This is a genomic window from Halobacillus sp. BAB-2008, assembly GCF_000328325.1.
Taxonomy (GTDB): Bacteria; Bacillota; Bacilli; order Bacillales; family Halobacillaceae; genus Halobacillus.
Genome location: NZ_ANPF01000017.1, coordinates 1 through 51,319, shown reverse-complemented (window position 1 = coordinate 51,319; position 51,319 = coordinate 1). Strand labels below are relative to the sequence as shown.

Genomic DNA, 51,319 nt, shown 5'->3' with positions numbered 1-51,319 from the left:
AAAACGGTGAATACCGCGGTGCTCCAGCTGAGCGCAAAAGCGGAGTAGATCCCTTGAGCTTTCGGAATATGTGTGTGTGGGATGTTTGCTGTTAAGTACTTCATAAAGGCGTAGTGCCCCATGGCAAAGGAAAAGGCATGCAGGGTCTGTGCGAAACAAAAGACTAGGACGTTCGGAAAGGCGAATACGAGTACCCACCGCAGGGAAGATCCAGCCGCGGCCAATGCCAATAAGGTTCCGGGTGAAAAGCGGTTGAAACGCTTATCTGCAATGGAAAAGAAAATGATTTCGGCCAGGACGGCAATGTTGATGATGACTCCAATTAAATAAATGGGGGCATCAATCTCTTGTAAGAAAATATAGCCGTAGTTGTAATAGGTAGCATGGGCGGCTTGAAGCAGGACGACAATAATCAGTACGATTAAAAAATGTTTGGTGCGGAACAGGTCTAAGATGTTCACTCTTTTCGCCTGGTCGGCTTGAGGCTTCCGGGTTAAAATGTCCGGAGCACGTGTGAAGCTGAGAGCTGTAAAGCAGCTGATGCCAAGCAAGAGCGCCCAGAAAATCACGTCATCGCCGAACATTCCTGTAAATACAGTTAACAGGATTCCTACAGAGACGAACCCGATCGATCCCCATTGGCGGCTTTTTCCGTAGTGTTTCAATTCCTTGCTTTGGACAAGGACACCGGCTACGCTGTCCAGGGCCGGCATTAACGTCGGATAAAAAATATGCAGAAAGACGGTTACTATGAGTAAGCTTGGGAATGAATCAGCTGGTATGTAACAAAGGATTCCCAGCAGCGTGCCGATTGCCGCAATGTTCAACAGTGTTTTATTGCTCACTCATTCTAATATATACGGGAAAGCGAATAATGTGGAAAGCCCTCTCGCCACTAAGCCGATACTCATGATCAAGCTGGCTTCTGAAACGCTGATTCCTTTCGTCTGGATCATCCAGCCTGCCCAATAGGGTAGAAAAATCCCCCATGTCAGAAAGAAGCTGAAAAAGTGTGTGCTCATCCAACGCTGTGTGTTCATACGCATCCTCCTTATTGATAATCGCATGGTATCATGGGAGTAGATACGAATAATAGGAGATATCTCACATTTTGGAGGCGCAAAGTGGAAATTTACAAAGGTGAAAAGAAGCGAATGTATATAGAGGAGCATTCCATTGCCGATCGGTTTTCTTTTCCGATGGAAGAGTTTCTTGAAGTGAGGGAGTATCAGCGGGATGAATGGATCATCCGGGAAGACAGGCGGCCGGACTTTTTATTTTATATGACAGAAGGAAAAGCGAAGATCTATGTAACGCATCAAAACGGGAAAGTTTCGCTGATCAATTTCATTAATGCGCACGATTATATCGGCGAGATGGAACTGTTGAATGACGTGTACTATACAAAAGGGATCCAGGCCTCCACAAAAACGATTTGTTTTGCCCTGCCGTTTCTGCAGTATCGTACGAAGTTAATGGAAGACGCGAAGTTTCTTCGGGAATTGACGAAGTTCCTGAGTGTCAAAGCGACGTCCATGGCAGCTAAATATTCACAAAGCCTGGCTTTTCCTTTGGAAAACAGGCTGGCGGACTTCATTCTACAGACGGCAGACAAAGGGATATACAAAGAAAAGCACGTGATCGTCTGTGACTATTTAGGCGTTTCCTACCGCCATCTCCTGCATGTTTTGGCACAGTTTTGCGAAAAAGGGTACCTTCAAAAAGAAGGGAGAAACTATCGGATTCTGAACAAGCATGCGTTGGAGGAGCTGGCAGAAGCGATCAAGAATAGATGAAGGAAGACGGGCGGTAACCCCGCCTATCCCAAACTCGTCAATAAAACCATCGTTCCATTCGTGAGGCCGTGAATAAGGACGGCAGGCCAAATGGAGTTGGTACGTTCATAGGCCAAGGCGAAAATGATCCCACTGAAGAAATTCACGGGCATGACATTGTAAGTCGGGATATGGACGATGGTGAAGACGAACGAACTTAGCAGGACGGCAATCCATAACCCATAACGGGTGCGGAACCACCTGTATAAAAACCCGCGGTAAAAGATTTCTTCATAAATCGGTGAGATGATTGCTGCAGAGACGAAGGCAAGGAGGACGGTAAGAAACGTGACGTCCCGCTGGAGCGCCTCGGTCTTATTATTTTCCCACGTATTCCCTATGAAACTGGTGAGTACGACGATGATGACAGCACCGACGAGTAATGTTATGGAATAGATGAAAATCAACTTCCAATCCTTTTTACGGAATGGTTTCACTCCTACTGCGCTCCAAGAGAGATTCTTAGGTCGAAGAGCAATGAAATAGACCCCCGAAATTAACGTGATGGCTAATGTAAGCCCCACTAACGTCCCTGCATATAAATCATCCTCCAGAAAGTCTGAATAGATAGGATGAAGAACGAATTTGATGAATATGATCCCCACAAAAAACTCGATTCCTAATAAAAATAATAATTCCTTCCTGCCCCATGGATCTTTTTCTTTCCAGCTCGTGTCTTGATTGTTCATTCGACTACCCACTTTCTACAGATTGAATAATTCAACCATAGTAGATGACGCTACGTCACCTGCAAGGTTTTTTAGAAGGGGAGGGTGGGGGTTCTCTTTTTCATGAGGAGTAAATGGTATAATGTGGTGGAATTAGAAGGTTTATTATAATACATAAAGCAACTTACATTTCTACTTTAAGAGAGGGCGGTCTGATGAGTGATCAATGGAACATAGATAACAACAAACTTCAAAAATTATTAACTAAAATAACAAGCGAATATTTGATGGAAAGACAGTCTCCGTTTAAAAGCAATACGTTAGGGAAATTTGTCCGATCAGAAGTCCCAAAGATCGTTAACTCTCTCGGATTTATTGACGAAGAACACTTCGTAGTGAAAGGATCTGTTGGCCAAGGAAATTGGGCGCAGGTACCTTGGATTTCCATTCTTCATAAAAGCATCACGACTAGTACGCAACGTGGATACTATCTAGTTTATTTATTTAGTGAGGATATGAGTAGGGTCTATTTAACTTTTGCTCAAGGTGTTACGGAATCTACTAAAGAACAGCTGAAATATATGAAAGATAATATTAGAGGTGCGATTGAAACGGACCAATATGCTACTTCTTCCATACATAAAGATGACGAGATAAACCTGGGAAGCAGCTCTAAAGCAAAAGATTATGAAGAGTCCACAGCTCTTTACATACCATATGATTCTGCCTCTCTCCCTTCTGAAGATGAATTGCAGCAGGATTTACTATCCATGATAGAAATCTATGAGTATTATGTGAAGGTTCAAAGTGAACGTGTGGTAGAAGATGATAGAGGAGAACAGATAGAGTGGACAGACGAAAAAATAATTGACCATATTCATGCTTACATAAGAGATCAAGGGTTCTTTTATAGGTTGGAAGATGTGAAGAACTTATACTTGTCACTTAAAACAAAGCCGTTCGTCATTTTATCTGGAATATCAGGTACAGGGAAAACGAAAATTATCGAGCTGTTTGCGGAGAGTGTTGGGGCGACGGAGGAGAATAAGCAGTTTACTTTAATTCCAGTTCGGCCTGATTGGAGCGACGGGTCTGATTTATTAGGTTATACCGATATTAAGGGAGATTTTAAGGAGGGACCGTTAACTTCTGTGATTAAAGAAGCTTCCTTGAATAAAGAACTTCCCTATTTCGTTGTGCTAGATGAAATGAACTTGTCCCGTGTGGAATATTACTTTAGTGATTTTCTAAGCGTAATGGAAAGTAGAAAATGGGTAAATGGCGAAGTGGAAACCTTCCCAATTATGAAGGAAGAGGAAGTAGGAGAACGGTTAACTATTCCTTCTAACTTATATATCATCGGGACCGTAAATATGGATGAAACGACCCATCCATTCAGTAAAAAGGTGTTAGATCGTGCCAATACGATTGAGTGTAACGATGTTCATTTGGATAATTTAGCTTTTCTTGATGAGCAGCAAGAGTTCGTAAACCCGATAACATTAACAAATGAACGGTTGAAGTCTAATTACCTTCGCTTAAAGGATGCTTATTCTGCTAATTCAGAAACCATAAATCACGTAACACAAGAGTTAGTTGCATTAAATGAACTCCTTAAGCCTATTCAGGCACATGTCGGTTATCGTGTTCGAGATGAAATTTGTTTTTATACCATTTATAGCCGCTACTTATTGTCGTTGGATGAGGCATTAGATTATCAAATATATCAAAAGATTTTACCAAGATTAACGGCGAGTAATGGTCGGGCTTTTCAAGTATTGAAAGATTTGTTTACTTTCTTCACGAATCATTCTTACGAAGAAGATACCTCTTCCACTCAATTAGATGATATATTAAATGATTCGCGTTTCCCTAGAAGCGGACAAAAGGTGTTTGAGATGATCCAGCGAGGTGATTTAGATGGATTCACATCCTTCTGGAGCAGCTGAGGAAAGAGAGTTAATAGAAATTGAGACGGATTTATTATCTCTATATATAAAGGGGAAGCCTTATCACAGTCGATACGAGAGCTTGAAGCAATATAAAACAATTCAGCCTCACGAATCCATGCATTTCTCAGTAAATGGAGAAGCATCCATTAACTCTGTGAAAATCTTTGATGTAAAAGAAGAGCAATTAACAGAGCGCACGACCGTTCCACCACTTTTCTTTGAAAATGGTGTGTACCAGCTTGTTGTTACACCTAAGAGGGACGTGTCACTAGAGTTTGATCATGAACATCCCGGGCTAAGGAAAGCGGTTAGTAAGGTAGGGAAGCCTCCTTACCAATTGCTAATGGGAAATCTTACGTTTACTAATGAAGTGGGCTATACCACTTTCACTATTCTTTGTGAAGGGAAGAAGCAGTTAGAAATTACGTTAGAGGTGTTTCCATCTAAACTGTCTTATAAAGAAGATTACCTACAGCTAATGGAAGAAGTAAATGAAGAAATTTATAACTTATCCTATCATTTCGTAAAGAGAACCTATTTAGAGGCTACCACTACTCAAACAGTGGACTCTTCCTGGACAGAATTCTATCGCTTACTAATGGGTTATTTTAACCAATTCGTAAGAGCTGTTTCTCATGTTGAACGTCAACCACATCACCAATTAAAAAAGGAACACAGATTAGTGAGAGGTGACCAACTTAAAAGGCAAGATACGGCAGGATTAAAATACCTCCGAAAACGTCCGGATTTGTTTGTGGAGTCTGCCCGTGGCGTGCCTATCTATAATCAAAAGATAATGCCTACAAAAGGGTGGAATGTCCATAAGGAACCTACCTACGATACGTTAGAGAACCGTTTCATTAAATGGATGATGGTCCGGCTTTCCCATCGAATGGATTCATTGAAGCGAAAGCTGGAAGAACGTAGTCCTTTTTCCTACCCACAAAGGAACGAAGATAAAGTAGACCGCATAAAAAAGATGGAAACCTCCATTCAAGCAAGGCTGGATTCCCCTTTTTGGAGAGGTATTAGTAAGCTGGATCGATCTGTTATGTCTCTCGTTTTGCAAATGGCACCTGGATATCGGGATGCTTATCAAACGTATCTCACTTTATCTCGCGGCCTAGTACTACACGGAGAATTAGCAAGGATGTCTGTGAAGGATGTGGCTACGCTTTACGAGTATTGGACGTTCCTTAAGCTCGGACAAATGTTAGCTTCCAAGTACACAATGATAAGCCAGGATATTATCAAAGTAAATCGTGATGGGCTATTCATAACGCTAAATCAGTCCAAAGCAGCGAAAAGAGTTTTCCGCCATCCTCATACGAATGAAACCATCACGTTATATTTTCAGAACAATTCCGGCCGATTGCCGACAGTCAGACAGAAACCCGATTCTATGCTAAGTATAGAAAAGGCTGGGAAAGACCACGTGTACGAATACGTTTTCGATGCAAAATATCGGGTCGACTTTGCTGCAGAGGGAAGTTATTACGGACGAGCGTATGGTAGTCCTGGTCCACTAGAGGAAGATATTAATACGATGCATCGTTATCGCGATGCATTGGTGCAAAGTAAGGATGATACTTATGAGCACAATACCTTCGGAGCGTATGTGTTGTTCCCATGGGGGGATGAGCAGGAGTACGAAAACCATGCGTTTTATCAGAGTATCCAAAAAGTAAATATAGGTGGGTTCCCTTTTTTACCTCAATCCACGACGTTAGTCGAGCGCTTCTTAGATCGATTAATTGAATGTTCCCCAAAGCAATTGCAAGAAGAAGGGATCTTGCCTAAAGGCACCATCGAAGAATGGAACTCTAGAATAGATGAGCAAGTATTGGTCGTAAAGGTAGAAAGTGAAGAGCACTTAAGAAATATTATTCAAACGGGCTACGTGTTTGTATCAGATGCTTCTTTGTGTAAAGGTTGGAAATCCGCTAGCCAAATCGCCTTGTATAAACCGAAATCCATTTTCAAAGAGGAATGTGGGATTTCCCAATACGCTACATTATTAGAAATGGAAGTAGAGTATAGTCGCAACGGAATTAGTTTCCGCATAGCTTCCTGGAAGAGGCTGAAACATAAAATTAAGCCAGTAGGCTATGGAATTAGTACGTCTACCTTAACCACATTGACTAATTTAAAAACAGCCAAAGAATTGCCGCAGCTTTATATGAAGAATGCTAAAGAAAAACAGCTATGGGAGCTACTTAGGAGGTTCTCTAAAGAGATTCGATTAAGTCTTGACCATAAGGATCTTAGAGAGGCTGGTAAAGTTACCTCCTATTATCCTCTTTCTAAGGAGTTATCTGTAGAGGCGAGTGCGGAGGAGGTTACGGTGAGCTCTGGTGGGGGTAACATTTCTTTCACCTATAATCAATTGATGAGGAACGTAAATGGAGTATTTAAGGAAATAGTAAATTTAATGACGTGAAAATATTATTTAGCTATTTAAATTGCTTATATTAATAATTTTTCCCTCTAAACATTTTGTAACTAAGCTATGTACAAGTAATTTATTTTTAAGCAGAAACAGATCAAGGCATGTAAAAAGTGCTCTTTAGCGCCTTTACGAACAGGCCTTGATTTTTTCTATCACAAACCTTATGAAATAATAATTGGAGAGCATTAAGTAATACGAAAAACCTCAAAGTGAAGCCTTAATGAGATAATAAAAGCAACGATTGCAAAAATAATGGCAACTATATTGGAGTTAAAAACACTTATTCCTAATAAGAAACCCACTAAAGTCCAACATATACTAAAGGTAATTGAAAATATAATGGAAATTGGACGAATCCATCCAAAAAACAGGAGGCCTAAAAATACTAGTAAGCTTGCTCTCCAAGATTGAAAGTACCCCAGCACCATCATTGCGACAAGTAGTGATTCTAAGACTATTAACCCGCCAGCACTTTTTTCACGCTCGTAGCGATTCCTGGCATCTACATATTTGGTTTCGTCAAACAAACCAATGTCCTCCTTCCCTATGTGTAGGTTTAATAGATTTTTTTATAGAAATGAGTTTATCATAATTAAACTATATTTCCAATTAATTACACTAAAATGTTAACAATTATGGGTTATTTTACCTTTAGTAGGGTAAATGGAACCTGGAGAGAGGAGGAAGGGAAGTGGACTGGACCCTTGTCGTCATCGCTTTTATTATCATTTTATTTGGAACATTGGCTCTGATGAGATTCAATAACAAGAAGAAATAGGAGAGTGAATGAATGAAAAAAATGCGTCGGTTCAAGTCGGTATCTTTGGTGATGGTCATGCTCGCCTTGATCTTGTCCAGCTTCTCTTTCTCCACGGTCGTTACGGCTCATTCGGGTGATTTCACTGCCAATATGGAATCCAATGTCAGCCAGAAAGAATTCAACAAAATCAGGAATGATCTGAAGCATACGAAAGCGTATAAGAAGTATAAGGCGAAAACGAAAATCAATGCGGTTTCCAAGCATAACATCGTCATCAATAAGGTGGAGGGGGCAGGCGGGGATTATGCGTACATCGAATTCGTCTTCGATAAGAATCAGTCTGCGAAAAGCGGCAACCTCGTGTATGCGCAGTTCACGTATGACATGAAGAATAAAGAGGTCGTTGCGGATCAGGGATTATTTGCGGAATCGCTCGGGACGGACGGCAGCTTTAATATGAGTGTCCTGTACGGAGTGGGCGATGAGGAAACGGAGCTTTACAACGTGGACGTCGATAAGGACGGGAATCTGACGGATATCGACGGGCTTGCGCTTACGCAGCAGCAGGTGACGACAGACGCGAATAATAAGATCAAGGAGATGCTCGGCAAGCAGGCGGAAGGTAACGACGTACAGAGCTTGGGTTTCTGTGAGTATGCGGTCACGGCTCTCTGCGGTGCGGGCGGGAGTGCCGGGTGCTACGCCCTTGCAGGAGCGCTCGGGATCACGTCTGGTGTCGGTGGAGTAGCGCTTGCGGCAGTCTGCGGGATGATCGGAAGTCTCGGCTGCGCGGCGGCTACGGACGCGATTTGTGGATAGAGGATAAGGAGAGTTCCATAAAAGAGGAAGAGACTAAGAAACATTCATCCATGTTTTCTTAGTCTCTTCCTCTTTCTTTGTTCATCGCTTAAGAACGACGGATTTCTACTTCTTCAAGCGTTCTATCAGTTGTTCTAAGGCTGGATCGCTTAAATAGTTGCTGATCGTGATAATTTCCAATTCCGGGTGAGCTCTTCGCGCGCGTTCCTGTAAATCTTCATGGACCACCATGATATCCGAGTGTTCAGGGACATCTTCGATCCGGTAGTGTTTGACGTCCAGTCCTTCGATTTCATTCTTTTGCAGCCTCTTTCGGAACGTAGTAGCACCCATTGCGCTGCTTCCGGCTCCGGCATCACATGCGAACGAAATTTTCTGGATAGCTTTTTCTTCTTGAGCGGGTTTTGGAGCTTTTTTACCTGCCTGTTTCATCGCTTTGGATTTTTCCATGGATTCAGAGAGGTCGCCTTCTTTACTTTTGTCCAGTTTCAAGATGACGGCAGTGACTAAGAATGTGACGGCCGCTGCTACTAGGACTCCGGCGATGATTCCCAGGAAGCTCCCCTTCGGAGTCAATCCAAGGTAAGAGAAGATAGATCCCGGGCTTGGTCCTGCTACGAGACCTGCATCAAACAAGCTGAATACAGCTATACCGGACATGCCTCCGGCAATCATACCAATGATTGTAAGTGGTTTCATCAATACGTATGGGAAATACAGTTCATGGATTCCCCCGAAAAAGTGAATGATAATGGCGCCTGGAGCCGTTCTTTTCGCCGCCTTTTGACCGAATACAGTGAAGGCGAGTAATAATCCAAGGCCTGGACCAGGGTTGGAAGCTACAGTGAAGTAGATGGACTTACCTGCTTCTGCTGCCGCCTGCATTCCCAGGGGATAATAAATGCCTTGGTCGATCACGTTATTGAGAAACAACACTTTGGCGGGTTCGTTGATGACAGAGAGCAAAGGCAGCAACCCTGTAGCAACCAATGCTTCGATGGCTGCTGTCACCAAATTGTTCGCTGATTCTATGGTCGGTCCGATGACGTAAAAGGATAGAATCATCAGCAGGAAACCGATAATTCCGAGAGAGAAATTATTGATGATCATTTCAAACCCTGCAGGAATTCTGTTTTCAATCATTTGATCGAACTTCTTAATGACCCATCCGCCTAAGGGTCCGATAACCATGGCTCCAAGAAACATCGGGATATCCGATCCGACTATGAGACCGATGGCACCAATGGCACTGATGACCGCTCCCCTTTGCCCGGCGACCATCCGTCCTCCTGTGATGGCTAACAGCAAAGGAAGGAGATACGTGATGGCAGGACCGACAATTTGGGCAAGGTCCTCATTCGGGAACCAACCGGTTGGTATGAATAAAGCGGTCAGCAGTCCCCATGCAATAAAGGCACCGATGTTAGGCAGGACCATATTCGTTAAGAAACCGCCAAATGCTTGTACTCTGGCGCGGGTAGAGGGAGGGTTCAAATCTACAACATTATTCGAAGCCTGTGCTGTATTCGGCATATCCGTCATCCCTTTCTGAATTTTCAATTAGTTCAGGTTAAAAATTTTGAACCTTAGACATGGTTTACTGTTCAACCATCTTCAATACTTCCAAAACTTCCTTCTCGCTGTTGGACTCTTCCAATTTGTTCTTAAGTTCATCTTCGATCAGAATCGTGGATAAATCAGAAATCAAATCCAAGTGGCCGGTGCTGTCTTCTGCGGCCAAAACGAAGAATGTCTTTACCTCTTTGTCTTTAGGGAATTTCACTGCTTCTTCCAGTTTCAAGTAAGAAACGCTGGTTTTGACCACGCTTCCTTCATTTTTAGCGTGCGGCATGGCCACTCCGGGAACGATAACGATATAAGGACCGTTCACATGTACGTTTTGTATCATGTCGTCAATATATTTGGAAGTTATGGTCCCGCTTTGAAGTAACGGGGCGGCAGCTTCTTGAATGCCTTCTTCCCAAGAATCTACGGATGATAGGAATCTTATATTTCCTTCTAAATAGTTAGCTAACATGTGTATCACCTTCCGTTATTTATTGTCTTTGTTTGACTGTTCTGCACCTTGAGATAGCAGTCTTTGATCCTCGTACGTAAAGCGCTTTCCTTTATGGAAGTGAAGTGGATGATCGCTTCTTCTATGCCGTGGTCACGAATATGATTCTGAAGTGCGACGGACTCTTCATCTTCCGGATTATCGTAGGAAAGAGCAGCCGCTGCTACGCTCAACAAGTTGTCGATTGGTAATTCCAATTGGAACAAGGAGCGCATCGGAGCAATGATCCTTTCCTGAAAGCCCAGCTTTCTGATAGGAGAACGAGCGACACGTGTGACGTCATCACGTATATTCTTATTTTTGAAGCGTTGGATGGTTCTGTCTATGAACTCATCCATCTCTGTTTTATTAAAGTCATAAGCTTCCATAAAGTAGGCAGAGGATTCTTGAAGGGTTCTCTTAAGAATCCCTTCCACTTCCGGGTCATCCAGTGCACTTTGTATGGTGGAATGTCCTTTAAGGAAGGCGGTGTATGCCACCGCTGCATGGCCGAGGTTGACCATGAATAATTTTCTTTCTATGAATGGACCCAGTGTTTCGACATATGTGACATCTTTTATAGGAGGCAGGTCTTGGCTGCGCTTTCCTCCGGTTTCAATGATCCACTCATAGTAAGGTTCTACTAACGTAATTTCGCCGTCCGGGCTGGATTCAGAAAGGGATAAACGGTCGATGGCCGAATTCGGGAAGCCGACCTTTGAAAGTATAGCACTCTTTTCATCTTCCGGGATGTGTTTGTATACTTCCTCTTGTAATTTAGTAGAGGCATTCACCATATTCTCATTGGCGATGACTTGGATCGGCTTCTTGTCCTGCTTTACTCGTTCCATTAGCCCCTTGGCAATGGCGGGAGCGATTTTAGCCAAATTATCCGGCCCTACCGATGTTGTGATGAGGTCCGTTTCGATAATGGCTTTGCTCACATCTTCGGAGCGGCCGGAGATCGCGTGAACGGGCTCTATCCAATACTTCGAGTGTTGGTCATCCAAAATTTTGACGGCGTATCCCTTTTGGCGGTTGAGCTGATCCACGGTCTCTTCGTTAACATCGACAAAGCAGACATCCAATCCGGTTTTGTTCAACAGGCAGCCGATCAATCCTCTTCCGATATTCCCGGCACCAAAATGCAGCGATTTCATAAGAAGGCCTCCTTTCTTCTGGCTATTCCAGGTTTGCGTGATATTCCCAAAGGGAGTTCAATTCGATGTTCTTTTCGTCGACCATCATCAACGCTAACGTATCCCCAAGCAATAATAGGCTTTGTTCAAACAGGCTTTTCATTGGTTGTTCCGATACGACAGCTCCTTCATCTTCGGTGTTTGAAGTGATTGGAATTCTTATGAAAAGGTCCGCGTATTTGCTCATCGAGCTGTCCGGGTTTGTTCCGATATGAGCGACTTTTGCATGGAACTGCTTGGCTTTGCCGGCTATGATCAGCGGGAACTGTGTCTCTCCACTTCCTGAACCGACGATCAATAGATCTTTATCTGTAATGGCGGGCTCTGTAATCTGCCCGACGACATACGTTTGGATTCCGATATGGGACAAACGCTTTGCTATGGACTTCAGGGATAAAAGCACGCGCCCGACTCCTACAAAAAATACTTTCTCCGCTTTGTTTATTTCTGCAATCAGACGATCGACATCTTCGCTGTTTACGTTGGTCAACGTGGTTGTGATCTCTTCAGTGATTTTTCTTTGTGCTGCCGTATAGCTGCTCATAATTGTTTGACCTCCTCTTTCAATCCTTCTGCAATCAACTGTTCCATCAATTTCTTGTTATGCGCTGTAGAATGGTCGGATTGGAACAAGCTCGTGCTCCCTGCGACTAAGATATCTGCGCCGGCGCTAACCAGCTCTGGTATCGTATCGAAAGAGACACGCCCGTCTACTTCTATTTTTGTATCAAGTCCTTTGTCTGAGATCATCCGTGCCAATGCTTCTACTTTTTCTACGGCATACGAGACTTGTTTTTCATTCTTGTCCGTAGCAAAACCTGGATTGATAAGCATCAAAAGAACGGTATCGCATTGTGGCAGTACATACTCCAGAACCGACAGCGGCGTGGCAGGGTTTAATGCAATACCGACTTTTGCGCCCTGCTGTTTGATCAGCTTGATGTAGCGGTCGATGTGGGAGCTGGTTTCGATGTGGAAGGTGATCTGTTCCGCTCCGATCTTCAGCATTTCATTGATGAAGAATTCGTTGTCTTCGGACATGATATGGACATCGAAATTCATGTCGGTTTTCTTTCGCAATTGTTCAACCGTGGATAAACCGAGCGGCATGCTTGGGCTGAACGATCCATCGATGATATCGATGTGTAAGGTATCCAACCCTTCCTTTTCCAGCTCCTTTACTCCACTTTCTAAATTGAGAAGATCCGCGCACATGATAGATGGGGCAATGGTTACTTCTTTTTGCATGTTTGTGCCTCCTTGAGTAATTGTTAATGCCTTTTTTATCATGTTAATGCAGGTTATCAGAAAAGTAAAGCGTTTTCTTTGCTTGGATTTGCATGTTTGTGCGTGGGGTGTGCTATAATTTAAGAAATGATAATAAGGAGTATTTCACATATGCTGAAGCAGGAACGCCAACAAAAAATTGTTGATATTCTTAACGAAGAACACAAGGTGATCGCCAGTGATTTGAGTAAACGGCTTTCGGTCTCGGAAGATACGATAAGGAGAGATTTGAAAGAACTGCATAATCAAGGGGTGATCAAGAGGGTTCACAGCGGAGCACTGAGGAAGGGACCTCCCGTTGAAGACTTCTCAACGAGACAGGGGATCTATAACGAATCTAAATTGAGCCTGGCATCCAAGGCGCTGGAGTTTATCCATGACGACATGGTTTTGTTGATTGACGGTGGAACGACGAACCTGCAGTTGGTCCATCAACTTCCCATGTCCTTAAAGGCCACGGTCATTACGAACAGTCCTCCGATAGCGACGGCTCTTACTAATCATGAATCGGTAGAGGTTATTATGGTTGGTGGGACGCTGTTCAAGCAGTCGATGGTCAACTTAGGCATTGATACGTTCGAATCTTTGAATGCCATGAGAGCCGATTTGTATATCATGGGGATTTATAAAATCGATGCTCAGAATGGAATCAGCGTCCCCAGTATGGCGGAAGCGCTCGTCAAACGGAAAATGGCCGCCGTATCGACGGAAATTCTAGGCATGGTCACCAGTGATAAGCTCGACACCATTTCCAATCATATCGTATGTCCTACGGAAGAGTTGACTTATCTGATAACCGAGAAGGTCAATCCTGATATAAAGAAACTGTATGAACAACAAAGTGTTACCATCCTGGACTGAAGTTATTGATAGGTATTTTCTATCTGTTAAGGGGTAGAGAGCTAGGAAGAGATGGGAACAGCAAAAAATGTGAGTCTTCCAACACCATGGAAGGCTTTTTTCTTTTCCAATAAAAAAAGGAGAGCCGCGACGGCCCTCCTCTCTTCATCACTCTATGCCATTACTTAACCGAAAACCCTTCTGCTTCCTCCACGCCGTCTCCCGCTGCGAATTCATCCAGAAGCGCGCGCACTTCGTCGGTCGAGTTCGTGCTCATCAGCTGGTTCCGCAGCTCGCTTGCGCCGCGGAAGCCGCGGACGTAGATTTTGAAGAAGCGGCGGAGCGGTTTGAAGAGACGCGGCTCCAGTTCTTCGGAATATTTGTCGTGCAGGTCGAGCTGCAGGCGGAGCAGGTCGAGCAGTTCGGCGCTCGTGTGCTCTTTCTTCTCTGTTTCGAAGGCGAACGGGTTGTGGAAAATGCCACGTCCGATCATGATGCCGTCGACGCCATATTTCTCGGCGAGCTCAAGACCTTTCTGGCGGTCCGGGATGTCCCCGTTGATGGTGATCAGGGTATCCGGAGCCACTTCATCGCGGAGCTTGACGATGTCCGGGATCAGCTCCCAGTGGGCATCGTAGTTGCTCATTTCCTTCTTCGTGCGGAGGTGGATGGACAGATTGACGATGTCCTGCTCGAGAAGGTGCTTGAGCCAGTCGAACCACTCGTCGACTTTCGTGTAGCCGAGGCGGGTCTTGACGCTGACGGGAAGTCCTCCCGCTTTGGCTGCTTCGATCAGCTCGGCGGCGACTTCCGGACGGCGGATCAGGCCGGAGCCTTTGCCGTTCCCGGCGACGTTCTGGACAGGACAGCCCATGTTGATGTCGATGCCCTTGAAGCCCATTTCGGCCATGCCGATGCTCATCTGGCGGAAGTATTCGGGTTTGTCGCCCCAGATGTGGGCGACGATCGGCTGTTCGTCTTCCGTGAACGTCAGGCGTCCCCGTACGCTGTCTTTCCCTTTCGGATGACAGTAGCTTTCTGTATTAGTGAATTCCGTGAAGAACACGTCCGGTCTCGCTGCTTCGGTCACGACATGACGAAAAACGACATCCGTCACAGCTTCCATCGGTGCAAGAACAAAAAACGGCCGCGGCAGCTCATGCCAAAAATTATCTTTCATCATATAGGAAACCCTTTCTTTTATGAGAATTGTTCAGTGAATGACTTCTTACTTTATCTATAACCAGTCAGACTGGATTTCAACCAGTATATACTTTAATGGTATTGGCCGAAAAGTGCAAGGGAACGGGGCTTCTCCATGTGTAGGAAATCCTTTACATCAAGGATTTTCATGTTTTATCGGCTTCTTCCGGGGTAGAAAAGTTATATTCCCATATTTGGAAGGAGTGGAGCACAGTGGACAGTGTGCTGTTGGTGAGTTTGTCCGTATTGTTCGCGATTGTCGTTTTTGTTCCGGTCGTGCTTTTGCTGCGGCTGTATATTCATGATGAGAAGCAGGAGGAGCATTCGGTCCTGCGCAATTATCCGCTGCTCGGGAAGTTCCGCTACATAATCGAGAAGATGGGTCCGGAGCTGCGGCAGTATCTGTTCCATAATGACAGGGAAGGGAAGCCGTTCAACCGCAAGGAATTCGAATTCGTCAACAAGGCGGCGAAATACAATTCCCGGCTGATGTCGTACGGTGCGGAGCGGGATTTCACGGAAGACGGGTACTATTTGGTGAACGACATGTTCCCGGTCAAGGATGAGGAGCTGCGCAAAGAGGAAGCGGCACCGGTCGCGACGAAGCTGTATGACGTCGATAAGGAGAAGTTGTTCAGCCGGCGGGAGCATGCGGAGGATGGCGAGCTCGACCCGGTCTATCTTCATGAGGACGATCGTGTCGTGTTAGGGCAGGATACGGTGACACAGCCGTTCAGGCCGAAGGGATTGATCGGCCAGTCGGCGATGAGCTTCGGGTCGCTCGGCGATCATGCGATCACGGCGCTGTCGAAAGGGCTCGGCCGTGCGGGCGGTACGTGGATGAACACGGGGGAAGGCAGTGTGTCGCCCTACCACTTGAAGGGCGACGTCGATATCATCATGCAGATCAGCCCAGGCTTGTTCGGCGTGCGCACGAAAGACGGCGATTTTTCCTGGGAGGAGTTCCGTAACCATGCCGGGACCGATCAGATCAAGGCTTTCGAGCTGAAGCTCGCCCAAGGCGCGAAGACGAGGGGCGGGCACGTCGACGGCAGGAAGGTCACCGAAGAAATCGCCGAGATCCGTAAGGTGAAGGCGGGTGAGGAGATCGACAGTCCGAACCGCTTCCCCGGGATCGATACGCCGGCACAGCTGCTTCATTTTCTCGAGGAGCTGCGGACGGTCGGGGACAAGCCGGTCGGCATGAAAATCGTCGTCGGAAGCGAGAAGCAGCTGGAGCGGCTGATCGCAGCGATGGAGGAGGAAAACATCGTCCCGGATTTCATCACGGTCGACGGCAGCGAGGGCGGTACGGGCGCGTCCTATTATGCCCTCGCCAATTCGGTCGGACTGCCGGCGTTCTCAGCAGTTCCGATGGTCGATGACGCCTTGAATCGGCACGGCCTGCGGGAGCGGACGAAGATCATCGCTTCCGGGAAGCTGCTGACGCCGGATAAGATCGCGATGGCGCTTGCGCTCGGGGCGGATCTGATCAACATCGCCCGCGGCTTCATGATCAGCGTCGGCTGCATCATGTCGCAGGTATGCCATAAGAACACGTGCCCGGTCGGCGTCGCCACGACGGACAAGAAGCTTCAGGAGGCGTTGACGATCGAGGAGAAGGAGTACCGCGTCACCAATTACTTGATCGCGCTCCGCAAAGGGCTCTTCGACCTCGCCGCCATCGCCGGATTGAAGTCGCCGGTCGAGTTCAACCGGGAGCACATCGTCTATCATTCCGATTTCCGCAAGGCGGTGACGGAGGACCGGATGGTATGAATCAGAAAAAAGGACGGAGCTTCGGCTCCGTCCTTTTTATGTTTCTTTCCGTTCGAAGGCCTGCTTCACGGCCTGGATATATTCTTCCCGGGCGCGCTTCGATAAGGCTGCTTCCGGTGCGACTTGTTCAAAGCCGTGGTAGGCGCCGGGATAGAGATGGAATTCGACGTCCACCCCTGCTTTGGCAAGCTTCGTGACATAGGTGAGCGTTTCGCTGCGGAAGGGGTCGAGCTGGCCGATGCACGTGTACGTGTACGGCAGTCCGCTGTAGTCCTCGGCCCGGGCAGGGGCGGCGTAGGCGGTGACGTCGTCCGTGTCGTGAAGAGCACCTAAATACATCCGCCAGCCGAAGGCGTTCGTCTTGTGGTTCCAGACCATCCCTTCGGTGATTTCGTGCGCCGACGGAGTGTCGTTGCGGTCGTCGATCATCGGATAGAGCGGCATTTGGAAACAGATCGACGGGTATTGCCGGTCCCGGGCAAGCAGGGCGAGTGCCGCCGTCAAGCCGCCTCCGGCACTGACGCCGGCGACGCCGATCCGGTCGCGGTCGATGTTCATCGCTTCGTGATGGTCGGCGATCCACGTCAGCGCCGCATAGCAATCCTCGAGCGCAGCGGGATACGGGTGCTCCGGGGCAAGGCGGTAGTCGACGGAAACGACGACACAGCCGGCCGTCTTGACGATGTCGCTGCACAGGCCGTCGCTTTCGTCATAAGCACCGAGGATGAATCCGCCGCCATGCATCCACAACAGGACAGGCAGCGTCTCGTCGCTGTCCTTCGGCCGGTAGATTTTCCATTTCAGCGCATCGCCGTCCGGTCCTGTGATCGTCTCATCGGTCATGGAAACGGCCGGATCCGTGTACGGCTCCTTCCTTTCGGCGGAATTTGCACGGATCGCAGGCAGATAGGCTTCGTTCATGTAGTCGTCGAAGCCGGGAAACTGGTCGAGATGTTCCCGCAGCTCCGGGTTTATCCTTTTATTCACTGGTTACACTTCCCTATGGTTTTGTCCCTTCCATCATACGGGAAGAAAATTATGGGAGTCAAAACATCAAGAAGCCGCCGCGCCCATCGAGGGAAAGGCGCGGCGGCTTCTATGATCATGCTTCCTGTTCGTTCTGGAACGTCTCCACGACGTCGGCAATCTCGTAGATCATCGCTTCATCGACGTTCTCCTCTCCTTCTTCCGGGTAGATGTCCCACGTCTTCTTCTCGCCGTCCGGGCTGTTGTAGACGCCCTGGACGTAGCCGGCACCTTCGTTATTCACGGTACCGACAGACAGGTCTTCCATCAGAAACGCATGGATGTGCGTCTCATCCGCTCCGAGGAAGAAAATCGGGTACGGGGACTGCTCGTAAAACTCGACGTACTCGTTCCCGTCGGCCGTATCGAAGGCATCCTTCGATACGATCAAGCCGTCATAGTCGCGTTCATCGCTCTCAAGCTCTGCCAAATCGACAGGGACCAATTCCAGGTTCTCCACTTCCGGCGGTTCGTCTTCCCCTGCGTAAGCAAAGACGAGGGGCTTCCCGTCATAGGACGCTTCCTCTTCCGAAGCCCCGGTATCTTCCGTCTCGTTTCCGGATGCGGTGTCCTGGCTTTGGCATGCGACCAGAGCCAGGGCGGATAAACCGACAATCAAGCATTTGAATAGCTTCATGGTATGCACCTCTTTGGAGCCGTATTTATAGTCACCTTAACAGATGGACCGATTTTGTTGAATAGGCGGATGCCTCTATTTGGTCGTTTTTTTAATAAATGGAATACGTGTCATAGTCGTAGATATAGGCGTAGTGGTTGGATGTGCTGCTGACAGAGGCTGTGCCGGACCAGACGAGGCCGCTCGCTGTCGCAGAGCCGGAGATCGTCATTTCCTGGTTGTTATAGAAGTCTCCGTTCACCTTCCACCAGATGGTCGTCGAGCTCGTCAATTCGGCTTTGATGCTGCCGCCGAAGCCTTTTGATGTTCCGTTGTAAGAACGGTTGATATCGACATCTTCGATTTCTTCAAAAGAATAGAAGGATCCGCTACCGCATGTCCAGACATAGAGGTGTAGAGCTCACATCAAGGCTGACGCCGATCCGGTGCGGGTCGACGGCTCCGCAAGAGCTTCCTTCTGTCGTCGCACGTTTGGATGCGGCGTTCTGCAGTTCGTTCGATTTATCCGGGTGCTGGGCTTTCGCCTTCTCGACGGAAATGCCCTCATTGGCGGCGATTTCTTCAATCATCTCATCATAGGTCAATTTTTCAATCGTAACGTTTTCGTTATCATTCAAGTTCGCAAGGTCGATCGATCCCGACTGTCCACCCGTGCCGGCGGCGAAGGATGTGATCGGGAGACTGAAACCGAAAACCAAAAGGACGACGGCCATGCCTAACAGCTGAAAGCTTTTTCTCATGCGCTCCACTCCTTTAGTTGTTTGATAACTTCCAGTTAATTCCACCGTAACATAACTGGAAAGGATTTCAACGGGTTTCGGGGGATATGTACCTATCGTTCTATGACTTTAGGGAGGGGGTTCTTGGTATAATAATAGAAAAGGGCTAGAGGAGGCGTTGGAAATGTTCCAATCTATGCAAGCTGTGCCGCTCGGGGATGTGACGGAGGCGATGAACGACGGATTCTCCGATTACGTCGTGCCGATGCAGATGACAGAAGACCAACTCGCGAACCGTATCGAGAAGCAGGGATTATCGAAGGAGCACTCGGTCGTGTACATAGAAGAAGAGGAGATCGCCGCCGTCCTGCTCTTTGGGATCGATGTGTTCCAGGAGACGAAGCAGGCGTGGATCGGCGGCATGGCCGTCCGTCCGAAGTTCCGGGGAAGGGGCATCGCCCGCAAACTGCTGGACTTCGCTGTCAAAACCGCGGAAGAAGCGGACTGTGCCGAAGTCCTGCTTGAAGTGATCATGGAAAACACACGTGCCTGGCAGATTTATGAGGCATACGGATTCGAAACCATCAACGAACTGATGGTCGCCGGGCTTGGCGCTTTGCCGTCCCCGGATGATGGTCTTCCGGACATACGCTTTGAAAAAGAGGAGGAGGATGTGACGGAACCGTACCGCACGCCGTGGCAGAACCGCCTGGAACGGACGGGGAATGCGTACCACATCTGTCTGGACGGGGAAAGGGTCGGCTGGATATCCTTCATGCAGAGAGAAGCGAAGGCGATGGTCCTGCAGATGCAGGTGACCGATCAATCGCTGACGGCCCGCATCCCCGCCATCCTCCAGCAGTTGAAGGTGGACTTCGGAATCGAACAGCTTTCCGTTCATAATTTCATGATGGATACGAAGGAATATGAAGGGTTGGCGGATCTTGTGGCGGGGGATGTCATCCAACAGTATCAGATGAAAAAAAGCATCGGCTGAGTGGCGATAGTACCACGAAAAGAAGGCTGTTCTGGATAGGCAAAGAGCTCGGAGAAAGTGTATTGCATATTGTTTAATTTATCCCCATTCTTACCTGAGATCCCTCTGTTTTCTGCTGAAATTCATGTAAGAATCGTATAAAGGAGAGGGTTTCCATGTCCCGGAATAAAGTGCAGCAACAGTTGATGGTGAAGGTCATTGATTACATAACCACCCATTTAACGGAGGATTTAAGCCTTTCTCGTCTGGCTAAGTTATCCTCATATTCGCCGTATTATTTTCAACGCTTATTCAAAGAGATGATCGGGGAAACCCCTGCCGCGTTCGTAAAGCGGATGCGGCTCGAACAGGCTGCCCATCTATTAATCTATGAGCCCCACCTTGCGATTACAGAAGTAGGCATGACCTGCGGGTTCTCCTCCATATCGTATTTCACCTATTCCTTCCAGTCATATTTCCGTACAAGTCCGAAGCTGTGGAGGAAGGGGGCTTATCTGGAGCGGTTTCCGAGGGAGTATAAAAACAGCAAGAATTCTAAACTTCTCCGCAGAAACTCGAAAGCAGATGTGGAAGATGAAGCCTATAATGAATTCAAATGGCTCGATTTGGATAAGGTCGAGGTCACCCGCCTTCCTGAATCCTTTACCGTGAACCGTTATCATATCGGGTCCTACACATCCGGAATTCCAGATGTGTGGAAGGGCGCCTATCATTGGTGTAAATCCAGGGACCTGTTGGGAGCATCGACGTTGATGATTGGTGAGCCACGGAATAATCCGTACATCACCCCGCCGGAGAAAAGTTTCTACGACTGTAGAGTGACGGTGGACCCTGCGCAGGTGGATGGGGAGAGCGTGGAGCGGTTCCCTGGTGGGAAGTATGTCGTTTATTCCTTCGACATCCCTGTTCCCTATGAGGATCGAGGGATGCTGATTGAATGCTATTCAGAGCTGTACAGCTATTGGCTGCCGCAGTCTGGATATAAATACTTGGGGAACCCTCTTGAAATGACCGAAATATTCGAGGAGAGTGGTGGACTGTCGCTCCAGGTCCGCATTCGTGCCATCGCCTTGCCGATCGAGCCGAGTTAAAGGAGGAATATAATATTTATGGAAGTATCTCTGATTGCCGTTATTGTCGGCGCTGTTATTTACATTCTTTATGGGACAATCTATTATTCTCTTCGATTGAAAGGGAAGGAGGGGGCGAACCATCCGGCCCACTATGCTGCCGCTGTCCTTATCGGCTTTATCAGTTCTTTCCTGATCGGAGCTCTCGTTCAGGCTTTCCATCAGCAGGGAATCCTTCCAGGTGCTTTCCTCGGGCTTATCGTCGGTTTACTCATATCGGTCGTGTATGTGAAGAATTCCCTGTTCGGCCTGCTATCTAGAAGGAATATGTATATAGCTATCGGGGACCATCTGATTATTTTTCCACTGATTGGTGCCATCCATGGTTATTTTCTGTTCTAATGAAAGAAGCAGGACTCTATGGAGCCTTGCTTTTTTTACGGAGAAAATAGTTAGAAAATTTGGTAAAATGAAGAAAACCGTAAAAGGAGACATGCAGATGGAAATGACGCACACCCGCCTTCTTGTCGATAACTACAAGGAATGCTTTCACTTCTATAAGAATGTCCTCGGCTTTGCGGTCGTTTGGGGAGATGAGGATTCGAACTATGCCGATTTCCGTTTCCAAGGCTGTACGCTCGGTCTGTTCGAGCGCAGGCAGATGATGGAGGCGGTCGGGGAGATATATAAGGAGGAAATCCCTCGGGTCGATACGGCGGCGCTGATCTTCCGGGTGGATGATGTGGAAGCGGTGTATGAGGAGATGCGGGAGAAGGTGACGTTTCTTACTACGCCGACGGAACAGAAGGATTGGGGGATCAAGGTCGCCCATTTCCGGGATCCGGCCGGTACGCTTCTGGAAATCTATGAGAGTATGAAGCTGTAAAACGAATATTTATACAAAAGTCCATCTTTTTATTCAAATTAATTGATTATCTCCTTGCGTTATCGATTGTTTTAATATACGATATAATGCATAAACATTCATAGAGTTGGACGTCAAAAGCGCAGTCAGAGGGAAGCTTGGATCGGGATCATTGTCACGGCATGATGGATACATACCTACTGATGCAGCAGCGGCGGGGACGCTGCTGTTTTTCGTTTACTTCCAGCTTCACGAAAAGGAGATCAGGCAGATGGCACATAGTAATCAGCAAACGACACCACAACCGAATCAACCGAAGGAGAACAAGGGAATCAACATCAACGCCTTTGCACTCATCTTTGGGGTCATCATCCTTTCCGCGGTACTGACTTATATCCTGCCGGCGGGGGAATATCAGCGGGTCGAACAGGACGGACGTACGGTCGTCGATCCTGATTCCTTCGAGTTCACGGATCAGTCGCCGGTCGGCTTCTTCGACGTATTCGGAAGCATCCATACCGGAATGGTGAACGGAGCGGGGATCATCTTCTTCGTCCTCATCATCGGCGGTGCCTTCGGAATCCTGAAGGCGACCGGGGCGCTCGATGCGCTGATTTTCACGCTTACGAAGAAGCTTGCGGATAAGGAACTGCTGCTGATCCCTGTGCTGACCCTGTTCTTCGCGATCCTCGGGTCGTTGATGGGGATGGCGGAGGAGACGATCATCTACATCGCCATCGTCGCTCCGCTTGCGATTTCGCTCGGATTCGACTCGATCGTCGGCTACGCCATGGTTGCGATCGGTGCGAACATCGGCTTCATGAGTGCGGTGATGAACCCGTTCAACGTCGCCGTCGCTCAAGGGATCGCCGAACTGCCGCTTTATTCGGGCATGGGATTCCGGATCATCCTGCTTGCGAGCTTCTATCTGGTCGCAGTCTTCTACATTTACCGCTATGCGAAAAAAGTGAAAAAGTATCCGGAGCTCCGTTATCTCGGAAATGCTCCGAAAGATAAGTTGAAAACGACATCCCAAGTGAAGATGGAGACGCATCACAAATGGATCCTTCTCGTCTTCCTTGCGAACTTCGGCGTACTGATCTACGGTGTGCTACAGTTCGGCTGGTATATCAGAGAGATCGCTGCACTCTTCCTTTTGTTCGGCGTCCTCGTCGGAATCATTGCGAGAATGTCCCCGAATAAAATCGCGGACAGCCTGATGGACGGTGCCAAACAGGTGATGGCGGGCGCCCTCATCATCGGTTTCGCCCAGGCGATCATCGTCGTCTTCCAGGACGGGAAATTGATGGATTCGATCCTGTTCTATGCAGCGAGCTTCTTAGGAGAACTGACCCCTGCCTTGAACGCGATCGGCATGTTCTTCGTCCAGCTGTTCCTGAACTTCCTCGTCCCGTCCGGAAGCGGACAGGCGGCGCTGACGATGCCGATCATCGCACCACTCGCCGACCTCGTCGGTGTGACGAGACAGACAGCCGTCCTCGCCTTCCAGCTTGGCGACGGTATTTCGAACTCGATTTTCCCGACATCGGGCGTCCTCGTCGCAGGACTCGCCATGGCCGGCATTCCATATACGAAGTGGGTGAAGTGGGTGTACCCGCTCATCCTTATCCAGATCGGCATGGCCATCGTCTTCCTGCTGATCGCCCAGGCCATCCAATTCGGCCCATTCTAAGCTTTATGACCAACGGAGGTAGCTGACATGATGACAACGATAGCGATAGATAAACAACTGACCCAATGGACGATCGACCAGCGGAGACACTTCCATAAGCACCCGGAACTGTCCGGTCAGGAGCACGAAACGTCCGCTTACGTAAAGAAACAGCTGGAGGAACTCGGCATCCCGGTTCTGCCTGGATTCTCGGAACCGAACGTCGTCGCCCTTTTCAAAGGGACGGAAGGGAAGAAAACGATCGCCCTCCGTGCCGATATGGACGCCCTTCCTATTCAGGAAGAAGGCGACAATCCCTATACCTCTACAGTGCCCGGCGTCATGCATGCCTGCGGCCACGACGGCCATACGGCGACGCTGCTCGGTGCGGCCAAATGGATGACGGAGCATCCGGATCAGATTAAGCACGACATCGTGTTGATTTTCCAAAGCTCGGAAGAGGAATCGCCGAGCGGCGCCCAGCAGCTCGTGAAAGACGGGGTGCTCGAAGGCGTCGATGCCATCTACGGCATCCATTACATGTCGAACGTCCCGAAAGGAAAAATCGGCTTCGCCGAGGGCTACGCGATGGCGTCCTGCAATGATTTCGACATCACGATCGAAGGAAACGGCGGCCACGGCGGCAACCCGCACGAAACGGTAGATCCGATCTATATCGCGACCCATCTGATCCAAAGCTTCCAGTCGATCATCAGCCGTAACCTGAACCCGATGCACCCGGGCGTGATCTCATTCGGCAAGATGGAAGCGGGCCACTCCTACAACATCGTGCCGGATAAAGTCCATTTGAAGGGGACGATCCGCGCCCTCACGTTCGAAGGCGCGGACATGATGCACCAGAAAACCGTAACCCTCACGGAAAAAATCAGCGACAGCTTCGGTGCCAAAGGCCACTACCAATTCATCGAAGGCACCCCGCCGCTCTATAACCATCCGGAATCCTGCAAGAAAGCGAAAGCCCTCATCGAAACGAGCTTCGGTGCGGACGCCTTCATGGAGCTGGAACCGGTGATGGGAGCGGAAGATTTCTCTTATTACTTGAAGGAGAAAGAAGGATTGTTCATCAACGTGGGCATGCAGGGGGAGAAGAGCCGGTATCCTCACCACCATCCGAAGTTCGATTTGGATGAGGATGTGTTGGAAACGGGATTGGAGCTTGTCGTGCGGTTGGCGGTTTCTGAATGAAATAGGGGTTTCTATCAAAAGTGCAGCTGCCGGCTGCACTTTTTTGGTATTATTCTAAATTTTCCCTTACTGTTAAGGGGAGTTGAATAATGAATCTGTGGAGGGAGAGGACAGATGAGCCATAAACTGAAGGTCGGAGAATTGAAAGCCCTCTATCTCACCGAAGAACAAATATGGCGGACGTTCACCATCGTCCTGACAGCACGATCGAAGAAGTCTGCCACCTATAAATTCGGACTGTTAAAAGCGATGGTCGAAAACCTTTACCAAGTCGATGAGCAAGGTCAGGTCACCTATGATCAGCTGGCCTATTCTTTTACGAAAATCTATTGGAATCTCGTGATTCATCATCAGCTGGAGCAGGGGACGCGGGGGTCTGCGGTCGTCAATCGATTGTTGGACATACAATCACAGGGGAATATCCCGAGAGATGTAACGTTTGATAAACTGGATCCTACTATACAGTTGAGGGCAGTGAAACAGGTGAAGTCTGTGATGAAGACAAACGTCTTCGGAGCCCTGTACGGTGATACCCATGGGGCATTCTATGCGTTCGATCATAAGACGGAGCAGTTCCAGTTCCATAAGGCGGTCCTGACGTTCATGCGGAAATACCAGCGATTGATGGTGGATTTGATCAACTACCATATGGCGAAGATGATCGAACAGCTCAATGAAGTGCCGAACGTCCATTATCTGCTGGATAAGGTGGAGAGCATAGCCAAGCGTTCGACGTTGAAGCCGTTTGAAAATGTCCTCTTGCAGTATTTTGAGCAGAGCTGTTTTTACTGTGGACGCAGCTTAGCCAAAGGGGATGTGCAGACACATGTCGATCACTTCATTCCGTGGTCATTTGTGCAGTCGGATCATCTGTGGAACCTCGTGTTAACATGCAGAAGGTGCAACACGTCGAAAAACGATAAGATTCCTGTGCGGGATTACTTGGATGATGTGGTAGAACGGAATGAATCGCTGCTTACCTATCCGGAGCTTGTCGTCCATGACAGGGATTTGCTGCACTATAAAGAAGAGAAGATGGTCCATTTATATGAGTATTCGATTCAGAATGGGTATGAGGATATCTGGCTTCCGAGTTGACGGGAATCCTCTTTTTTAAGTAAGTCAAAGCAGGTTACTGGAAGGATTGCTTACGTTCTTCTCTCTATTCAACTACTTTTCCATCCAGCGCCTTTGCCCTCACCTTTCTCCCACGCAAGAATAGAATAATAGATAACGATTATTAAAATAGAGGTGGAAGAAGTGGGGTCGGAAATACCGTTTTTGAAAGGTCTGACAGGAGAGGTGGTCACTCCGAAGGACCCGGAATATGAAGAGGCGCGCCAGGAGTGGAACCGGGCGATCGATAAGTTTCCGCTCGTGATCGTGTACTGTGAGCGGAAAGAGGATGTGAAGAATGCGATCCGCTGGGCGCGCAGGCACCGGGTGAGCATCCGGATCCGGTCGGGCGGGCATCATTATGAGGGGTATTCGACGGGGGATTTCGTGCTGGTGATTGATATCAGCCGGTTGAATGCGCTGCGGTTGGATGAGCATCACCACCTCCTTTATATGGGGGCTGGGGCGAAGAATACCGAAGTGTACGATTTTGTCGGTTCGAAGGGCTACGTTTTTCCCGGGGGGACGTGTCCGACGGTCGGTGTCGCCGGGTTCACGCTCGGGGGCGGCTGGGGATTTTCCAGCCGGCTGCTCGGTCTTGGCTGCGACAGTCTGGTGGAGATGGAGCTCGTCAATTTCAAAGGGGAGATCGTGAAAGCGAACAAGCACCGCCATGCAGATTTGTTCTGGGCGTGCCGGGGCGCCGGGGGCGGGAATTTCGGTGTCGTCGTCGAGATGACGTTCCAGCTGCCGAAGCCGGTCAACAGTCACGTGACGCTTGTCCGTTTCTACTATGTCGGCACGACGGAGGAGAAGCAGGCGGCGGTGATGGACATTTGGCAGGAGTGGCTGCCTTGTCTCGACAAGCGGATGACGCTGGTGGCGAGCTTCTATCATGCGGCGGAAGAAGGGCTCGGCATCTTCGCTCAAGGGTTCTTCTACGGTCCGCCGGAAGAAGCACGGCTGCTGCTGGCGCCGTTTGCGGTAGTGGAAGGGTTCCGGGTGGAGCTTGAGGAGTCGCCGTTCCTTGAGGCGGTGCAGAAGGTGGAGGAGACGTATCCGCCGTCGGAGAAATTCAAATCGACGGGGCGGTTCGTCGATCGGCGATTTACGGATAAGGAGTTCGAAACGATAGCCGGGCTCGTCCAGAATCCGGCGGAAGGATCGGTGTATGCAGCGGTCTCGTTCTATGCGATGGGCGGACAGATCTCGAAGATCGATAAGCGTGATACGGCATTTTACTACCGGGATGCGCACTATATCATCGGGATTCAATCCGTATGGACAGAGGATATGTTCGCTGAGAAGAACAAGGCATGGGTCCGCGAGCGCTTCGAATATATCAAGCGGATCACGGACGGGTCGTATGTGAATTTTCCAATCAGCGGGTTGAAGGATTATGAACGGGAATATTTCGGAGCCAATGCGAAGCGGCTGGACATGGTGAATGAACGGTATGATCCGTACAACGTGTTCCGCTTTCCACAGGGGCTTTAGGTGACAGGACATGGGAGGCGCTCCCGTGTCTGTTTTTGTGCAGAAAAGCAGGTTTCAACGAATTGTCACAAACCCTCGATTCATGGAGTTCCGTCCCCGTGAAGCCTGTCCTATCAACGTTTGGAAGGGAGGGGAAGGACGCAATGGCTGCGTAACGGCAGGAATCCCCCTCCCGTATGGATTGCGCCCGTCTATCCGAGCGATTAAGATGGAGGTAGATTCTATTAACACCTTGATTAAAGGAGATTGCACATGCTGAATACAACGATTGGAAAATTGAGAGTGACGGGATTCCTGGAAGGTTTGTCGTTTCTGTTTCTTTTGTTCATCTCGATGCCGTTGAAGTATATATGGGACATTCCGGAGTTCGTGACGTATAACGGGATGATCCACGGGGCGCTGTTCGTGTTGTATGTCCTCGTCGTCGGTTATGTCACCTATCAAGTCCGTTGGTCCAAGAAATGGATGATCGGCGCCCTCGCCGCTTCCGTGATTCCGTTCGGAAACTTCGTGCTCGACCACAAGCTGAAGGGCAGGTTCCCGGAGCATCAGACCGAGCGGGCAGCAGGATAATTTCATAGACGAAAAAAAGAGTCGAACCTCAGGACGAGGTTCGGCTCTTTTTGTGCTTTTTTACAGGAATGTATCGACGATCAAATAGGCGTTCAGCAGGATGACGATGAAAGAGATCACCCAGGCGGCCGCCGTCGTCATGCGGTGGTTCTTCAATCCGCCCATGATCTCCCTGTTGCTTGTGAACATAATCAAGGGTACGAGCGCGAAGGCGATGCCGAAGGACAGCACGACCTGGCTTGTGACAAGTGCTTTCGTCGCGTTGACGCCTGAGAGGATGATCGCAAGCGGCGGGATCATCGTGATGGCACGCCTGAGGTACAGGTTGATGCTTTTTCTTATAAAGCCCTGCATGACGACGTCGCCGGACATCGTGCCGACCGATGAGCTCGAGAGTCCTGCGATCAGGAGGCCGAAGCCGAACAGGATCGCTGTGAAAGGTCCGAGCGTCGAGCCGAGTTCGTTGAACATGACGGTCAAATCGTCGATGCGCATGTCGCGGTCGAAGAACAGGGCGGCTGCGATGACGAGCATGCTCATGTTGATGGCACCGGCGATGATCATCGCAAGGACGATATCGATGAATTCGAAGCGGAAGATCTGCTTCTTCTCTTTCTCGGTCCTGCCGACGACGCGCTTATTCGTGAGTGCTGAATGCAGGTAGATGGCATGCGGCATCACGGTCGCGCCGAGGATGCCGGCGGCGAGGATGATGCTGTCTGTGCCTTCGAAACTCGGGACGGCGATGCCGTGGCCGACTTCGGTCCAGTCAGGGTGCGCGAAGAACGTCTGGAGCGCAAAGGCCAGGACGACCATCAGCACCATGGCGGAAATCGTCGTTTCGAAGGCGCGGTACCCCCTCCGCTGCATTTCAAGGACAGCGAAGCTCGCAAGCGCCGTGATGACGGCAGACGGAACCATGCCGATGCCGAAGATCAGGTGCAGGCCGAGTGCCGCTCCGATGAATTCGGCAAGATCGGTCGCGATGATGACGAGCTCGCTCTGGATCCAGAGGAAGATCGACGTCTTTTTCGAGAAGCGGTCGCGTGCCACTTCAGGGAGATTCCGGCCGGTCGCGATGCCGAGCTTCGCGGACATCGACTGGATCAGGACCGCCATCAAATTCGAGAAGGCGATCACCCATAACAATTGGTAGCCGTAGGTGGAGCCTGCGGCGATGTTCGTTGCGAAGTTCCCGGGGTCGATGTAGGCGACGGCTGCGATGAACGCGGGTCCGAGGAACGGAAGGAGACGCTTCAGCCCCTTTACATCCCCGCGCAGCACCGCTTCTGCTGCGGATGTGGTTGTGCTGGTACTACTCATGTTTCTTCACCTGTTTCTGTATATTTTGCCTTTATCATAAAAAGTTGCCTGAGGTAAAAACTTAACACACGACTATTATATTCCCACTTTTTAGGTTTGTAAACAGAATCGTTTTTCGAATTTCTTCAGAAAAAAATATTTTTTTTGCAAAAACGTGACACCAAAATGCGAGGTTCTTTCGATTATAGATTGAGAGGCTTTTTATAGTCCTCCAGAAAATGAAAGGAGTTGGAAGGATGAATTATTTGAAAGAGTTGAACGTGTTCCTGGACCGATTGGAGATGGAGGAGATGAGCGCAGGAGCAGCGATCCTCTGGGTGTCGCTCATGCATTTCAACAACAAAGCAGGGTGGAAGAAGGAGTTCGCGCTGCCGTCGATGGTGCTCATGACGAAGGCACGCCTGTCGGAGACGTCCTTCAAACGGGCGCGGAAGGAGCTGAAGGAGAAGGGGTATATCAAGCATACCTTCGTTGCGAGAAACCGTGCTCCGGTGTATGAGATGATCTCGCAGCTGGGGCCGGAACAGATTACCGGTTCGGCCGGAGGAACGGCCCTTGAGCCGGACCATGGTACGGCCCGTGGGACAGCCCCTTTATATAAACAAAAGGAAAAGAAACAAAACAAGCATGAGGAGGCGGACGCTCCTTTGATCGATCCTCATACGTTCTACGAGCAGCATATCGGCCCATTGAATCCGTTGATCATCGAACGGATCACCTACTGGTGTGAGGAGCTTTCGGACAGGCTTGTGATCGAGGCCGTCAAACGGTCCGTGGAGCAGAACAAGCATTTCTTCCGGTATTGTGAAGCGATCCTGAAACGGTGGGCGGCAGACGGGGTGAAGACGGTCGCTGATGTGTACCGCATCGACTCGATGAAGGAGAAGGCAGGCGGCGGTGAAGACCTGTTCGAAGCATTCCGAAGGGAGCGGGAGCAATGACGTATGAAGAAGCGGTGAAGGTGCTGAAGACGATCAAGGATTTCTATCCGGATAAATTCCAGCTTACTGAGAACACGATCGCCATGCTTGTCCCGGAAATCGAGAAGATGGAGTATGTACCGGTAATGAAGCGTCTCACGGCGTATGTGTGGGAGAATCCTTTTCCACCGCGGCTCGTGGACATTGCGTCGTATCCGGAAGAAGTGGAGGATCAGCTGGAAGAAGAACGGAAATGGGCGCAGGAAGCGGCGGCAGTATCCATGGAAACGAAGCGGAAATTCGAAGAAGCGATGAAAAATCTGATGAGGAAGGTGACGCAGGATGTTTATAAATGAAGCGGCAGAACAAGTAGTGATCGGATCGATTTTGTTGGATGGGGGATTGATGGAGGATGCGCTGTTGTTTCCGGTCCACTTCTCGAATCCCGGGCACAGGCGGATTTATGAGGGGATGAAGAATATCCATGAGCGCAACGAGCCGGTCACCATCCTCACGGTCACGACAGAGCTGAAGGGAGAAATCGGCAAAGTGGGAGGCGTCGGGTATTTGGCGGAACTGGCAGGATCGATTGCGACGACCACTACGTTCCGGCACGATCAGCGGCTCGTCCTCGATGCCTATCGTCACAGGGCGTTGGGAGAGGCCTGTACCCGCTATATGAACGACCCGACAGATGACGGAATCGAAGAACTCTATCAGTTCTCGGAGAAATACCGCAAGTTGAGTCTGGACTGCACCGACAAGCAGATCGAAGAAACGCTGCTTGAAATCGTCCGTGAGATGGATGAAGCGGAGAAGGGGAAGACCGGTTATGGAACAGGTAATGAGCTGCTCGATATTAAAACCGGCGGCATTCAGCCCGGCGATTTGGTGATTTTGGCGGCCCGTCCGTCGATGGGGAAGACGGCCTATGCGCTTCATCTTGCGGCCAATCATTGTGAGGGCGGAGGCAGTGTCCAGATTTTCAGCCTGGAGATGGCCGTCAAGCCGCTGCTGCAGCGGATGATTTCGGCGGATGCGTCGGTGAACGGCAGGAAATGGCGGTCGAGGATGTTCAGCGACAGCGATTATGAAGGCGTCGTGGAATCGGTCGGGCGGATTTCCGAATGGGAACTCGACATCCATACCCACGCCCCTACCTACGAGGATATCCACGCTCATACGAGAGCTTACCTTCGCAGACATAAACCTCCGCGTCCGATGATCATCATCGACTATCTCCAACTGATGTCCACGAATGACCGCCATGAACGCCGCGACCTCGAAATCGGCCACATTACCCGCTCCCTTAAGAAAATGGCGGTGAAATATAACATTCCGATCATCCTCCTATCCCAGCTTTCCCGCCAGGTCGACCAGCGCCGCGAGAAGCCTCCGCTTCTGTCTGACCTGCGCGAATCCGGCAATATCGAACAGGATGCCGATATGATCACTTTCCTCTACCAATCCCAGGACCCGCAGGATGAAGCACACAAGGATAAAATCCATCTCCATATCGGCAAGCACCGGAACGGCCCGGTTGGAGACATTCCAATGTATTTCCGCAAAGAGTTCGGTAGATTTGAAGAACGGGGAGAGGGGAGTCTGGAGGCTTTACCGGAGCAAGGAACGTTTTTACTTCAAAAAAAGAACACGCCGACTCCGACTGTCTGACCGCCTCTTCTGTGACCTTCCGCTCAGATCGTTTCCGTGATTCCCTGATTGTTAGTCTTCCTTTCCTGTTTTTTCAGTAGAGAGGTCTGTTTCATTGATTCCATTCCGGGGGAGGAGTAAAGTGTCTCGATGTGGAAAGTTTTAGCAGAAAGGATGAGGCAGATGTGGAAAGAAGACTATGTAAAAGTGAATGATGTCCATCTTCATTACGTTACCAAAGGAGAAGGAGAGCTGATGCTGTTCCTTCACGGATTCCCGTACTTCTGGTACAACTGGAACCATCAGATGGAAGCCTTCGCGGAGGATTATAAGGTCGTCGCGGTCGATATGCGCGGCTACAACCTCTCCGATAAGCCGGAGGATGTCGAGGCTTATAAGATGAAGATTCTCGTTGATGATGTGAAGAAAGTGATCGAAGCGTTCGGAGAGAAGGAATGTATCCTCGTCGCGCATGACTGGGGCGGTGCGATTGCCTGGTCGCTTGCCTATACGGACCCTTCTTATGTGAAAAAACTGATCATGTTCGATGCGCCGCATCCGCATACGTTCCGTCGGGAGCTTGCGGAGAATCCGGCCCAGCGGGAAGCGAGCAGCTATATGGGATTCTTCCAGCGTCCGGATGCGCATGAGCTCCTGCTTCAGAATGATGCGGAGCGGGTGAAGAAGATTGTGACCTATCCGGGGCTCGAGAAAGGCTACCTGACCGAGGAGGAGGCGCAGAAATACGTCGATGCCTGGACACAGCCGGGAGCGATGAACGCGATGCTGAACTATTACCGGGCGATTTCCTTCTTCCCGTTCGAGGAGCATCTGAAGAAGCCGCTCCGCCTGCCGTATGACACGTTCGAAGCGCCGACACTCCTGATCTGGGGCGATGACGATATCGCTTTTGAGAACAGTAACCTGGACGGGATCGAAGCGTATGTTCCGGATATCACGATCCACCGTATGCCGGGGGTCGGCCATGCGCCGCACCACGAGAAGCCGGCAGAGGTCAATGGTTATATGCGTGCATTCCTTGAAAGAAAATGATGGTGAAAAACGTCCTCGGATGAGGGCGTTTTTTGTTGTTTTTTTACTGAAAAAGGACGTTTTGCTGTTCGGGATGCAGGAGAGTATGGGAGAAAGGTAGAAAGTAAGAAGAAAATCTATCGGTATAGGGGAGCGGTGTATGGAGATCATCGTGCAGTTTCAAATCAATCTATTTGCCCTTGTCATTCTGGCTGTCCTGTATATGATCATGCGGGCGAAGTCCAAGGTGGAGAGCTTCGGGAAGAAGGTGCTGAAGACGATCATGGCAGCGACCGCCTGTGCGATCGTTCTCGAACCGATGACGTGGATTTTCGACAAGAAGCTGTTCCCCGGGGCATTCGTACTCGAGTATTCGACCAACTTCCTCCTGTTCCTGATCGGACCGGTCCTCGGCGGTCTGATGCTGTCGTATGTCGATTACCACCTTTTCAAAGATCCTTCCCGTGTGCAGAAACGCATGTACTACCAGCAGCTCAGCATCGTGACGCTTGCTGTCCTTCTCATCAATATCTATCATCCTATCTACTTCGACGTCGAACCGGGCATCAATAAATACAGCAGCGCCGCGTTCAAAGACGTCCATTACGTCGTCCTCGGCAGTCAATATGTCTATATGTTCGCATTCGTTATTAAGAATCGAAAGCGGCTGCCCTCGTATGTCACCGGTCTCTTCCTCCTTTTCTTTGCGCTGCCGATCGTCGGAATGGTCGTCCAGCTGTTCGAATCGCGGATCTATTTCTCATGGACGGCAATCGTGATCGGGATTCTCGTCTCCTATACGTTTCTTGAATCGGCGACGACGGAGGAGGATTTCCTGACGAAGCTCTATAACCGGCAGAGTTATGAAGTCTATGTCAATCACCTGATCGAGATCCGTCGTCCCTTCGGCATACTGTTGATCGATCTCAACCATTTCAAGGAAGTCAACGATAAATACGGCCACCGAGAGGGCGATCAGGTTCTCGTCGGCTTTGCCCGTGTGTTGAAGAAGGTCTTCCAGCACAAAGGGCTTTGCGCCCGCCTCGGCGGGGATGAATTCATCGTCGTCGTCGAGAAGGAGATCCGGAACGTCGTGCCTGCGGTCACGGAAGTCGAGCGGAAGTTGAAGCGGCAGGAGGAGGCGCTTCTCCGCCAGACTCGTTTCAGCTACGGTTATCAAGCGTATGAGCCGGGCATGTCGACAGAGGAACTGTACACGGCAGCCGACCGGAAGATGTATGAGTTCAAGCGCATGGGCAGGCAAAAGAAGACGCTTACGTAACATCGGGGGCATTTTTCTACCTGCAAAAACGGTGACCTGAGACGGGAAGCGTACTATACTAGGGGTTGGAAGTTCATTAAGGAAAGAAGGATTCATTGTGTCAAAAGCAGCAAAGATTCTCTTACAAATAGCCGGACTCTATCTTATTTATCTGATCGGGACGTGGATCCAGTCGGCGCTCCACCTGTTCATTCCCGGCAGCGTCATCGGCCTGCTTCTGTTATTCGTATTATTGATGCTGAAGGCGGTACCGGAGAAGTGGTTCCGGAAAGGGACGGGCTTCATGATCGCGAACCTCCCGTTCTTCTTCATCCCTGCGACCGTCGGTATCATCAGTTACGCTTACGTCTTTAAAGGAAAAGGGCTGCTTCTGATCGTGATCGGCCTTCTCAGCACCGCGCTTGTGATGGGGCTCTCCGGAGTCGTCACCCAGCGGATGGTCAGAAGGAGGGAGGAAGCATGAAGGAGATAGGTATCGGAATCTTCATGGTCGTCCTCACGGTGGCTGCCTATAAGGCGGCGACCTTCGTTTACCGGAAGCACAACCGGATGTACACGGCGCCGATCATCGTCTCCACGGTGATCATCATCGCGTTCCTCCTCGTCTTCCACCTGCCGTATGAAACGTATATGACAGGCGGGAAATGGATCGATCACCTGCTGGGGCCGGCCGTCGTGGCGCTTGCGTATCCGTTGTATCAATACAGGGAGATTCTGAAGCGTATGCTCGTCCCGATCGTCACAGGTACGTTCATCGGTGCCATCGTCGGCATCACGTCAGGTCTGCTCCTCAGTAAGTGGGCAGGATTCAGCAGCCTGATCATCCATTCGATCGTCCCGAAATCCGTGACGACGCCTGTTGCGATGTCCATTGCCGAATCGACGGGCGGTGCGATGCCGCTCGCCGCTGTCTTCGTCATGATCGCCGGCATCGGCGGTGTGCTGATCCATCCGTTCGTCATGCGCTATACGAACCTGACGCACCGGATCGGGCGCGGCGTCGGGATGGGAAGTGCCTCCCACGCCATCGGAACAGCGACGGCGATGGAGCGCGATACGCTGGAAGGCTCGATCAGTACGATCGCCATGGTGCTGAGCGCCGTCATCGTGTCGATCCTTGCCCCTGGTCTGTCCCTGTTACTACTATGAAAAATGACGAAAAACGTCGGAGACTCCGGCGTTTTTTTTCGTTTCTTGTAGATTGGGAGAATGCCCCTTGCTGAACGGGTTAATATTGGATAGTATTAGCTTAATCTAATCGGATTGGAGGCGGAAAGGATGATGATTGGGGGACCATTTCTCGTTGCGACGATTCCCGGGGTGCTGGTCGTGATACTCTCGTACTGGCTGGCGCAGAAGAATCTGCCGCTGCTGGTGAAGATGCTGCCGACGATGCTGGCGGCCCTGGCTGCCACCATCCTGTTTTTTGTCGGCTTCGTCATGATCCGAGGTTTTGAAGGAGCGGCGTACAGTCTGCTTGCCATCTTCTTGATGGGCTATGCCGTCGTCGCTTCGACCGTTGCCAGGAAGAGACGGCAGCTGCTTAAGGAGAAGGAATCAGGAGAGGCGTAATCTACGCCTCTCTTCTGCTTTTTGAAAAAAATATTTTCAGGTAAGAGGGACGGGCTCCGGGAAATGGGACGCTTTCCACGGGGCGGCCGGTGAGCCTCCTCATCGCTGCGCTCTTCCGGGGTCTCACCTCTTCCGCTAATCCCGTCGGAGTCTGCCCATTTCCCTCCGCCCTTCACGGCGAGCATCCTTTCTTCTGATACAAAAGTAAAAATGTGAGGAGATCCGGAACCTATTTTGTCATGGTTTCAGGAAGATACATAGCACCCTTTCTATGGGAAATGGTAGCACGATTCCAATTTTCGTCCCATGTGTTTTTTGCATGCACGGGACATGCTTTCTTTTCTTACTATATCGGAGAACGTATTTTTCCTTGGTCATGTGCGGACAGACGCCTTTCCTGCCGTTTTCCGATATGAAAAATTGTATATAATTGTTAGATAATAGTGACTTTTCGGTGTATAAAGCGGTATCATAGAGACAGGGTCATTAAATGACAGGAGAGGTGCGATTTTGTGACCTCGGCATCTTTTCTGCAAATTTCATGATATAAGGATGGTTAATATGAGCAGCAGAGAAACGAAAACAGACGTGATCTTGATAGGTGCTGGCATTATGAGTGCGACCCTCGGTTCACTCTTGAAAGAATTAGCCCCAAATTGGAACATTACCGTTTTTGAGAAGCTCGGAACGCCCGGAGAAGAAAGCTCGAATGAATGGAATAATGCAGGGACTGGCCATGCGGCTTTGTGTGAGTTGAATTACACGAAGGAAAAGGCGGATGGTTCGATCGATATGACGAAGGCTGTCTCGATCAATGAACAGTTTCAGGTGTCCAAACAGTTCTGGTCTCATTTGGTGAAGACCGGCCAGTTGAAGGACCCGGAACAGTTCATCCGGCCACTGCCCCACATGAGTCTCGTCTTCGGAGGAGAGAATGTCGACTTCCTGAAGAAGCGCTATGATGCGATGTCACAAAATCCTCTTTTCAAAGGGATGGAGTATTCGGAAGATCCAGAGCAGTTGAAAGAGTGGATTCCGCTCATCATGAACGACCGCCATACTCACGGACCGGTCGCGGCGACGAAGATGGATAGCGGTACCGACGTCAACTTCGGTTCCTTGACAAGGAAGCTGTTTCAGAATCTGGAGGCCAAAGGGGTGGAAGTGCAGCATCATCACCACGTCAAGGATTTATATCGGACGAACGACGGCCGCTGGGAATTGAAGATGTACGATGATAAGAACGATAAGCTGGAAACCCGGAAGGCGGATTTCGTATTCCTCGGTGCGGGTGGTGGAAGTCTCCATCTTCTGCAGAAGTCCGGCATCCCGGAAGGCAAAGGAATCGGTGGTTTCCCTGTCGGGGGGCAGTTCCTTGTCTGCAAGAATCCGGAGATTGTCGAACAGCATGAAGCGAAGGTGTACGGCAAAGCTCCTGTAGGTGCACCGCCGATGTCGGTGCCGCACTTGGATACCCGCTATATCGGCGATCAGAAGACGCTGTTGTTCGGTCCGTTCGCAGGGTTCTCGCCGAAGTTCCTGAAGACAGGTTCATTGATGGATTTGTTCACATCGATCAAACCGGGCAACATTTTGACGATGCTTGCAGCGGGAATGAAGGAAATGGCGCTGACGAAGTATTTGATTCAGCAGGTACTCCTGTCGAAGGAGCAGCGGATGGATGCTTTACGGGAGTTCATCCCGAATGCGAAGAGCTCCGACTGGGACCTCGTCGTTGCCGGCCAGCGTGTCCAGGTAATCAAGGATACGAAGGAAGGCGGCAAAGGAACGCTCCAGTTCGGGACGGAAGTCGTGAACAGTGCGGACGGTTCGATTGCGGCTTTGCTCGGGGCATCCCCGGGGGCGTCGACAGCCGTGCACGTCATGATCGATGTGCTGAACCGCTGCTTCCCTGACCATATCGATCAATGGAAGCCGAAGCTCGCCAAGATGATTCCATCCTACGGCGTATCGCTCGTCGATCACCCGCGGATGATCCAGGATATCCACCGTACGACAGATGAGGCGCTTGGTCTGGCAAAAAAGGAACTGATCTTTAGTTAGGGGTGTATAGAAAGAAGAAAAAATAAGAAGCATATCGTTTTCCAAAAGCAGTCGCCGATCGGGTCGGAGAAGGGGAAAGGTACCCCCTTTTCCCGCCGGCGGATGGAAACAAAGCTTCTTCCTGGACAAGCCTATCGCTGATAGGCTTTTTTCTTTTGTTCATAAAAAGCGACGGCTGCAGCGGCTCCGAGTCCGGCATTCGCTTTGATAAGTTCGATGTTAGCGGCGAGGCTTCTGCCTTCGGTGGCGCGGTTGACGTGATCCAGCAGGAACGGTGTGACGTCCTTGCCTGTGATGCTCTGCTGCTTCGCTTCAACGAGCGCCGCTTCGATAACGCCCGTCACGTAGGACGCATCAAGGGCGTGACCGGAAGGGATCGGGTTGGCGATGACGGCTCCTCCTTGAAGACCGAGCTCCCATTTCGTATGAAGGATGCGCCCGATTTCCTCTGCGTCATCGACGCGGAAATGGACGGCAAACTCGGATGTGCGCGTGAAGAAGGCAGGAAGGGAGTCGGTCTGATACCCCATCACTGGTACTCCTTTCGTTTCCAGATACTCGAGGGTCAGGCCGAGGTCGAGGATCGATTTCGCACCGGCACAGATGACTGCGACGTTCGTCCTGGCGAGCTCCTCCAGGTCTGCCGATATGTCCATCGTCGTTTCGGCCCCGCGGTGGACGCCGCCGATGCCGCCGGTCACGAACAGGCGGATGCCGGCGAGGTCGGCACAAATCATCGTTGCGGCTACCGTCGTCGCACCGGAGCGGCCGGTCGCAAGCAGATACGGGAGGTCTTTACGGGAAGCTTTGGTGATATCATCCCTTGAGGCGAGCGCTGTCAATTCTTCCGCTGTCAGTCCGATTTTGATCCGGCCGTCAAGGATGGCGATCGTCGCCGGGACGGCTCCGTTATCCCGGATGATCCGCTCGACTTCCTTCGCCGTTTCGATGTTTTCAGGATACGGCATACCGTGGGAGATGATGGTGGATTCGAGGGCGACGACAGGCTTTCCTGTTTCCAAAGCTTCGTTCACTTCTTGTGATAGGGAGAGATAGGGATTGAGATTCATAGGAACTCCTCCTGTTTTTTTAATAGATGGGTCGTCAAATCGGAATGGACGGTCGCTGTCGTCTGGACGCAGAGGGCGGCGCTCTTCAGTCCGGCATGGACGGCTTCGGACAGTGGACTGCCGTCGAGCCAGGCGTGCAGCACAGCAGCGGAGAATGCATCTCCGGCGCCGGTGACGTCTACGGTCGTGTCGAGGGCAGGGGCGGGATAGTGGCGGATGCTGCCGCCGCTTTCCCCGACCATGACACCCCGCTTGCCCCACGTCACCGTGACATAGCGGACACCGCAGGCGAGCCAGTGTTCAACGGCGTCTTTCCACTGGGCTTCGTTTTGAATGGGAATGTCGAAGTGTGCGGCGCTTTCTTCGACGTTCGTCATCAGCCACGTCAGGCCGCTGATATCCGAGGGCAGCCGCTTCATTTTCGGTATCGAGACGGTGATGAAGGCGACCGGCGTGTGGTCGGCGGCTGCTTCCTTAAGCAGGAAGGCGAGCGTCTCCTGCGGGCAGTTCAAATCGGCGATGACGCATTCGGCCTGCTTCCATTTCTTCTCGTGACGACGGATCTCCTCCGGAAGAACAGCGTCGTAAATAGCCATATCGGCGAAGGCCATCGTCATTTCTCCATGCTCGTCGAGGACAGCGGTGTACGTGCCTGTGTTCCGGTCCGGCAGATGGAGGACGCCGTCCATTATGATATACTCGGCAGAGGCGCGGGCGATGATTTCCCAGTCGGCATCTCTGCCGGCAGCAGTGATGAGTGTCGGCCGGTTTCCGAGGCGCCCGAGGTTTTCTGCGATGTTTCTGGCGACGCCGCCGGCGCTTGCGGTCGACCGCACCGGATTCGATGTCTTATAGTCGAAGCGCTCCAGGCAGTGATACTTGCGGTCGACGTTGGCGGCACCGATGCAGAGGACAGGACGGGAATGATTCAGGACATAGGCGCGGCCGAGCAGAATGTTTTTCTGTACAAGCTGGGAGATGACGTTGGCGACGGTGGACCGGGACAAGGCGAGGATTTGGGAGAGGTCGTGTTGGGAAATATACGGGTTATTTGCAATCTGTTCATAGACCTGACGTTCGCGGTCGGTCAGTTTGTTTGGTAACATAGACAGCCCTCCGGACAAATGTTTGATTCATGGAACATATGTTTAAAGTAGCTGAATTGGAAAAAGTTAGCAATAAAACAGAGACAGGTCGTACGTCCGACTTATCGACAAAATTTTCCGACAACGGGTTGCCAATCGTTTGGGAATTGCTGTATAGTGGGGCTAACAACTTCATAGATAAACGTTCTTATCGAGAAAGGTGGAGGGACTGGCCCTTTGAAGCCTTAGCAGCAGACTCCTGACGGGTACTGTGCTAATTCCAGAAGCGTACGTGCTTGCAGATGAGAAGAGGTTAGATACGCAGGTAATCCGCTCTTCTTATGGTGAGAAGTGTGGATTTTTTTAATTTCAACGGAAGAAGGATGATAGAGATGACGAATTCAACCATCAAACGAGCTCCATTCAAAGGCGATCATGTCGGGAGCTTCCTGAGACCCGAGCGTTTGAAGGAAGCGCGCCGGCAGAAAGCGGAGGAGACGATTTCCCAAGAAGAGCTGCGCCGGATCGAAGACGAAGAGATAACGAAGCTTGTCGCGAAACAGAAAGAGGCAGGACTTCCTGCCGTGACAGACGGGGATTTCCGTCGCAGCTGGTGGCACTTCGATTTCCTTGAAGGACTCGATGGAGTGGAAGGCTACGACAAGGAGAAGGGACTTCAGTTCGACGGGGTGGAGACGAAGGCGCGCGGTGTCAAAGTGACTGGAAAGGTCGGGTTCACGGATCATCCGGCGATCAGGGACTTCCGTTTCCTGAAAGAGATCGCCGGCGATTCCGTCGCAAAGCTGACGATTCCGAGCCCTAACATGCTGCTGTTCCGTGCCGACATCGACAGGGAGATCTACCCGACGGATGAAGCGCTGCTCGCGGATTTGGTGGATGCGTACCAAGGATTCATCCAGCGGATTTACGAAGAAGGGTGCCGCTACCTGCAGCTCGATGATACCGCCTGGGCAAGCTTTTTCTCGGAAAAAGGCAGAGAAGCGATTGCTGCGGAAGGCCGCGATCCGGAACGTGCCGCTACCCTGTGTGCCCGTTCGATCAACGAATCGATTGCAGAGCGTCCGGAAGACCTGTTGATCACGATGCACATCTGCCGCGGAAACTTCCGTTCGACCTTCATGACGACAGGGAGCTATGAAGCGCTGTCGGAGACGATCTTCGACGGTTTGGACGTCGACGGCTTGTTCCTGGAATTCGATGATGAACGCTCCGGCGGCTTCGAACCGCTCCGTCACGTCAACCGCCCGGATCTGTCGGTCGTCCTCGGCCTGATTACATCGAAGACCGGCGAACTGGAAGACCCGGACCGCATCAAAGCCCGGATCTTAGAGGCATCCGACTATGTGCCGATGTCCCAGCTCTGTCTCAGCCCGCAGTGCGGGTTCGCTTCGACGGAAGAGGGGAATGTGATTTCAGAGGAAGCACAGTGGGCGAAGATCCGCCACGTGCTTGAAATTGCAGAGGAAGTTTGGAGATAGATAGTATAGAAAAAGCGTCCGGCTTACGAGCCGGACGCTTTTTTGTTTGGAGAGCGGGCTCCGGTAAATGGGGACGCCCCGTCCTCTTCTAAGGGCTATTATTCAGCAGCCATCGCCTTCTTCCGCACCGCGAAAAAGGAATGGATGGCCGCTGCGACCGGGATGATGAGCGCAATGCCGATGCCGGCACAAAAGATCGCAATCATCTCTTCACTGAACACTTTGGAATTGACGATTTCGCCCAGCGAATAGTCCAAATCCTTGAACCAGATAAGCAGGGCAAGGTAGCCGCCGAAGAAGGCGAAGAACAGCGTGTTCGTATCCGTTCCGAGGATGTCGCGGCCGACGTTCATGCCGGAGACGAACAAGTCCTTCCTTGAGATCTCCGGATGGTGGTGCTGCACCTCACTCATCGATGACGTGATGGAAATCGCCACTTCCGTGATGGCGCCGATCGTCCCGATGATGATGACGGAGGCGGCGATTTTCACGAAATCAAGCCCGATGTATAACGAGTAGGGCGCGAGGCTGTCGGAATCTTCTTCACTGAACCCTTGGATCATTGACATATCTGTAATCAAATGGATGCCGACGAGCAAAATGGCGATCGTGACCATCGTAGCGAGAAACGCGGTGCCCGTCTTCAAATTCCAGTCGTTCACGTAAATCAGGTTGACGTAGCTGATGACCGCACAGGCGATGATGGTCACGATGATCGGATTGATGTGCGGATCGAGCATGAAAAACAGCGCGACGATGAGAATGACGAAGTTGAAGAATAACGAAGCGAACGATCGCACTCCTTTTTTTCCTCCGACGAGGACCATCAATAGGAATAATATGGCGGTTAAGGCGACTAGTACATTCATGATCTCTTCCTCTTTGCGTTAATGATGAACAGTGTAGTGTAGACACTGATCGGGATTGTCAGGACAATGCCAATGCCGCCGACAAGCGCCCGGGCTATTTCAAGCGACAGATTCATGGACAGCGTGAAGCCGAGCGGCGATGTATTCTTCAAGTAGAGAAGAATCGACGGGATCGAGCCGGCCGCATAGACGAAGAACAAGATGCTCGTCAGGGTCCCCATGACGTCCTTTCCGATGTCCATACCGGATTTCCGCAATGCCTTTCCTGTGATGGCGGCATCCTTCTCATAGAGTCCGAACAGTGACGAAGCGATCGTGATCGATACGTCCATCACGGCACCAAGCGAGCCGATGAACAGCCCGGCCATGAATACTTCCCTGTACGGACGGGTCAAATACTGCATTTCCTCATAGCGGAGGCCGTTCCCCTGCAGGGCCTGGATGACGAAATAGGCGATCGCTAAAGAAACGGAAATGCCGATCAGCGTAGATAGAATGGCAGCATACGTCTTCTGATTGAATCCGTTTAAGAAAAGGAGTGAACAGATGCTGAACAAAATGACGAGCCCGCTGCAGATAAAGAGCAGGGTACCGTCGGAATTGGCGATATAAAGATCGAGCGCGAAGTACATCAAGGCTGCGTTGACGACGAGGCTGACAATCGAGAGTGCGCCGCGCTTTCTGCCGACAATCAGCAGTAGAAAAAGGAAGACCCAGGCGGCAGCGAGGACGTATTTGTCACGCTTTGCATCGATGATCGCACCGGTCAGTCCATCTTCCTGCAGCGAATCTTCATCGATGGAAACAAACACTTCATTCCCTTCCTCGTACTTTTGGTCGTATGCTTCCGAAGAAGAGTATTCGTTGCTCATGTCGATTTTTTTACCCTTATAGGGTCCGTTCAATATTTCCCCGGAAATGGTTTGTGTAGAAATGGTGTCTTTATTGTCGTGGATGTCTGTAACATTCTCCGTATCGACCGTCTTCGTATCGGTCACTTCTGCAATCGTGCGGCCGTAAAGTCCGGCATTATGGTTGACGAATACCATCGAAGCGATGCAGGTGATGGCGAGCAGGGTGATGACGATCCATTGGCGGTGGGTGATACGGGTAAGTATCTTTCCTGCCTTCATGTTTGAATAAGCCTCCATGCCAACCGTCCGGCGGTGCGGACAGTGGAAAACTGGGCTCTTGAAAGAGTCCGCTGAATAACGCGCTTATCATAGCAGATAACTCCCTCACCGTCAAAACTCTCCGTAGGTTAACTATATTTGCTTTAGCCACTTAAGTTTCCCGACAGCCTGTTAAGTTCTGACTTCGAAAAGAGGAAGTGATTTTCAGGTAGAGAGCGGGCTCCGGGGAATAGAGCGCTTTCCGGGGTCTTACCTGTGCCACCATTCCCACAGGAGTCTGCTCTATTCCCCTCCACCCTTTACCATACACGCCTTTCCTTTGATTTATTGATGCAGCCTGATTCATATTTCAAAGGGGGGAAGGCTTTACCTGTTCCTTAGAGTTTCGCGGCAGACTAAAAAAGCCTGTCTTCGAAAAGACAGGGCTTAAATTCCATCAGTTACGGATCAGGTGGTCGAACGCACCCAAGGCTGCATTCGCTCCATCTCCCATGGAAATGATGATTTGGTTGTACGGGCTGTCGGTACAGTCGCCGGCTGCGAACAGGCCGGGTACGCTCGTTGCGCCGCGTTTATCGACGACGATTTCGCCTGTGCGTGTTCGATCGACGAAGTCACCGAGCCACTCGGTATTCGGTACGAGACCGATTTGGACGAAGACACCATCAAGCTCGACATGCTTCTCTTCTTCGGTTTCACGATCGATGTACGTGAGACCATTCACATTATCAGAGCCGGTGATTTCCGTCGTCTGTGCATTTGTAAGGACGGTTACGTTCGGAAGGCTGTGCAGGCGTTCCTGCAGCACTTCATCTGCACGCAGTTCCGCGCCGAATTCAAGGACCGTGACGTGTTTCACGATACCGGCAAGGTCGATCGCCGCCTCGACACCGGAGTTTCCGCCGCCGATGACTGCTACGTCTTTGCCTTCGAACAACGGGCCGTCACAGTGTGGACAGTAAGCGACACCTTTGTTCTTGAATTCTTCTTCTCCCGGTACGCCGAGCTGACGCCAGCGGGCACCTGTGGAGATGATGACGGTTTTACTCTTCAGTACGCCGCCGTTCTCAAGCTCAAGTTCGAACAGATCGTTCTTCTCAAGCGAGCGGGCCTGCTGAAGGTTCATGACGTCGACCTCATAGTCCTTCACGTGTTCTTCCAGACTTGCAGCCAGTTTCGGGCCTTCGGTCTTCTTCACACTGATGAAGTTCTCGATGCTCATCGTATCCTGTACCTGTCCTCCGAAGCGTTCGGCAACGATTCCAGTACGGATTCCTTTACGGGCGGTATAAATCGCTGCAGATGCTCCTGCAGGGCCGCCGCCGACGACAAGGACTTCATACGGATCTTTGTTGTTGAACTCATCCGGGTCCGGACCGTCTCCGATCTGACTGACGATCTCTTCCAGGCTCATGCGTCCGCCGCCGAAGAATTCGCCGTTCAGATATACGGAAGGTACAGCCATGACGTTGTTGCTTTCTGCTTCTTCTTTAAAAGCGGCACCATCGATCATCGTGTGGGTGATGTTCGGATTGACGACACTCATCAAGTTAAGCGCTTGGACAACATCTGGACAATTATGGCATGTCAGGCTGACATACGTTTCGAAATGGTACGTTCCATTGATGTTTCTGATTTGTTCAAGGACGTTTTCGTCAGCTTTGGGAGCTCTTCCGCTCACTTGCAGCAAGGCAAGGACGAGGGAAGTGAATTCGTGTCCCAAAGGTACGCCGGCGAATGTGATGCCTGTTTCTTCGCCCGGACGGTTGACGCTGAAGCTTGGGGTGCGCTTCAGTTGTGCTGTTTCTGCAGTGATCCGAGGAGACATGGATACCAGCTCTTCTGTAAGAGCCAGCATCTCTTTCGATGTGTCATCCTCGCCTGCACTGATCTTCAGCACGACGTCCCCTTCCATCATCTGGAGGTACTGGTCTAGTTGTGCTTTGATTTGTGCATCAAGTGCCATAAGTCACTGTCACTCCTTAGATTTTACCTACTAGATCAAGGCTAGGTGTAAGTGTTTCAGATCCTTCTTCCCATTTAGCAGGGCATACTTCACCTGGGTTGTTGCGTACATATTGAGCTGCTTTGATTTTGTTTACAAGCGTGCTAGCGTCACGGCCGATTCCGCCTGCGTTCACTTCTACAGTTTGAACAACGCCGTCTGGATCGATGATGAACGTTCCGCGATCTGCAAGACCGGACTCTTCATCAAGGACGTCGAAGCCGCGGGTAATCGTCTGGGAAGGATCCCCGATCATGGTATAAGTGATTTTACCGATTTTTTCAGAGCTGTCGTGCCAGCCTTTGTGTACGAAGTGCGTATCTGTGGATACAGAGTAAACTTCTGCACCAAGTGCTTTAAGATCTTCGTATTGGTTCTGAAGGTCTTCCAATTCTGTAGGGCATACGAAAGAGAAGTCTGCAGGATAGAAGCAGACAACGCTCCATTGACCTTTGAATGTTTCGTTGCTTACGTCTACGAATTCACCGTTTTTGAATGCTTTTGCTTCGAATGGTTGTACTTCTTTACCGATTAGAGACATAGTTGAATTCCTCCTGAGTTATGGTTTTCTGCTTCAAAAAGCAGTAATTTATAATAATTCTAATACGACACCTATTATTAAATAAAACTCCATGTTTGTCAACCGCTGCGATAAATTGTCACATTTACGGATGTGTTACTAGTATATCCAATTTCATCGGATGAGAAACGGGCCGGTTAATTCTCAATCATTAGCATTCTATTGAAAAAGGGAATAGTTCGAATTGTAATTCATTTGTTAAATTATTGGAAATTGGTCAAAAAATTAGGGAAAACTGTTATGCTTAACGTATCTATACTGAATGATGCTGCAGCAATGCGTCGTTGATTACTTGGGGGTTTTGATAGTATGAAAGATTTAAGAGCGCCGGAAAAGCGGTTCCGGCCCGAAATTGAAGGTGTGCGGGCGGTCGCTGCACTTCTCGTCGCTATCTACCATATATGGCTCGGTTCCGTTTCCGGAGGGGTCGACGTCTTCTTCATCGTATCCGGATACTTGATCACCACTTCGCTGTTATCACGGATGGTAAGGGAAGGGAGCCTGAACGTCAAGGAATATGTCCTTGGTCTTGCAAGGCGGCTGTTCCCGGTTGCCTTCACGGTTCTGTTCACGGTGATCGTGCTTTCGTTCATCGTGATGCCGCAGGCGCAGTGGAAGCAGATCATTGCGGAAGGGTTCTCGTCCGCTTTCTACTTCCAGAACTGGCAGCTTGCCTTCAGTTCGGTTGATTATTTGGCTCAGAACAACCTTGCCAGCCCGTTCCAGCATTTCTGGGCGCTGTCGCTGCAAGGGCAGTTCTATATTACGTGGCCGTTTGTCATTATGCTCGCCTATTATTTAGCACGTAAAGTATTGAAGACGCCGGTGAGAAAGACGCTTCTCGGCGTGCTGCTCGTCTTGTTCACCTGTTCCATCGCGTATTCGATTTACAAGACGGCAGTCAATCAGCCGTGGGCCTATTTTGATACGTTTGCGAGAGCGTGGGAGTTCAGCCTCGGCGGTATTCTGTCCTTGCTGCTTCCTTATTTAAAATTCAAACGAGGAATCAGCATCGTCATGGGGTGGGTCGGCCTTGCCATCGTCGTCTTCACAGGGATGGTTGTTCCCGTTTCGACGATGTTCCCGGGCTACATCGCTCTCCTGCCGACAATGGGGGTCATCTTCGTCATCGTTTCTGCGGAGAACGGAGGACGCTTCGGTGTCGACAAACTGCTCGGATCGAAGCCGTTCCTGAAATTCGGCGGGATTTCGTATGGATTTTATCTGTGGCATTTTCCGCTGCTTATTTTGTATTACTCCTACTTCAATACCGATACGATCTCCACAGGGGCTGGAATCATCGTTCTTGCCATTACGGTCGTTCTTGCCTACGTCTCTGTGAATTATATTGAAAAGCCGATCCGGAAGCTGAACGTACGGACGGCGAAACGAAGAATTGTTCTCGCACTCAGCTTCTTCATCATCCCGACGCTTGCTCTCAATACGGCTTGGGACCTTTACAGCAGTCAAGTGAAGGGATCGGCCTATGTCGTAGAAGACTACCCGGGTGCAAGAGCGGTTATGGGGGATATCGAGCCTGCTGACGATAAAGGTCCATATCCGACGCCGATCGAAGTCCAGGAGAACCTGCCGTCTTTTTATGAAGATGACAGCTGCTTCACGTACACGAATGAAGAAGGGCTTGAATATTGCTCCAAAGGGGAGACGGAAAATCCGGATTATACGGTCGCCCTTGTCGGTGGTTCCCATTCCGGACACTGGTTCCCGGCGCTTGAGGAATTGTCGAAAGACTTTAACCTGCAGATCGATGTTTATAATAAAGATGCCTGCCGGTTCTCTGCCGACGATTTCAACGGCAAGTTGAATGAGACGTGTGTGGAATGGAATGAAGATTTGCTTGCGAAACTGTTGGAAGAGCCGCCGGACCTTGTCGTCACGACAGCGACGGTCGGTGCCGGAGACAAAGTTCCGGACGGGTATAAAGAACAGTGGCGGAAACTTGAAGGTATAACGGAAGTTTTCGCCATCCGGGATAATCCTCGTATGGAAGAGGATCCGCTCATCTGCCTCGAACAGAATGATTCTGTCGATGACTGTTCGGTACCGCGCAGGGAAGCGCTGGCGGACGTCGTACCGTGGGAAAATACAGAAGACCTGCCTGGGAACGTGACCTATGCTGATTTGTCGGATTACTTCTGTGAGGAAGACAGCTGTAAGCCGGTTATCGGCAACGTGTACGTTTACCGGGATGAACACCATATCGGAACGCTTTATTCGAAGACGCTCGCTGTCGGATTGAGGGAACCGCTCGAGGAAGCACTGACGAAAGTCGATGAAAACCAAGCTTCCTGAGAACAAATAGAAGCCAGGCACGGGAGAGACCCGTGCCTGGCTTTTTTTCGGCTATAAGTTGAGCCGTTTATTGATCGTTTCATTGTATTTCTTCAATAGTCTTCCGAACGTTTCCTGTTCTTCGTCCGTCCAGTCAGAAAGCACGCGGGACAAACGCTCAAACCGGCGCTGTTTATTGCCCTCCAGTTCTTCGGAACCGAGCTTTGTAATCCGGTAGAAGTAGGCGCGCCCATCGTTTGGATTCGGTATCTTCTCTACATACCCTTTGGCGACAAGAGCCGCCGCCTGCCTGCTGATCGTCGAAACGTCCAGATGCAGATCTTCCGAAAGGGCTTTCACTCCGGCCGGACCATAAGTAGTCAGCTGACGGAGCAGAATATATGCCGAACGTTCCAGACTGTCGTCCTGTTTCTCTGTCAATACGATCCGGCGGATGAAGTCTGTGACTTGTCGTTCGATCACTTCTACGGATCTGTCACTCAATCCTGCCACCTCCATTAATCCTTTTCCTCCTTTTATCATAACATAGTTGAACGCATTGTCTTGACATAAGAACTTTTATAGTTGTATTATACAAGTAATTGTTTGTATCATGCAACTAAATGGGAGAGGGAGATACCATGCAGGCACAAGATATGATGATGCATGACGTGCATCGCGTAAATCACACGGATTCGATTCGGACCGTTCTTGCCAAGTTGATTCATGAGGAGATCAGCGGGATGCCGGTGACGGATCAATCTGGAAACATCGTCGCCTATATCAGTGAGGAAGACATCATGCGTTATATAGGGAAGCACAAAGACTTCTTCGTCGATTCTTTGTACACGGTAGCGGTCATACCCGGAGATCGTCATCCGTTCGATGAGCGGATTGAAGAGGTTCTCGACTTGAACGTCATGGAGCTTGCGGATGATTCCGTTCTTACGGCGTCGGTGGAGACAGCAGGGGAGGAAGTCGCCGCCCTGCTCGGGAAAGACGAGGTCAAAAAGCTTCCGGTGGAAAAGGACGGCAGACTCGTCGGGATCATCAGCCGCGGTGATGTGATCCGCCACATCTTCCATTCGAAATTATAAGGAAAGGGGACATGTTATTATGTCTACACAAACAAACCAGGTCCCACCGGTGACTATTGCCGAGGAACCTGGAATTTTACATCAGCCGAAATCGGTGTGGGCGGTCTTTTTCGCCTGTATCATCGCTTTCATGGGACTGGGTCTTGTCGATCCGATCCTGCCTGCCATAGCCGAGCAGCTGGATGCAGAACCAAGTCAGGTTACGCTCTTATTCACTAGTTATAATGCCGTCATGGCCGTTGCGATGCTCGTCACGGGGTTCATCACTTCGAGAATCGGAATGAAGAAGACGCTTCTTGCAGGGATCGTCATTATCGCGATCTTCTCCGCCCTCGGTGGTCTTTCCAACGGAATCTGGGAGCTTGTCTTCCTGCGCGGAGGCTGGGGACTCGGTAACGCCCTGTTCGTTGCCACAGCTCTTACAGCGATCGTCACGTTGTCCAACAGCGGAAACGCAAAAGCGATCATCCTGTATGAAGCAGCCATCGGTCTCGGCATTTCCGTCGGTCCACTCCTTGGAGGCTGGCTTGGAGCGATGTCATGGAGAGGACCGTTCCTTGGGGTTGCGACGCTTATGGTCATTGCTTTCATCGGTCTGACGACGCTCATGCCGAAAGCGAAGCCTTCAGCAGGCGTTGCTAAGAAAAAAACATCGCTCGGCGATCCGTTCCGTGCATTGAAGCACCGTTCTCTCTTGGTGCTCGGAATTACGGCCGCCTTGTATAACTTCGGGTTCTTTACGCTGCTTGCCTATTCCCCGTTCGTTCTCGGACTGGATGAACACGGACTCGGATTCGTCTTCCTCGGTTGGGGAATTCTGCTTGCCGTCACATCCGTCTTCACTGCTCCGAAGCTGCAAAAATGGTTCGGAACCGTGAAGTCGATGTGCCTGATGCTCGTCGTCTTCGGTCTTGTTCTCCTTGCTATGGGAGCTTGGACATCTACACAATGGGTCGTCATCGCTGCGGTCATCTTCGCTGGTGCGCTGCTCGGTAATAACAATACGCTCATTACGACAGCGGTCATGAACGCAAGCCCTGTCGAACGCTCGACGGCTTCTGCCGCCTACAGCTTCCTGCGCTTTTTGGGTGGTGCGCTGGCACCGTTCCTTGCGGGTAAACTGGCGGAAGTATATAACTCAAGCGTACCGTTTTATGTAGCGGGGGTTGTCGTGCTGGTATCTGTGCTGTTTGTCGCTGTAAACGCGAAGCACGTCCATCACGTCGATGAAGCAGAAGGCCATTAATCACATGCGAAAAGAGGCACCGGATCCGGTGTCTCTTTTTTATTGAAAAAGATTGGAGAAGAGGGCGGACTCCGGGGAATGGAGCGCTTTCCGCGGGGGGCCGGTGAGCCTCCTCATCGCGTTGCTGAAATGAACCCATGAACTTGGACAATGTTTTTTATGACGCTTTATTAAATTTCTCACGAAATTGAATCGGACTCATGCGGAGTTTCGACTTAATTCTTTGATGATTATAATTATCCATAAATGCTGCCAGTTGCTCTTTGAAGTGCTCGATACTTTCAAATTCTTTGTAGTATAAAAGCTCTGATTTCATGATGCCGAAGAAGTTTTCTATCACGGCATTATCGTGACAGTTCCCTTTTCTAGACA

Annotated in this window: 49 protein-coding genes, 1 pseudogene and 1 riboswitch; of the genes and pseudogenes, 28 read left to right on the top strand and 22 right to left on the bottom strand. The window is 50.2% G+C overall.

Annotation, left to right across the window (positions count from 1 at the left end; translation table 11 throughout):
• Window positions 1-1,040 (bottom strand): annotated as a pseudogene (locus tag D479_RS05035) (MFS transporter); the annotation flags it as partial.
• Window positions 1,041-1,124: 84 nt separating this feature from the next.
• Here D479_RS05035 and yeiL point away from each other — a divergent pair.
• Window positions 1,125-1,796, top strand: coding sequence for a transcriptional regulator YeiL (gene yeiL, locus D479_RS05030; RefSeq protein WP_008634365.1), 672 nt, complete (start codon window positions 1,125-1,127; stop codon window positions 1,794-1,796).
• Between the two features lie 23 nt (window positions 1,797-1,819).
• Here the strand turns inward: yeiL and D479_RS05025 are convergent, their stop codons facing one another.
• Entirely contained in the window at window positions 1,820-2,524 is a 705-nt protein-coding gene (locus D479_RS05025) for a type II CAAX endopeptidase family protein (RefSeq protein WP_008634364.1), read from the bottom strand.
• Window positions 2,525-2,718: 194 nt separating this feature from the next.
• Here D479_RS05025 and D479_RS05020 point away from each other — a divergent pair, with 194 nt between their 5' ends.
• Together D479_RS05020 and D479_RS05015 are read left to right on the top strand one after the other, a co-directional pair.
• Window positions 2,719-4,452: a DUF3578 domain-containing protein gene (locus D479_RS05020; protein WP_008634363.1), complete on the top strand. Its 1,734-nt coding sequence runs from the start codon at window positions 2,719-2,721 to the stop codon at window positions 4,450-4,452.
• Complete coding sequence (locus D479_RS05015; protein WP_008634362.1) at window positions 4,424-6,895, top strand: restriction endonuclease-like protein; 2,472 nt, start codon at window positions 4,424-4,426, stop codon at window positions 6,893-6,895. Before D479_RS05020 ends, D479_RS05015 begins: the two co-directional genes overlap by 29 nt.
• Before the next feature lie 194 nt (window positions 6,896-7,089).
• Here D479_RS05015 and D479_RS05010 read toward each other — a convergent pair whose 3' ends face one another.
• Window positions 7,090-7,431, bottom strand: coding sequence for a hypothetical protein (locus tag D479_RS05010; RefSeq protein ID WP_008634361.1), 342 nt, complete (start codon window positions 7,429-7,431; stop codon window positions 7,090-7,092).
• Between the two features lie 263 nt (window positions 7,432-7,694).
• Between D479_RS05010 and D479_RS21010 the strand changes: the two genes are divergently transcribed.
• Window positions 7,695-8,483, top strand: coding sequence for a halocin C8 precursor-like protein (locus D479_RS21010; RefSeq protein ID WP_008634360.1), 789 nt, complete (start codon window positions 7,695-7,697; stop codon window positions 8,481-8,483).
• Window positions 8,484-8,588: 105 nt separating this feature from the next.
• Here the strand turns inward: D479_RS21010 and D479_RS05000 are convergent, their stop codons facing one another.
• The 5 genes from D479_RS05000 to D479_RS04980 all read right to left on the bottom strand — a co-directional run bounded on the left by D479_RS05000 (window position 8,589) and on the right by D479_RS04980 (window position 12,986).
• Entirely contained in the window at window positions 8,589-10,016 is a 1,428-nt protein-coding gene (locus D479_RS05000; RefSeq protein WP_008634359.1) for a PTS mannitol transporter subunit IICB, read from the bottom strand.
• Window positions 10,017-10,080: 64 nt separating this feature from the next.
• Window positions 10,081-10,521, bottom strand: coding sequence for a PTS sugar transporter subunit IIA (locus D479_RS04995; RefSeq protein WP_008634358.1), 441 nt, complete (start codon window positions 10,519-10,521; stop codon window positions 10,081-10,083).
• 5 nt (window positions 10,522-10,526) lie between these two features.
• Window positions 10,527-11,699, bottom strand: coding sequence for a mannitol-1-phosphate 5-dehydrogenase (locus D479_RS04990; protein ID WP_008634357.1), 1,173 nt, complete (start codon window positions 11,697-11,699; stop codon window positions 10,527-10,529).
• 22 nt (window positions 11,700-11,721) lie between these two features.
• On the bottom strand, window positions 11,722-12,282 hold the full coding sequence (gene hxlB / locus D479_RS04985) for a 6-phospho-3-hexuloisomerase (protein WP_008634355.1): 561 nt from the start codon (window positions 12,280-12,282) through the stop codon (window positions 11,722-11,724).
• Window positions 12,279-12,986, bottom strand: coding sequence for a ribulose-phosphate 3-epimerase (locus tag D479_RS04980; protein WP_008634353.1), 708 nt, complete (start codon window positions 12,984-12,986; stop codon window positions 12,279-12,281). The genes hxlB and D479_RS04980 overlap by 4 nt, the downstream gene beginning before the upstream one ends.
• Before the next feature lie 150 nt (window positions 12,987-13,136).
• On the opposite strand from D479_RS04980, the gene D479_RS04975 reads away from it, so the two are divergent.
• Window positions 13,137-13,886 (top strand): DeoR/GlpR family DNA-binding transcription regulator, encoded by a 750-nt coding sequence (locus D479_RS04975; protein WP_008634352.1) that lies wholly within the window; start codon window positions 13,137-13,139, stop codon window positions 13,884-13,886.
• A 160-nt stretch (window positions 13,887-14,046) separates the two neighbouring features.
• Here D479_RS04975 and D479_RS04970 read toward each other — a convergent pair whose 3' ends face one another.
• Window positions 14,047-15,045, bottom strand: coding sequence for a tRNA-dihydrouridine synthase (locus D479_RS04970; protein WP_008634350.1), 999 nt, complete (start codon window positions 15,043-15,045; stop codon window positions 14,047-14,049).
• Between the two features lie 236 nt (window positions 15,046-15,281).
• Here D479_RS04970 and D479_RS04965 point away from each other — a divergent pair, with 236 nt between their 5' ends.
• A complete protein-coding gene (locus D479_RS04965; protein WP_008634348.1) occupies window positions 15,282-16,847 on the top strand; it encodes an FMN-binding glutamate synthase family protein in 1,566 nt (521 codons plus the stop codon).
• 36 nt (window positions 16,848-16,883) lie between these two features.
• Here the strand turns inward: D479_RS04965 and D479_RS04960 are convergent, their stop codons facing one another.
• From D479_RS04960 to D479_RS04950, 4 genes are all read right to left on the bottom strand, one after another.
• On the bottom strand, window positions 16,884-17,834 hold the full coding sequence (locus D479_RS04960) for an alpha/beta hydrolase (protein ID WP_008634346.1): 951 nt from the start codon (window positions 17,832-17,834) through the stop codon (window positions 16,884-16,886).
• 115 nt (window positions 17,835-17,949) lie between these two features.
• Window positions 17,950-18,510, bottom strand: coding sequence for a hypothetical protein (locus tag D479_RS04955; RefSeq protein WP_008634345.1), 561 nt, complete (start codon window positions 18,508-18,510; stop codon window positions 17,950-17,952).
• A gap of 91 nt (window positions 18,511-18,601) precedes the next feature.
• Window positions 18,602-18,781: a hypothetical protein gene (locus D479_RS20435; protein WP_152413318.1), complete on the bottom strand. Its 180-nt coding sequence runs from the start codon at window positions 18,779-18,781 to the stop codon at window positions 18,602-18,604.
• 97 nt (window positions 18,782-18,878) lie between these two features.
• Complete coding sequence (locus tag D479_RS04950) at window positions 18,879-19,250, bottom strand: hypothetical protein (RefSeq protein ID WP_008634343.1); 372 nt, start codon at window positions 19,248-19,250, stop codon at window positions 18,879-18,881.
• A gap of 163 nt (window positions 19,251-19,413) precedes the next feature.
• Between D479_RS04950 and D479_RS04945 the strand changes: the two genes are divergently transcribed.
• The 9 genes from D479_RS04945 (at window position 19,414) to D479_RS04900 (ending at window position 28,225) form a co-directional block, all read left to right on the top strand.
• Window positions 19,414-20,226, top strand: a complete 813-nt coding sequence (locus tag D479_RS04945) for a GNAT family N-acetyltransferase (protein WP_008634340.1) — start codon at window positions 19,414-19,416, stop codon at window positions 20,224-20,226.
• Between the two features lie 155 nt (window positions 20,227-20,381).
• Entirely contained in the window at window positions 20,382-21,317 is a 936-nt protein-coding gene (locus D479_RS04940; protein ID WP_008634338.1) for an AraC family transcriptional regulator, read from the top strand.
• Window positions 21,318-21,335: 18 nt separating this feature from the next.
• Complete coding sequence (locus D479_RS04935) at window positions 21,336-21,698, top strand: DUF1761 family protein (RefSeq protein ID WP_008634336.1); 363 nt, start codon at window positions 21,336-21,338, stop codon at window positions 21,696-21,698.
• 97 nt (window positions 21,699-21,795) lie between these two features.
• Window positions 21,796-22,182: a VOC family protein gene (locus D479_RS04930; RefSeq protein ID WP_008634334.1), complete on the top strand. Its 387-nt coding sequence runs from the start codon at window positions 21,796-21,798 to the stop codon at window positions 22,180-22,182.
• A gap of 250 nt (window positions 22,183-22,432) precedes the next feature.
• Window positions 22,433-23,854 (top strand): SLC13 family permease, encoded by a 1,422-nt coding sequence (locus tag D479_RS04925; RefSeq protein ID WP_008634331.1) that lies wholly within the window; start codon window positions 22,433-22,435, stop codon window positions 23,852-23,854.
• A 27-nt stretch (window positions 23,855-23,881) separates the two neighbouring features.
• A complete protein-coding gene (locus tag D479_RS04920; protein ID WP_008634329.1) occupies window positions 23,882-25,039 on the top strand; it encodes an amidohydrolase in 1,158 nt (385 codons plus the stop codon).
• A gap of 114 nt (window positions 25,040-25,153) precedes the next feature.
• A complete protein-coding gene (locus tag D479_RS04915; RefSeq protein ID WP_008634328.1) occupies window positions 25,154-26,137 on the top strand; it encodes an HNH endonuclease domain-containing protein in 984 nt (327 codons plus the stop codon).
• A gap of 162 nt (window positions 26,138-26,299) precedes the next feature.
• Complete coding sequence (locus D479_RS04910) at window positions 26,300-27,652, top strand: FAD-binding oxidoreductase (protein ID WP_008634326.1); 1,353 nt, start codon at window positions 26,300-26,302, stop codon at window positions 27,650-27,652.
• A gap of 252 nt (window positions 27,653-27,904) precedes the next feature.
• Window positions 27,905-28,225, top strand: a complete 321-nt coding sequence (locus tag D479_RS04900) for a DUF3817 domain-containing protein (protein ID WP_008634324.1) — start codon at window positions 27,905-27,907, stop codon at window positions 28,223-28,225.
• Window positions 28,226-28,285: 60 nt separating this feature from the next.
• Here the strand turns inward: D479_RS04900 and D479_RS04895 are convergent, their stop codons facing one another.
• Window positions 28,286-29,548 carry an Nramp family divalent metal transporter gene (locus D479_RS04895; protein ID WP_008634323.1) on the bottom strand — a complete coding sequence of 421 codons (1,263 nt, stop codon included), beginning with the start codon at window positions 29,546-29,548 and terminating at the stop codon, window positions 28,286-28,288.
• Window positions 29,549-29,784: 236 nt separating this feature from the next.
• On the opposite strand from D479_RS04895, the gene D479_RS04890 reads away from it, so the two are divergent.
• The 9 genes from D479_RS04890 (at window position 29,785) to D479_RS04850 (ending at window position 38,071) form a co-directional block, all read left to right on the top strand.
• The gene (locus D479_RS04890) at window positions 29,785-30,489 is read left to right on the top strand and encodes a DnaD domain protein (RefSeq protein ID WP_008634322.1); all 705 of its coding nucleotides are present in this window, start codon (window positions 29,785-29,787) and stop codon (window positions 30,487-30,489) included.
• The gene (locus D479_RS04885; RefSeq protein ID WP_008634321.1) at window positions 30,486-30,824 is read left to right on the top strand and encodes a hypothetical protein; all 339 of its coding nucleotides are present in this window, start codon (window positions 30,486-30,488) and stop codon (window positions 30,822-30,824) included. The genes D479_RS04890 and D479_RS04885 overlap by 4 nt, the downstream gene beginning before the upstream one ends.
• On the top strand, window positions 30,811-32,142 hold the full coding sequence (locus tag D479_RS04880) for a replicative DNA helicase (RefSeq protein ID WP_008634320.1): 1,332 nt from the start codon (window positions 30,811-30,813) through the stop codon (window positions 32,140-32,142). The genes D479_RS04885 and D479_RS04880 overlap by 14 nt, the downstream gene beginning before the upstream one ends.
• 129 nt (window positions 32,143-32,271) lie before the next feature.
• Entirely contained in the window at window positions 32,272-33,174 is a 903-nt protein-coding gene (locus D479_RS04875) for an alpha/beta hydrolase (RefSeq protein ID WP_008634319.1), read from the top strand.
• Window positions 33,175-33,313: 139 nt separating this feature from the next.
• Window positions 33,314-34,435, top strand: coding sequence for a GGDEF domain-containing protein (locus D479_RS04870; protein ID WP_008634318.1), 1,122 nt, complete (start codon window positions 33,314-33,316; stop codon window positions 34,433-34,435).
• 97 nt (window positions 34,436-34,532) lie between these two features.
• Window positions 34,533-34,898, top strand: coding sequence for a CidA/LrgA family protein (locus tag D479_RS04865; RefSeq protein WP_008634316.1), 366 nt, complete (start codon window positions 34,533-34,535; stop codon window positions 34,896-34,898).
• Window positions 34,895-35,584 (top strand): LrgB family protein, encoded by a 690-nt coding sequence (locus D479_RS04860; RefSeq protein WP_008634309.1) that lies wholly within the window; start codon window positions 34,895-34,897, stop codon window positions 35,582-35,584. The genes D479_RS04865 and D479_RS04860 overlap by 4 nt, the downstream gene beginning before the upstream one ends.
• A 129-nt stretch (window positions 35,585-35,713) precedes the next feature.
• The gene (locus D479_RS04855; protein ID WP_008634307.1) at window positions 35,714-36,007 is read left to right on the top strand and encodes a YesK family protein; all 294 of its coding nucleotides are present in this window, start codon (window positions 35,714-35,716) and stop codon (window positions 36,005-36,007) included.
• A 561-nt stretch (window positions 36,008-36,568) separates the two neighbouring features.
• Window positions 36,569-38,071, top strand: a complete 1,503-nt coding sequence (locus tag D479_RS04850; RefSeq protein ID WP_008634305.1) for a malate:quinone oxidoreductase — start codon at window positions 36,569-36,571, stop codon at window positions 38,069-38,071.
• Between the two features lie 131 nt (window positions 38,072-38,202).
• Here D479_RS04850 and D479_RS04845 read toward each other — a convergent pair whose 3' ends face one another.
• Together D479_RS04845 and D479_RS04840 are read right to left on the bottom strand one after the other, a co-directional pair.
• A complete protein-coding gene (locus D479_RS04845) occupies window positions 38,203-39,141 on the bottom strand; it encodes a pseudouridine-5'-phosphate glycosidase (protein ID WP_008634303.1) in 939 nt (312 codons plus the stop codon).
• A complete protein-coding gene (locus tag D479_RS04840; protein WP_008634301.1) occupies window positions 39,138-40,247 on the bottom strand; it encodes a PfkB family carbohydrate kinase in 1,110 nt (369 codons plus the stop codon). Before D479_RS04840 ends, D479_RS04845 begins: the two co-directional genes overlap by 4 nt.
• Window positions 40,248-40,431: 184 nt before the next feature.
• A riboswitch (SAM riboswitch) is annotated at window positions 40,432-40,535 on the top strand.
• Between the two features lie 83 nt (window positions 40,536-40,618).
• On the opposite strand from D479_RS04840, the gene D479_RS04835 reads away from it, so the two are divergent.
• A complete protein-coding gene (locus D479_RS04835; protein WP_008634299.1) occupies window positions 40,619-41,725 on the top strand; it encodes a 5-methyltetrahydropteroyltriglutamate--homocysteine S-methyltransferase in 1,107 nt (368 codons plus the stop codon).
• Between the two features lie 98 nt (window positions 41,726-41,823).
• Here the strand turns inward: D479_RS04835 and D479_RS04830 are convergent, their stop codons facing one another.
• The 4 genes from D479_RS04830 to ahpC all read right to left on the bottom strand — a co-directional run bounded on the left by D479_RS04830 (window position 41,824) and on the right by ahpC (window position 46,273).
• Window positions 41,824-42,594 (bottom strand): YibE/F family protein, encoded by a 771-nt coding sequence (locus D479_RS04830; protein ID WP_008634297.1) that lies wholly within the window; start codon window positions 42,592-42,594, stop codon window positions 41,824-41,826.
• Window positions 42,591-43,727, bottom strand: a complete 1,137-nt coding sequence (locus D479_RS04825) for a YibE/F family protein (protein ID WP_008634296.1) — start codon at window positions 43,725-43,727, stop codon at window positions 42,591-42,593. Before D479_RS04825 ends, D479_RS04830 begins: the two co-directional genes overlap by 4 nt.
• Before the next feature lie 436 nt (window positions 43,728-44,163).
• On the bottom strand, window positions 44,164-45,693 hold the full coding sequence (gene ahpF / locus D479_RS04820) for an alkyl hydroperoxide reductase subunit F (protein ID WP_008634295.1): 1,530 nt from the start codon (window positions 45,691-45,693) through the stop codon (window positions 44,164-44,166).
• A 16-nt stretch (window positions 45,694-45,709) separates the two neighbouring features.
• Window positions 45,710-46,273 carry an alkyl hydroperoxide reductase subunit C gene (gene ahpC / locus D479_RS04815; protein ID WP_008634293.1) on the bottom strand — a complete coding sequence of 188 codons (564 nt, stop codon included), beginning with the start codon at window positions 46,271-46,273 and terminating at the stop codon, window positions 45,710-45,712.
• 348 nt (window positions 46,274-46,621) lie between these two features.
• Here ahpC and D479_RS04810 point away from each other — a divergent pair, with 348 nt between their 5' ends.
• Entirely contained in the window at window positions 46,622-48,625 is a 2,004-nt protein-coding gene (locus D479_RS04810; RefSeq protein WP_008634292.1) for an acyltransferase family protein, read from the top strand.
• Window positions 48,626-48,676: 51 nt separating this feature from the next.
• Here the strand turns inward: D479_RS04810 and D479_RS04805 are convergent, their stop codons facing one another.
• Window positions 48,677-49,123 carry a MarR family transcriptional regulator gene (locus tag D479_RS04805; RefSeq protein ID WP_008634291.1) on the bottom strand — a complete coding sequence of 149 codons (447 nt, stop codon included), beginning with the start codon at window positions 49,121-49,123 and terminating at the stop codon, window positions 48,677-48,679.
• A 122-nt stretch (window positions 49,124-49,245) separates the two neighbouring features.
• Between D479_RS04805 and D479_RS04800 the strand changes: the two genes are divergently transcribed.
• On the top strand, window positions 49,246-49,701 hold the full coding sequence (locus D479_RS04800) for a CBS domain-containing protein (RefSeq protein WP_008634290.1): 456 nt from the start codon (window positions 49,246-49,248) through the stop codon (window positions 49,699-49,701).
• Window positions 49,702-49,720: 19 nt separating this feature from the next.
• Window positions 49,721-50,947, top strand: coding sequence for an MFS transporter (locus D479_RS04795; protein WP_008634289.1), 1,227 nt, complete (start codon window positions 49,721-49,723; stop codon window positions 50,945-50,947).
• A gap of 157 nt (window positions 50,948-51,104) precedes the next feature.
• Here the strand turns inward: D479_RS04795 and D479_RS04790 are convergent.
• Window positions 51,105-51,319, bottom strand: a 215-nt coding sequence (locus D479_RS04790) for an IS3 family transposase (protein WP_008634288.1), incomplete at its 5' end; no start/stop codon positions are given.

Bases quoted from the DNA above. Each gene is read 5' to 3' on its own strand.
- D479_RS05025 (WP_008634364.1), bottom strand. From the start codon at position 2,524: ATGAACAATCAAGACACGAGCTGGAAAGAAAAAGATCCATGGGGCAGG.
- D479_RS05020 (WP_008634363.1), top strand. From the start codon at position 2,719: ATGAGTGATCAATGGAACATAGATAACAACAAACTTCAAAAATTATTA.
- D479_RS05015 (WP_008634362.1), top strand. From the start codon at position 4,424: ATGGATTCACATCCTTCTGGAGCAGCTGAGGAAAGAGAGTTAATAGAA.
- D479_RS21010 (WP_008634360.1), top strand. From the start codon at position 7,695: ATGAAAAAAATGCGTCGGTTCAAGTCGGTATCTTTGGTGATGGTCATG.
- D479_RS05000 (WP_008634359.1), bottom strand. From the start codon at position 10,016: ATGCCGAATACAGCACAGGCTTCGAATAATGTTGTAGATTTGAACCCT.
- D479_RS04995 (WP_008634358.1), bottom strand. From the start codon at position 10,521: ATGTTAGCTAACTATTTAGAAGGAAATATAAGATTCCTATCATCCGTA.
- D479_RS04990 (WP_008634357.1), bottom strand. From the start codon at position 11,699: ATGAAATCGCTGCATTTTGGTGCCGGGAATATCGGAAGAGGATTGATC.
- hxlB (WP_008634355.1), bottom strand. From the start codon at position 12,282: ATGAGCAGCTATACGGCAGCACAAAGAAAAATCACTGAAGAGATCACA.
- D479_RS04980 (WP_008634353.1), bottom strand. From the start codon at position 12,986: ATGCAAAAAGAAGTAACCATTGCCCCATCTATCATGTGCGCGGATCTT.
- D479_RS04975 (WP_008634352.1), top strand. From the start codon at position 13,137: ATGCTGAAGCAGGAACGCCAACAAAAAATTGTTGATATTCTTAACGAA.
- D479_RS04970 (WP_008634350.1), bottom strand. From the start codon at position 15,045: ATGAAAGATAATTTTTGGCATGAGCTGCCGCGGCCGTTTTTTGTTCTT.
- D479_RS04955 (WP_008634345.1), bottom strand. From the start codon at position 18,510: ATGAAGCTATTCAAATGCTTGATTGTCGGTTTATCCGCCCTGGCTCTG.
- D479_RS04950 (WP_008634343.1), bottom strand. From the start codon at position 19,250: ATGAGAAAAAGCTTTCAGCTGTTAGGCATGGCCGTCGTCCTTTTGGTT.
- D479_RS04945 (WP_008634340.1), top strand. From the start codon at position 19,414: ATGTTCCAATCTATGCAAGCTGTGCCGCTCGGGGATGTGACGGAGGCG.
- D479_RS04940 (WP_008634338.1), top strand. From the start codon at position 20,382: ATGTCCCGGAATAAAGTGCAGCAACAGTTGATGGTGAAGGTCATTGAT.
- D479_RS04935 (WP_008634336.1), top strand. From the start codon at position 21,336: ATGGAAGTATCTCTGATTGCCGTTATTGTCGGCGCTGTTATTTACATT.
- D479_RS04930 (WP_008634334.1), top strand. From the start codon at position 21,796: ATGGAAATGACGCACACCCGCCTTCTTGTCGATAACTACAAGGAATGC.
- D479_RS04925 (WP_008634331.1), top strand. From the start codon at position 22,433: ATGGCACATAGTAATCAGCAAACGACACCACAACCGAATCAACCGAAG.
- D479_RS04920 (WP_008634329.1), top strand. From the start codon at position 23,882: ATGATGACAACGATAGCGATAGATAAACAACTGACCCAATGGACGATC.
- D479_RS04915 (WP_008634328.1), top strand. From the start codon at position 25,154: ATGAGCCATAAACTGAAGGTCGGAGAATTGAAAGCCCTCTATCTCACC.
- D479_RS04900 (WP_008634324.1), top strand. From the start codon at position 27,905: ATGCTGAATACAACGATTGGAAAATTGAGAGTGACGGGATTCCTGGAA.
- D479_RS04895 (WP_008634323.1), bottom strand. From the start codon at position 29,548: ATGAGTAGTACCAGCACAACCACATCCGCAGCAGAAGCGGTGCTGCGC.
- D479_RS04890 (WP_008634322.1), top strand. From the start codon at position 29,785: ATGAATTATTTGAAAGAGTTGAACGTGTTCCTGGACCGATTGGAGATG.
- D479_RS04885 (WP_008634321.1), top strand. From the start codon at position 30,486: ATGACGTATGAAGAAGCGGTGAAGGTGCTGAAGACGATCAAGGATTTC.
- D479_RS04880 (WP_008634320.1), top strand. From the start codon at position 30,811: ATGTTTATAAATGAAGCGGCAGAACAAGTAGTGATCGGATCGATTTTG.
- D479_RS04875 (WP_008634319.1), top strand. From the start codon at position 32,272: ATGTGGAAAGTTTTAGCAGAAAGGATGAGGCAGATGTGGAAAGAAGAC.
- D479_RS04870 (WP_008634318.1), top strand. From the start codon at position 33,314: ATGGAGATCATCGTGCAGTTTCAAATCAATCTATTTGCCCTTGTCATT.
- D479_RS04860 (WP_008634309.1), top strand. From the start codon at position 34,895: ATGAAGGAGATAGGTATCGGAATCTTCATGGTCGTCCTCACGGTGGCT.
- D479_RS04855 (WP_008634307.1), top strand. From the start codon at position 35,714: ATGATGATTGGGGGACCATTTCTCGTTGCGACGATTCCCGGGGTGCTG.
- D479_RS04850 (WP_008634305.1), top strand. From the start codon at position 36,569: ATGAGCAGCAGAGAAACGAAAACAGACGTGATCTTGATAGGTGCTGGC.
- D479_RS04845 (WP_008634303.1), bottom strand. From the start codon at position 39,141: ATGAATCTCAATCCCTATCTCTCCCTATCACAAGAAGTGAACGAAGCT.
- D479_RS04840 (WP_008634301.1), bottom strand. From the start codon at position 40,247: ATGTTACCAAACAAACTGACCGACCGCGAACGTCAGGTCTATGAACAG.
- D479_RS04835 (WP_008634299.1), top strand. From the start codon at position 40,619: ATGACGAATTCAACCATCAAACGAGCTCCATTCAAAGGCGATCATGTC.
- D479_RS04830 (WP_008634297.1), bottom strand. From the start codon at position 42,594: ATGAATGTACTAGTCGCCTTAACCGCCATATTATTCCTATTGATGGTC.
- D479_RS04825 (WP_008634296.1), bottom strand. From the start codon at position 43,727: ATGAAGGCAGGAAAGATACTTACCCGTATCACCCACCGCCAATGGATC.
- ahpF (WP_008634295.1), bottom strand. From the start codon at position 45,693: ATGGCACTTGATGCACAAATCAAAGCACAACTAGACCAGTACCTCCAG.
- ahpC (WP_008634293.1), bottom strand. From the start codon at position 46,273: ATGTCTCTAATCGGTAAAGAAGTACAACCATTCGAAGCAAAAGCATTC.
- D479_RS04810 (WP_008634292.1), top strand. From the start codon at position 46,622: ATGAAAGATTTAAGAGCGCCGGAAAAGCGGTTCCGGCCCGAAATTGAA.
- D479_RS04805 (WP_008634291.1), bottom strand. From the start codon at position 49,123: ATGGAGGTGGCAGGATTGAGTGACAGATCCGTAGAAGTGATCGAACGA.
- D479_RS04800 (WP_008634290.1), top strand. From the start codon at position 49,246: ATGCAGGCACAAGATATGATGATGCATGACGTGCATCGCGTAAATCAC.
- D479_RS04795 (WP_008634289.1), top strand. From the start codon at position 49,721: ATGTCTACACAAACAAACCAGGTCCCACCGGTGACTATTGCCGAGGAA.